45 protein-coding genes and 1 tRNA gene (1 of these 46 cut by a window edge) are annotated in these 48,346 nt (G+C 41.8%); 16 read left to right on the forward strand and 30 right to left on the reverse strand.

What is annotated here, in order from left to right; translation table 11 throughout:
* From metH to QTN47_RS14785, 3 genes are all read right to left on the reverse strand, one after another.
* Positions 1-2,502: the 5' portion of a methionine synthase gene (gene metH, locus QTN47_RS14775; RefSeq protein WP_369330161.1), read on the reverse strand. The gene continues 168 nt to the left of window position 1, outside the view; 2,502 of the gene's 2,670 nt are visible here — the first part of the coding sequence; its start codon is at positions 2,500-2,502; the stop codon falls past the left edge of the window.
* Between the two features lie 118 nt (positions 2,503-2,620).
* Positions 2,621-3,010: a GxxExxY protein gene (locus tag QTN47_RS14780; RefSeq protein WP_369330162.1), complete on the reverse strand. Its 390-nt coding sequence runs from the start codon at positions 3,008-3,010 to the stop codon at positions 2,621-2,623.
* Between the two features lie 144 nt (positions 3,011-3,154).
* Positions 3,155-4,162 (reverse strand): homocysteine S-methyltransferase family protein, encoded by a 1,008-nt coding sequence (locus QTN47_RS14785; protein ID WP_369330163.1) that lies wholly within the window; start codon positions 4,160-4,162, stop codon positions 3,155-3,157.
* A 1,008-nt stretch (positions 4,163-5,170) separates the two neighbouring features.
* Between QTN47_RS14785 and QTN47_RS14790 the strand changes: the two genes are divergently transcribed.
* The 3 genes from QTN47_RS14790 to QTN47_RS14800 all read left to right on the forward strand — a co-directional run bounded on the left by QTN47_RS14790 (position 5,171) and on the right by QTN47_RS14800 (position 9,212).
* Complete coding sequence (locus tag QTN47_RS14790; protein ID WP_369330164.1) at positions 5,171-6,163, forward strand: lysylphosphatidylglycerol synthase domain-containing protein; 993 nt, start codon at positions 5,171-5,173, stop codon at positions 6,161-6,163.
* Position 6,164: 1 nt separating this feature from the next.
* Positions 6,165-6,956, forward strand: coding sequence for a DUF3108 domain-containing protein (locus tag QTN47_RS14795; protein WP_369330165.1), 792 nt, complete (start codon positions 6,165-6,167; stop codon positions 6,954-6,956).
* 717 nt (positions 6,957-7,673) lie between these two features.
* Positions 7,674-9,212 (forward strand): helicase HerA-like domain-containing protein, encoded by a 1,539-nt coding sequence (locus tag QTN47_RS14800; protein WP_369330166.1) that lies wholly within the window; start codon positions 7,674-7,676, stop codon positions 9,210-9,212.
* A 163-nt stretch (positions 9,213-9,375) separates the two neighbouring features.
* Here QTN47_RS14800 and QTN47_RS14805 read toward each other — a convergent pair whose 3' ends face one another.
* Positions 9,376-9,795 (reverse strand): Fur family transcriptional regulator, encoded by a 420-nt coding sequence (locus QTN47_RS14805; RefSeq protein ID WP_369330167.1) that lies wholly within the window; start codon positions 9,793-9,795, stop codon positions 9,376-9,378.
* Positions 9,796-9,805: 10 nt separating this feature from the next.
* Positions 9,806-10,462, reverse strand: a complete 657-nt coding sequence (locus QTN47_RS14810) for an SCO family protein (RefSeq protein WP_369330168.1) — start codon at positions 10,460-10,462, stop codon at positions 9,806-9,808.
* An 86-nt stretch (positions 10,463-10,548) separates the two neighbouring features.
* On the opposite strand from QTN47_RS14810, the gene QTN47_RS14815 reads away from it, so the two are divergent.
* On the forward strand, positions 10,549-10,941 hold the full coding sequence (locus QTN47_RS14815; protein WP_369330169.1) for a MerC domain-containing protein: 393 nt from the start codon (positions 10,549-10,551) through the stop codon (positions 10,939-10,941).
* Between the two features lie 92 nt (positions 10,942-11,033).
* Here the strand turns inward: QTN47_RS14815 and QTN47_RS14820 are convergent, their stop codons facing one another.
* The 5 genes from QTN47_RS14820 to QTN47_RS14840 form a co-directional block, all read right to left on the reverse strand.
* Entirely contained in the window at positions 11,034-12,575 is a 1,542-nt protein-coding gene (locus tag QTN47_RS14820) for a S41 family peptidase (RefSeq protein WP_369330170.1), read from the reverse strand.
* Between the two features lie 116 nt (positions 12,576-12,691).
* Positions 12,692-13,720: a thiamine-phosphate kinase gene (thiL, locus tag QTN47_RS14825; protein WP_369330171.1), complete on the reverse strand. Its 1,029-nt coding sequence runs from the start codon at positions 13,718-13,720 to the stop codon at positions 12,692-12,694.
* A 296-nt stretch (positions 13,721-14,016) separates the two neighbouring features.
* Positions 14,017-14,364 (reverse strand): four helix bundle protein, encoded by a 348-nt coding sequence (locus QTN47_RS14830; RefSeq protein WP_369330172.1) that lies wholly within the window; start codon positions 14,362-14,364, stop codon positions 14,017-14,019.
* Positions 14,365-14,502: 138 nt separating this feature from the next.
* The gene (locus QTN47_RS14835; protein ID WP_369330173.1) at positions 14,503-15,282 is read right to left on the reverse strand and encodes an inositol monophosphatase family protein; all 780 of its coding nucleotides are present in this window, start codon (positions 15,280-15,282) and stop codon (positions 14,503-14,505) included.
* Positions 15,283-15,422: 140 nt separating this feature from the next.
* Entirely contained in the window at positions 15,423-15,998 is a 576-nt protein-coding gene (locus QTN47_RS14840; protein WP_369330174.1) for an adenylate kinase, read from the reverse strand.
* 397 nt (positions 15,999-16,395) lie between these two features.
* Between QTN47_RS14840 and msrB the strand changes: the two genes are divergently transcribed.
* The gene (gene msrB, locus QTN47_RS14845) at positions 16,396-16,965 is read left to right on the forward strand and encodes a peptide-methionine (R)-S-oxide reductase MsrB (protein WP_369330175.1); all 570 of its coding nucleotides are present in this window, start codon (positions 16,396-16,398) and stop codon (positions 16,963-16,965) included.
* A 184-nt stretch (positions 16,966-17,149) separates the two neighbouring features.
* On the opposite strand, the gene QTN47_RS14850 is transcribed toward msrB, so the two are convergent.
* The 4 genes from QTN47_RS14850 to QTN47_RS14865 form a co-directional block, all read right to left on the reverse strand.
* Positions 17,150-17,797: a response regulator transcription factor gene (locus QTN47_RS14850; RefSeq protein WP_369330176.1), complete on the reverse strand. Its 648-nt coding sequence runs from the start codon at positions 17,795-17,797 to the stop codon at positions 17,150-17,152.
* On the reverse strand, positions 17,794-18,477 hold the full coding sequence (locus QTN47_RS14855) for a sensor histidine kinase (RefSeq protein ID WP_369330177.1): 684 nt from the start codon (positions 18,475-18,477) through the stop codon (positions 17,794-17,796). Before QTN47_RS14855 ends, QTN47_RS14850 begins: the two co-directional genes overlap by 4 nt.
* A 68-nt stretch (positions 18,478-18,545) precedes the next feature.
* Positions 18,546-19,223 carry a hypothetical protein gene (locus QTN47_RS14860; protein WP_369330178.1) on the reverse strand — a complete coding sequence of 226 codons (678 nt, stop codon included), beginning with the start codon at positions 19,221-19,223 and terminating at the stop codon, positions 18,546-18,548.
* 8 nt (positions 19,224-19,231) lie between these two features.
* Positions 19,232-19,660, reverse strand: coding sequence for a hypothetical protein (locus QTN47_RS14865; RefSeq protein ID WP_369330179.1), 429 nt, complete (start codon positions 19,658-19,660; stop codon positions 19,232-19,234).
* A gap of 258 nt (positions 19,661-19,918) precedes the next feature.
* Here QTN47_RS14865 and QTN47_RS14870 point away from each other — a divergent pair, with 258 nt between their 5' ends.
* Complete coding sequence (locus QTN47_RS14870) at positions 19,919-21,172, forward strand: pyridoxal phosphate-dependent aminotransferase (protein WP_369330180.1); 1,254 nt, start codon at positions 19,919-19,921, stop codon at positions 21,170-21,172.
* Between the two features lie 326 nt (positions 21,173-21,498).
* On the opposite strand, the gene QTN47_RS14875 is transcribed toward QTN47_RS14870, so the two are convergent.
* Positions 21,499-21,753 (reverse strand): hypothetical protein, encoded by a 255-nt coding sequence (locus QTN47_RS14875; protein ID WP_369330181.1) that lies wholly within the window; start codon positions 21,751-21,753, stop codon positions 21,499-21,501.
* A gap of 216 nt (positions 21,754-21,969) precedes the next feature.
* Between QTN47_RS14875 and QTN47_RS14880 the strand changes: the two genes are divergently transcribed.
* Entirely contained in the window at positions 21,970-23,055 is a 1,086-nt protein-coding gene (locus QTN47_RS14880) for a glycosyltransferase (RefSeq protein ID WP_369330182.1), read from the forward strand.
* Between the two features lie 286 nt (positions 23,056-23,341).
* Here the strand turns inward: QTN47_RS14880 and QTN47_RS14885 are convergent, their stop codons facing one another.
* From QTN47_RS14885 to QTN47_RS14935, 11 genes are all read right to left on the reverse strand, one after another.
* Positions 23,342-23,830 (reverse strand): SixA phosphatase family protein, encoded by a 489-nt coding sequence (locus QTN47_RS14885; protein WP_369330183.1) that lies wholly within the window; start codon positions 23,828-23,830, stop codon positions 23,342-23,344.
* A 144-nt stretch (positions 23,831-23,974) separates the two neighbouring features.
* Positions 23,975-25,822 (reverse strand): amidophosphoribosyltransferase, encoded by a 1,848-nt coding sequence (locus QTN47_RS14890; RefSeq protein ID WP_369330184.1) that lies wholly within the window; start codon positions 25,820-25,822, stop codon positions 23,975-23,977.
* Positions 25,823-25,959: 137 nt separating this feature from the next.
* The gene (locus tag QTN47_RS14895; protein ID WP_369330185.1) at positions 25,960-26,523 is read right to left on the reverse strand and encodes an NADPH-dependent FMN reductase; all 564 of its coding nucleotides are present in this window, start codon (positions 26,521-26,523) and stop codon (positions 25,960-25,962) included.
* Positions 26,524-26,793: 270 nt separating this feature from the next.
* Positions 26,794-27,321, reverse strand: coding sequence for a YceI family protein (locus tag QTN47_RS14900; protein WP_369330186.1), 528 nt, complete (start codon positions 27,319-27,321; stop codon positions 26,794-26,796).
* Positions 27,322-27,364: 43 nt separating this feature from the next.
* Entirely contained in the window at positions 27,365-28,240 is an 876-nt protein-coding gene (locus QTN47_RS14905; protein ID WP_369330187.1) for a pirin family protein, read from the reverse strand.
* Positions 28,241-28,243: 3 nt separating this feature from the next.
* Positions 28,244-28,963, reverse strand: a complete 720-nt coding sequence (locus QTN47_RS14910; RefSeq protein ID WP_369330188.1) for a pirin family protein — start codon at positions 28,961-28,963, stop codon at positions 28,244-28,246.
* A gap of 59 nt (positions 28,964-29,022) precedes the next feature.
* Positions 29,023-29,481, reverse strand: a complete 459-nt coding sequence (locus QTN47_RS14915; protein ID WP_369330189.1) for a MarR family winged helix-turn-helix transcriptional regulator — start codon at positions 29,479-29,481, stop codon at positions 29,023-29,025.
* Positions 29,482-29,755: 274 nt separating this feature from the next.
* Positions 29,756-31,135, reverse strand: a complete 1,380-nt coding sequence (locus QTN47_RS14920; RefSeq protein WP_369330190.1) for a peptidylprolyl isomerase — start codon at positions 31,133-31,135, stop codon at positions 29,756-29,758.
* A gap of 400 nt (positions 31,136-31,535) precedes the next feature.
* Positions 31,536-34,922: a translation initiation factor IF-2 gene (gene infB, locus QTN47_RS14925; protein WP_369330191.1), complete on the reverse strand. Its 3,387-nt coding sequence runs from the start codon at positions 34,920-34,922 to the stop codon at positions 31,536-31,538.
* Between the two features lie 174 nt (positions 34,923-35,096).
* Positions 35,097-36,344, reverse strand: a complete 1,248-nt coding sequence (gene nusA, locus QTN47_RS14930; protein WP_369330192.1) for a transcription termination factor NusA — start codon at positions 36,342-36,344, stop codon at positions 35,097-35,099.
* Positions 36,345-36,407: 63 nt separating this feature from the next.
* Positions 36,408-36,878: an LSm family protein gene (locus QTN47_RS14935; protein ID WP_369330193.1), complete on the reverse strand. Its 471-nt coding sequence runs from the start codon at positions 36,876-36,878 to the stop codon at positions 36,408-36,410.
* A gap of 899 nt (positions 36,879-37,777) precedes the next feature.
* On the opposite strand from QTN47_RS14935, the gene QTN47_RS14940 reads away from it, so the two are divergent.
* Complete coding sequence (locus QTN47_RS14940) at positions 37,778-38,038, forward strand: DUF4834 family protein (protein WP_369330194.1); 261 nt, start codon at positions 37,778-37,780, stop codon at positions 38,036-38,038.
* Positions 38,039-38,269: 231 nt separating this feature from the next.
* Here QTN47_RS14940 and QTN47_RS14945 read toward each other — a convergent pair whose 3' ends face one another.
* Positions 38,270-38,884 carry an HAD family hydrolase gene (locus tag QTN47_RS14945; protein ID WP_369330195.1) on the reverse strand — a complete coding sequence of 205 codons (615 nt, stop codon included), beginning with the start codon at positions 38,882-38,884 and terminating at the stop codon, positions 38,270-38,272.
* 110 nt (positions 38,885-38,994) lie between these two features.
* On the opposite strand from QTN47_RS14945, the gene QTN47_RS14950 reads away from it, so the two are divergent.
* Positions 38,995-39,068, forward strand: a tRNA-Ile gene (locus QTN47_RS14950).
* A gap of 505 nt (positions 39,069-39,573) precedes the next feature.
* On the opposite strand, the gene QTN47_RS14955 is transcribed toward QTN47_RS14950, so the two are convergent.
* Positions 39,574-39,921, reverse strand: coding sequence for a DUF2304 domain-containing protein (locus QTN47_RS14955; RefSeq protein ID WP_369330196.1), 348 nt, complete (start codon positions 39,919-39,921; stop codon positions 39,574-39,576).
* A complete protein-coding gene (locus QTN47_RS14960; protein WP_369330197.1) occupies positions 39,873-40,649 on the reverse strand; it encodes a glycosyltransferase family 2 protein in 777 nt (258 codons plus the stop codon). The genes QTN47_RS14955 and QTN47_RS14960 overlap by 49 nt, the downstream gene beginning before the upstream one ends.
* 230 nt (positions 40,650-40,879) lie before the next feature.
* Between QTN47_RS14960 and QTN47_RS14965 the strand changes: the two genes are divergently transcribed.
* The 7 genes from QTN47_RS14965 (at position 40,880) to QTN47_RS14995 (ending at position 46,759) form a co-directional block, all read left to right on the forward strand.
* A complete protein-coding gene (locus QTN47_RS14965) occupies positions 40,880-41,575 on the forward strand; it encodes an aspartyl/asparaginyl beta-hydroxylase domain-containing protein (protein WP_369330198.1) in 696 nt (231 codons plus the stop codon).
* Positions 41,576-41,598: 23 nt separating this feature from the next.
* Entirely contained in the window at positions 41,599-42,567 is a 969-nt protein-coding gene (locus QTN47_RS14970) for a hypothetical protein (protein ID WP_369330199.1), read from the forward strand.
* A 202-nt stretch (positions 42,568-42,769) separates the two neighbouring features.
* A complete protein-coding gene (locus QTN47_RS14975) occupies positions 42,770-43,843 on the forward strand; it encodes an ABC transporter substrate-binding protein (protein WP_369330200.1) in 1,074 nt (357 codons plus the stop codon).
* Position 43,844: 1 nt separating this feature from the next.
* On the forward strand, positions 43,845-44,783 hold the full coding sequence (locus tag QTN47_RS14980) for a methionyl-tRNA formyltransferase (protein WP_369330201.1): 939 nt from the start codon (positions 43,845-43,847) through the stop codon (positions 44,781-44,783).
* Positions 44,784-44,887: 104 nt separating this feature from the next.
* Positions 44,888-45,487: a phage tail protein gene (locus QTN47_RS14985; protein ID WP_369330202.1), complete on the forward strand. Its 600-nt coding sequence runs from the start codon at positions 44,888-44,890 to the stop codon at positions 45,485-45,487.
* Positions 45,488-45,511: 24 nt separating this feature from the next.
* Positions 45,512-46,123 carry a phage tail protein gene (locus QTN47_RS14990; protein WP_369330203.1) on the forward strand — a complete coding sequence of 204 codons (612 nt, stop codon included), beginning with the start codon at positions 45,512-45,514 and terminating at the stop codon, positions 46,121-46,123.
* A 27-nt stretch (positions 46,124-46,150) separates the two neighbouring features.
* A complete protein-coding gene (locus QTN47_RS14995; RefSeq protein ID WP_369330204.1) occupies positions 46,151-46,759 on the forward strand; it encodes a phage tail protein in 609 nt (202 codons plus the stop codon).
* Positions 46,760-46,924: 165 nt separating this feature from the next.
* Here the strand turns inward: QTN47_RS14995 and QTN47_RS15000 are convergent.
* Positions 46,925-48,346, reverse strand: a 1,422-nt coding sequence (locus tag QTN47_RS15000; RefSeq protein ID WP_369330205.1) for a collagen-like domain-containing protein, incomplete at its 5' end; no start/stop codon positions are given.

Below are 48,346 nucleotides of genomic sequence, written 5' to 3' on the forward strand. Positions count from 1 at the left end.
CGATTCAGTCAGCTCAATACCAGTATTTTCAGTTGCATTTAAAAGATCGAACAATTTGTATTTCTCAGTATGATCCGGACAAGCGGGATAACCGGGGGCAGGTCTTATTCCGGTATATATTTCCTTGATCAGTTCTTCGTTGGTAAGATGTTCATCCTTAGCGTAGCCCCAGTAATCTTTACGCACACGTTCGTGTAACACTTCAGCAAAGCCTTCTGCAAATCTGTCCGCCAGGGCCTGTAACATAATCTTGTTGTAGTCATCGTACTGGTCGGCAAATTTTTTCAGGTGAGGTTCAATACCGTGAATAGTAACGGCGAATGCACCTATATAATCTTCTATGCCTGTCCCCTCCGGCGCTATAAAATCAGCAAGTGATAGATTTGGCTGATCCGCAGCTTTCTTCACCTGCTGGCGAAGGAACTCCAATTTTACCGGCTCTCCATTATGATTTACGCGCACACTGTCCGCGCCCGTTTTTGTTGCCTCATAAAAACCGATAACACCTTTTGCCGTCAGCCATTTTTCAGTAACAATTTTGTCCAACAACGCGTTGGCATCGTTGTACAGTTTCGTTGCTTCTTTTCCAATTACAGCATCTTCCAGCAACTGAGGAAATCTTCCACCCATTTCCCACGCAATAAAGAACGGACCCCAGTCTATGTATTTACGGATCTCGGCAAGATCGAACTCTTCAAAAACTTTTGTCCCAAGGAATGAAGGTTTCACAGGTTTATACTCGCTCCAATCAACTTTTACAGCATTGTTTTGTGCATCTGCAAAAGAAATATATTGTTTGAACGACTGGCGCTTGCCAAAGTCATCTCTTAATTTCTGATACTCAGCTGCTACACCTTGTAAAAACGCGGGCTTGTTTTCATTGCTAAGTAATGATCCGGCTACTGTAACACTTCTTGATGCATCCAACACATGCACAACTCCGTTACCATACTCAGGTTCTATTTTAACGGCTGTATGTGTTCTTGATGTAGTAGCGCCACCAATCAACAGTGGTTGTTTCATGCCGCGGCGTTTCATTTCCCGCGCAACATGCACCATTTCATCAAGCGAGGGTGTTATCAATCCGCTCAGACCAATAATGTCGGCCTTTTCTTTTTCCGCTGCATCTAAAATTTTATCAGCCGGCACCATCACGCCCATATCAATGATATCATAGCCATTACAGCCTAATACTACGCCTACAATATTCTTACCAATATCGTGTACATCACCTTTAACAGTCGCCATTAAAATACGGGGTGCGTTAGATGTGTTACCTTGTTTCTCTGCTTCAATAAAAGGCGTTAACCAGGCCACGCTTTTCTTCATTACCCTCGCGCTCTTCACCACCTGTGGCAGGAACATTTTACCTGCACCAAACAGATCACCCACCACATTCATGCCGTCCATTAAAGGACCTTCAATTACATCCAGTGGTCGGGGATATGTCTGCCTTGCTTCCTCTGTATCTTCATCAATGTATTCAGTAATACCGTTTACCAGTGCATGTTTTAAACGCTCTTCAACAGATGTTTGTCTCCACGCATCATCTTTCTTTTCCTCTTTACCTGTTGCTTTTACTGTTTCGGCAAAAGCAATCAATTTATCTGTAGCCTCGTTATTATCATTGTTCCTGTTAAAAATTACATCCTCACATAATTTTTTCAGCTCAGGTTCAATCTGGTCATACACCACTAACTGACCTGCATTGACGATGCCCATGTCCATGCCCGCCTGGATTGCATAAAAAAGAAACACGGAATGCATTGCCTCACGCACATGATCATTTCCTCTGAAAGAGAACGAAAGGTTACTAACACCACCGCTGATCTTTACGAGAGGAAACTTTTGTTTGATAATGCGGGTCGCTTCAATAAAGTCCACCGCATAGTTATTATGCTCTTCAAGACCGGTAGCTATCGCGAATATGTTAAGATCGAAGATGATATCCTGCGGATCAAAACCTACTACTTCAGTTAAGATCCTGTATGCTCTTTCACTGATGTTTACTCTTTTCTCCAGAGTATCAGCCTGGCCATTTTCATCAAAGGCCATTACAATAACTGCAGCACCGAAGCTTAAGCAGATTTGTGCCTGGTGGATAAATTTCTCTTCGCCTTCTTTTAATGAGATAGAGTTAACAATACACTTACCCTGCACACATTTTAATCCCGCCTCTATCACTTCAAATTTGGAAGAATCGATCATCACCGGAACCTTGGCGATATCCGGTTCACTCTGCAGGTAGTTCAAAAAAGTGGTCATCGCCTGCACACCGTCAAGCAATGCATCGTCCATGTTCACATCGACGATCTGAGCGCCGCCTTCTACCTGCTGACGCGCAACACCAAGGGCCTCCTCAAATTTATTTTCTTTGATAAGCCTGGCAAATTTTTTAGACCCGGTAACGTTGGTACGCTCACCAACATTCACAAAATTTGTCTCCGGCCTAACAATCAAAGGCTCTAATCCTGATAAACGTAAATATGGTTTAATGATCATGATAAATTGTTTTGCCACTAAGACGCTGAAGCGAAAAGGTTAGCCACCAAGACGCTAAGACGCAAAGAAGCACAAAGTTTAAAACTGAGATCCCAAGTATGCAATGAAAAAAATTGCATCAAAGGACCATTCTTTTAATTCCATCCTTTATAAGTGGGACCGTAAAATTTATTATATATCCCAATCGTTTATTGCTCAAACGCAAATAACTCAGCAACTGAGCCTCCCAAACCGGATGATAGATTTCCTGCGCCTTCAACTCAACTACCACTAAATCACCTACTAATAAATCCAGTCGCAATCCCTCTTCAAACATTACCCCATCATACATGATCGGAACTTTTAACTGCACACTATGAGGAATATCCCTTTTATTCAATTCATAGCAAAAGCACGACTCGTAAACTTTCTCCAACAAACCAGGCCCCAATTTTTTATGCAAATGAAATGCAATATCAACAACCTGTTTACCGATCCATTCTTCTTCGCCACTTAATACTCTTACCATGGCATGTTTTTTAAGTTTAGGGATTTCTTCGGGTTTTAGGCACTACGCCAATTCCAAAATTTGAAGCTTTGTGTTCTTTTTTGGCTTTAGCTAACCTTTCCTTTGAGCTTCTTTTTGTCTTAGCGTCTTCGTGGCCAGGCTTTTTTAATAAACTTCCTCCACTACAGGTAACTGCCTTGGCACAAATTTCTTCACTTGTTCTGCTATATGCTTAATATGATCGGGGGTAGTGCCGCAGCACCCACCAACGATGTTCACAAAACCCTCCTTGGCCCACTCTTCAATAAAATGCGCTGTCTGGTGGGGTTGCTCATCATACTCACCCATCGCATTGGGTAAACCCGCGTTGGGGTACGCAGATGTATAGCAGGAAGCAATCTGAGAAAGCTCCTCAATATGCCCGCGCATTTCCTGTGCACCCAAAGCACAGTTAAGGCCAATGCTCAGCGGTTTCGCATGCTTAACGGAGATATAGAAAGCCTCGAGCGTTTGACCGCTCAGCGTTCTTCCGCTTGCATCAGTGATGGTACCACTGATCATTATCGGTAACTCCTTACCGGTTTCTCTAAAATATTTTTTAGCAGCATAAATAGCAGCTTTGGCGTTCAGTGTGTCGAAGATCGTTTCGATCAACAATGCATCAACACCGCCATCAGCCAACCCTTTGATCTGTTCATAATAGCCATCAGCAGCTTCGTCAAAAGTTAATCCCCTTGAACCCGGGTTATTTACATCCGGTGAAAGGCTCAGCGTTTTGTTCAATGGTCCGATAGCGCCAGCGACAAATCTGGGTCTGCCGTCTTTCTTCACATATTTCTCTACCGCTTTTCTTGCACACGCAGCAGCGGCTACGTTCAGTTCGTAAGCCAGCGACTGCATGTCATAATCAGCCTGGGCTATGTTGGTGCTGCTGAAAGTATTTGTTTCAATGATATCCGCACCGGCTTCAAGGTACTCTTCGTGAATACCGGTAATTATGTCCGGCTGCGTAAGGCAAAGCAGGTCATTATTGCCTTTAACATCAGTATGCCAGTCTTTAAACCGCTCGCCACGATAATCGGCTTCCGTTAATTTATGACGCTGGATCATAGTACCCATGGCACCGTCAATAATTAAAATACGCTCCTGCAAACATTCCTGTATTGTCTTCATCCTCTTAAGTTTTAATCCGGCGCATATAAATGCAGGGGCATTTATACCGATCCGGTCCGTTCAGGTAAAAAACTTTTACCGCAACAAATGCGTAATTGAAAATGCTAATAAAACGTGTGGGAAACGAAGTGAGGTTTCTTTGCGTTTATTAGTTCAATTTTTTTTAGCAGGCCGAACAATAAACAAATCCGCCTGAGTATGCAAAAATAAATGAAATGTATTAGAATCCGAAAATTTAAGGTTTTTCACGTGGTGAAGGGTTTCACGCAGCGTGCGCGGAGAAGCAACGGCGCGGCGGATAATGCTGCGTCTTTGCCCCGTTGCGCCCGCTGCGAGAAAGTGAATGTTTCACGCAGCGAACGCGGAGAAGCAGCGGCGCGGCGGATAGGGTTGTAGCTCAGTTTTGTTTTCAGCGAGAAATTTTGGGAAATCCAGTATTTCGCTGCGTCTCTGCCCCGTTGCGCCCGCTGCGAGAAATGAAATTGTTTCACGCAGCGAACGCGGAGAAGCAGCGGCGCGGCGGAAGGTGCATCTTTAGCTCAGCTTTGCTTTTGGCGACAAATCTTGGGCTGCAATATGTCGCTGCGTCTTTGCCCCGTTGCGCCCGCTGCGAGAAAAGGAAATGTTTCACGCAGCGAACGCGGAGAAGCAGCGGCGCGGCGGAAGGTGCATCTTTAGCTCAGCTTTGCTTTTGGCGATAAATCTTGGGCTGCAATATGTCGCTGCGTCTTTGCCCCGTTGCGCCCGTTGCGAGAGAAAGAAATGTTTCACGCAGCGAACGCGGAGAAGCAACGGCGCGACGCGGCAGTTCGCTGCGCCGCCTTTTCGTTGCGACCGCTGCGAGAAAGAAATGTTTCACGCAGCGAACGCGGAGTAGCAGCGGCGCGGCGGACATCGCTGCGTCTCTGCCCCGTTGCGCCCGCTGCGAGAAATAGCTGTTCAAATGCGCCCATTGCGAGAAAAGAAAGCTCTTTTAAAGAGATTTTGCCGTACGTTTGACCCCAATTTATGCAATTAAGCCGCCGAAATAAGATCATTCTCAATTATATAATAGGCCCATTGCTTTTTGTTGGATTATCATTTTCCATCTATCAAAAAGTCAGAAATCAAACAAATCTTCATGGTTCATGGCAACTCATGAAAGATTCTTACAAGGGTCCGCATGGCTGGTATTTGTTTGCTGTTGGCGTCTTTAGCATCGTAAACTGGGGAATTGAAGCCCGTAAATGGCAGGTTTTAGTGAGGCATGTGCAAAAAGTCGGCTTCTTTACGGCATTCAAGGCGGTGTTGTCCGGGTTATCCTTCTCTCTTTTTATACCCAACCGTGTAGGGGAATATGTAGGAAGGATTGTTTACATGGAAGAAGGAAATCGTTTAAGATCTATTTCCCTTACCATTGTCGGTAGCATGAGCCAGGTAATTATTACCCTTGTTGCCGGTATTGCCGGATTGTTCTACCTGCGTTACAATATTCTTACCCCTGGTCATCCCCTGCAGGGATTATCGACACTTTGGCTAAATGGATTAATTTACATAATAATAATAGGCACGATACTTATGATTATTGCATATTACAGGGTGTCGTGGATAGCAGCCATTGTGGAAAAACTACCTTTTGTTTCGAAATATAAATACCTGATTGATAAGGTAGAAGAGTTTCACTGGAAAGAATTAACAAGAATTTTGGTGCTGTCAACCGCAAGGTATATTGTCTTTATCGTTCAGTACCTGCTTATGTTCCGGGTGTTTGATGTATATGTAAGTGTGGCAGACGGCGCAAATATGGTATGCGTATTGTTTTTAGTATTGGCAATCCTTCCAACAATTCCAATGGCAGAGTTGGGCGTTAGGGGCGAAGTGAGTACACAGTTGTTTGGATTACTTAGCGCGAATACGATCGGCATTTTATACGCCGCTGCGGGTATATGGCTTATAAACCTTATTATACCCGCATTGGCAGGAAGTTTGTTCATTTTGACAGTAAAATTATTTAGAAAATAGCGTGAAGAAATTAATTGCAATCATCTGTGGACTTATTAGTTCTATTTCGTTAACTGCGGGAGATGATTTCTGCGGTATCCGTAACACTGCTTTTCAGTCTGGCGAACAATTAACCTACAATGTATTTTACTCTGTTGTGGGCATTTATGTAAATGCAGGAACCGCAACATTTACAACAGGTCTTGAGCACGTTGGCAACAGGCCGGTTTATCATGTAGTGGCCGCCGGCACTTCTAACTCCAATTATGACTGGATTTTTAAAGTGCGCGACCGTTACGAAACTTATATTGATACAGCCACGCTTCAGCCCCTAAAATTTATCCGCAATATTGATGAGGGAGGCTACAAAAAGTATGAGAACATTACTTTCAACGCTCAGACAAATACAGCGATTACCAATACGGGCGTATTTAAAATACCTACGTGCATACAGGATGTAATAAGTGCCATATACTACGCGAGAAACATTAATTTCAACGCTTACAAACCGGGCGACAAAGTTCCTTTCGATATGTTTCTGGATAATGAGATCTACCACTTGTATGTGCGCTATATGGGCAAAGAAGTGGTTAAAACCAAATACGGAAAGTTTAATGCCATCAAGTTTAAACCGCTTTTATTGAAAGGAACCATTTTTGAAGGTGGCGAAAAAATGACCGTTTGGGTAAGCGATGATGCCAATCACATCCCTTTACGAGTGGAAAGCCCTATTGCTGTAGGAAGTGTAAAAGTAGACATGATGCGCTACACCGGCCTGAGACATCCGTTGAGTTCACTGTTGAGGTGGAAATGAGACGATGTACGATGTTAGATGTACGGTGTACGATGTGATTAGGTGCGACAGCATGATATCTTAAGTACGAAGTACGATTTACGAAGTACTTAGGTGCAAAAGGCTTTTTTTAGATGTAAGGTGTTAGATGTACGGTGTACGATGTGATTGGGTGCGACAGCGTGATATTTTAAGTACGAAGTACGATTTACGAAGTACTTAGGTGCAACGGGCTTTCTTTGATGTACGATGTTAGATGTACGGTGTACGATGTGATTAGGTGCGACAGCGTGATATTTTAAGTACGAAGTACGATTTACGAAGTACTTAGGTGTGACGGGCTTTCTTTGATGTACGATGTTAGATGTACGGTGTACGATGTGATTAGGTGCGACAGCGTGATATTTTAAGTACGAAGTACGATTTACGAAGTACTTAGGTGTAATGAGCTTTCTTTGATGTACGATGTTAGATGTACGGTGTACGATGTGATTAGGTGGGACAGCGTGATATTTTAAGTACGAAGTACGGTTTACGAAGTACTTAGGTGTAACAGGCTTTTTTTGATGTACGATGTTAGATGCACGCCCGCACCGATGGCACGTTCGTACGGGTATATTGTACGATGTATTCAAACCTGATACCTCACACCTCAAACCTCACACCTGAAACCTGATACCTGATACTCTCCCCTCTCCCCTCCCCCCTTTTTCCTTATCTTCCATAAAAATTTGTCATATGCCTACCCAGGAGCAATTTCTTGAAGCTGTAAAACAGGGATATACTTTTAAAGGAGAACATGTTAAAATAGGTTGTGCAATATTGGACGGACAGGTTGTAACCGGTGCGGATGTGCTTCTTCCTTTGAAAACCATGAACAGGCACGGGCTTATTGCCGGTGCAACCGGTACTGGTAAAACCAAGACTTTGCAGATGATGAGTGAATACCTGAGTGATGCAAGTGTTCCTGTTGTATTGATGGATATAAAAGGTGACCTGAGTGGCCTGGCAGCTCCGGGGTCCGCAAATGATAAACTGAATGAACGTTATAAACTGTTGAACTTAACATACGAACCCACAGGTTTTCCGGTGGAATTACTTACGTTAAGCAATGAGAAGGGCGTAAAGCTCCGTGCAACTGTTTCTGAATTTGGTCCGATACTGCTAAGTAAGATATTGGGATTGAATGATACGCAGGGTGGACTGGTAGCCATGATCTTCAAGTATTGCGATGATAACAAGCTACCACTGCTTGATCTGAAAGACTTTATTAAAGTATTACAATACATCGGTGATGAAGGCAAGGCCGAAATGGAAAAGCAATATGGTAAGATCTCTACAACTTCTACCGGAACGATTTTAAGAAAAGTAGTTGAACTGCAACAGCAGGGCGCCGACCAGTTTTTTGGTGAGCCCAGTTTTGAAGTGGATGATCTGATGCGCATTAGCGATGATGGCCGTGGCATGATCAATATTCTGCGCGTTACCGATATGCAGAACAGGCCAAAACTGTTTTCCTCCTTTATGCTGCAGCTTCTTGCTGAACTGTATGCGGTTTCTCCGGAAGAAGGCGACCTGGATAAACCCAAACTGGTAATGTTCATTGATGAAGCTCACCTCATCTTTAATGAAGCTACGGATGCACTATTGGAGCATATTGAAACCATTATAAAACTGATCCGTTCCAAAGGCATTGGCATTTTCTTCTGTACGCAAAATCCACAGGACGTACCGGCATCCATTTTAGGACAACTTGGTTTAAAAGTGCAGCACGCATTAAGGGCTTTTACCGCCGCGGACCGGAAGACAATTAAACAAGCAGCAGAAAACTTTCCCGAATCACCTTACTATAAAACAGATGAATTGCTCACGCAGATGGGAATTGGCGAAGCACTGGTAACTTTATTGAATGAAAAAGGTATCCCAACTCCGTTAGTGCATACTATGCTCTGCTCGCCCAGAAGCAGGATGGATATTTTGAGTGATGTGGAAATTGATGCATTGGTAAACAAAAGCAAGCTGGCCACTAAATACAATAAAGAAATTGACAGCGAAAGCGCATATGAGATCCTGAATCAAAAATTGGAGGACGCCGCAAATAAAACCAAAGAAACCACAACCACTACTAACAGCAAAACTCAAAAAGAAGAAAGCATTTTTGATAACCCTATCTTAAAACAAGTAGGCCGAACAGCCGCAAATGTTATTACCCGAAGTTTATTGGGTGCCCTGGGATTGGGAGGAAGAAGCAGCACCAAAAGGAAAAGTCTGTTCTAAGGAGCTATCAGCAATCAGCTGTTTTGACCTGAAATGGCCCTTATCTGCTAAATAGGGCAGGTATCATTTATCAACATTATTAACTAACACATCAGACATCCACCACATCGTACACCGTACATCTAACACCGTACATCTAACACCGTACATCTAACATCGTACATTAAACGTTGCATTCCTTGCAAACGCCGCTCATTACAATATCAGTTTGCTTTGCTTTGAAGCCGATTGGTAGTTGAATGGCTGGGATATCTACATGATCCAGGCAATAAGTTGTGCCGCAATCATCGCAAATAAAGTGAACGTGATTGTCATGGTGATGGCCTGCGGAACATTCATCTTTACACAAGGCGTAAAGAACACTATTATCGGCAGTAGGAATGGTATGAATAATGCCTTTTTCTACAAATGTCTGCAGCGTTCGGTAAATAGTTACACGATCAAAATGTTCGCCGCTTTGCTTCTCAATGTCGGCATGCGCCAAAGCACCATTGGCACTTTGAAACAGCTCCAATATTTTCTTCCTGCTCTCTGTTATGCTTAATTGATTTTTCTTCAACAATTCAGCAATTCTCTTCTGCATAAAATACTTTTTATTGAGGATTATTGGTAAAGATACTGGTTGAAAATCCGTTAGCTCCGGCCTTTTCCTTCAATAACTTTTTGATATCTTCTTTCATTGATGCCAGTTCGTCTTTCTTAAGTCCGTCATATACATGTCCGCGTACCTGGCCATTTTTGTCAACAACTGCAAAAAACTGGGTATGTAAAAACTGGTCCTTAATATCTACCAGGTTATTATTGGGGTCATCCAGCAAATAGCTGTTCCTCGCTGTCTGGTACAGGCTGTCCTTACGTCCGGTTAAAAATACCCATTTATGTGTGTCCACTTTCAAGGAATCAGAATAGCGTTTTAACACAGGAACGGAATCTGTTTCAGGATCGCAGGTATGGGAAACGATCATAAAATCCGGTTCATCTTTAAAAGTCTCGTAAACATCTTTCATGTTGGTGTTCAACCTTGGACAAATGCCTTTACAGGTTGTGAAAAAATACTCTACTACAGTAACCTTTCCCGCCATATCTTTTTCTGTAAACCGCTGTCCATCCTGGGTTGTAAAAGCAAATGGTTTAACATAGTTAATAACCGGGCTCTTTGCCTTCCAGTTATCCGTGCCCCAAAAAGAGAATACTAAAAACAATGCAGCCAGCACAATAAAAAATATAGAATACCCTATGAACTTTTTCATTTTGCAAAGGTACGTCAGGAAATGATAATTTTGTTTTGCAACTAGGTTGCAAATGCCTACTTTTGCACTACTCTTAACGTGAAAGAATGAATGTAAAGATTAATTGGGATGCTTTAGGAATTACCGCTTCGGTAGCGTGCGCTATACATTGTGCTGTTTTACCACTGTTTTTAACCACGATGCCGATATTTGGGTTCGAGGTGATCAATAACCTTGCTTTTGAAGTTTTTATGATCATTTTGGCTTTTGGTATAGGTTCTTACTCACTTTATCATGGCCGGAAGAAACATCATCATAGTTATCTTCCCTTGATTATCTTCTCCTTCGGGATCAGTTTTCTGCTGGCCAAACAGATCTGGCACCACTATGAGGTGTTGCTCCTAATGCCTGCAGTTTTACTGGTTGTTTCCGCTCACTATTACAATTACCGTCTTTGCCGCAGAGCAAATCACTGCCACGAGCATGATTGCAATCACTAGCTGTGAGCTATCAGCTGCCAGCTTTGAGCCGATCTGAGCGTAGTGAAGTGGAAATAGAAGCGCTTGCAATAGCTATTTTGCCTTTTGACTTTTTATTCCTGGTAGCTAACCGCAGAAAGCTTCCCCGCGAGATGTTCTTTTTTGTCGTGAATCATTTGCAGAATTGCCTGCATTTTTATGTCAACCCCTTGCTGAATAGCCAGAGATGACGGCGGAATCAGCACATCGGGTATAATACCCCTGCCTGCTTTTTCTTTGGAATGATCTATTACCACGCGATAGAGCGGGAAAGTTACCCTCAGTTTACTGTTGGGCAGTACAAGGGTAGGTAAGTATACTGCAGAGTTTCCATAGCTTCCCCCACCAGTTTCCTCTCCTACCACGGTTATATTATTTTGTCCCTTTAAACTATTCACAAACATCGTTGCCGCGGAGAAAGTAAAACCGCCCTGCAACAGGTAAACCTGCCCTGTAAAATGATTTTTCTTTTTGGGTTTGAATAGATTGTTTTCGTAATAAGTATAATGTGCCCGGCCATCATCTTTTTTGTGTGTGGTAAACTGCATCGCGAACCAATAGGCAATTCCAGGCGAAATGTACTTTTTATATGCAATGTTTTTTGACACTGCAGCAACAGTGTCTGCGACTTTAAAAGGTTTATCGATAAGGTATTTAGTCAGCCGGATACTGTTGGAAATGTTCCCTCCACCATTCTCCCTCAAATCTATCACCAGGCTGTTGATGCCATGTTTTCTCAGCTTTTTGAAACTCTTTTTATAAAATGATTTCAGGTTGGCATTGTTTGAAAAAGTTGCCAGCCGCATGTATGCGATGCCGTTGGCTGTATCAAACTGGATGTTCTTTTTTGCATTGATGTATTGCGGAAATGTTTTTCTTGGCGGCGACGGAGGAAGGATCTTAACATTATTGCTATTCTTCTTTGTTGAAGTATCCCGTTTGCGTTCGTAAGCATTTACAACTGTAGTTTTCTCCAGTCCGGTGGAATCAATATAGCCTATTGTAAACTTGTCCGATTTACCAAATGCATTGTAGTAAAAAGCCGGAAAATTAAAACTGCACAACTGGCTTTTGAAGTTTTCGCTATAGCCGTCGGTGCTGATAAAACTGAATATGGAATCGAGCAGGACTTTGTTTGTATAACCGTTGATGGAGGTTATTACGGTGCCCCTTTTCAGCACGGAGTCCCTGGGGAATGCATTCGCGACAACCACGATGCTGTCATTCCATGTTTTTACATACAAAGGAAGAAAGGGCAGCTTTGAGTGCCGGAAGTATTTGTTGTAAGACCTGGGATAATGCACCGAAGTATGCCCGCATTTTATCTTACTCACCAACCATGCCACACGGTTTTTAAATTCGAATTCAGTAAGTGAATCGTTCAGATTATAAAGCGCCGTATTGAAATACAGATCAAGGCTATCTTTTGATGTGTACCAGTAAAGACTCGGATGGTCAGCCTCAAGCACTTTTTTGAGCAGCACCACATCTGACTGCATTTTGTCTGGCGCAATTTTGTAGCTGCTGTCGAAAGACGCGTTTTTTGCACTACTACAAGAAGCCGTTATCAGCCATCCCGCAATCACCAATAAAAAGAAACCTGTAGATCTGCTCATTTCCGCATAGGTTATACGTTGCAAGTCTTCCGCTTATACGCTTAAACTTATGGAATAAATTCAAAAGCACAGGTACCAACTTAAGCATATTTTGCAAACATTGTTACGCAAAACGCTTATTTAACAAATGCATTCCATCCCTGCGCAGTTATATCAAATGTGTTGCCGCCTTTGGTAATCAGTTTGCGCCCCTCTTCTTCATCGAGCATATAGCCTATAACACTGATCTCTTCATTTAGCAAGATCTTCTCGTGATCTTCCTGCCTGATGGTAAAGATCAGTTCATAATCTTCTCCGCCATTAAGTGCACAAACCGTAGGATCCAGACCAAATTTGAAAGCCGCCTGCCTCGCTTTTTCGTCAATTGGTATCTTTTCTTCATAAAGGCGGCAGCCAAGGTTACTTTGTCTTGAAATATGCAATATTTCGCTGCTCAGTCCATCGCTTATATCCATCATAGAAGTAGGCACCAGGTTGTTCTGCTCAAAGAAAGCTATGATGTCTTTCCTTGCTTCAGGTTTAAGCAGTCTGCCCACTATATAATCTTCACCTTCCAGATCCGGCTGAATTTTAGGATTCTCCAAGTAAATTTTCTTCTCCCTTTCCAGTAAAGTCAGTCCGAGAAAAGCACCACCCAGGTCGCCACTTACACAGACCAGGTCGCCACTGTTTGCGGTACTTCTTTTTACAAATGCTCCGGGGGCTACTTCTCCCACAGCTGTAACAGAAATTACAAAGCCTTTTTGAGACGAAGCAGTGTCACCACCGACAAGATCAACCCCATATTTCTCACAGGCCGCATAAACGCCTTCGTAAAATTCATCCAGCGCCTCCATGCTGAACCTGTTGCTGATGCCAATACTCATGGTGATCTGCGTAGGCTGTGCATTCATGGCATATACGTCACTCAGATTTACTATAACACTTTTATAACCAAGATGTTTGAGCGGCGTGTACATCAAATCAAAATGCACACCCTCCAGCAAAAGATCCGTGGTAACCACCGTCTGTTTTCCAAAGTGGTCAATCACTGCCGCATCATCTCCCACACTCACAACTGTTGATGCATTCTGTATTTCAAAGTTCCTCGTCAGGTGATCGATAAGACCAAATTCGCCGAGGGAAGAGATTTCTGTTCGAGACATATGATGTACGATTTACGATGTACGGTGTACGATGTGATCTACATTATACACCTTTTTATGTACGATTTACGATGTTAGATGTACGATGTTATTGGCATTATACACCTTTTATGTACGATGCTAGATGTACTGTGTACGATGCGACCTACATTATACACCCTGTTATATACGACGTACGATTTTAGATTTAAGATGTTGGCCATATTGTACATCTGGTTTTGTACGAAATGCAATTTTAGAGATAAAACATGTTTACTGATACATCGTACATCTAAAATCGTAAATCGTACATCACCTCATTTTCTTGCTGAATTAATTGTGGCTACAAATATCCTTAATAAAGTTTCTCCTTCAGCCATAATTGCATCAATTTCAGTTTTGAAATGAGCATTAAACTCATTTAACAAATCAAGGAAGAACAATGTTTCATCAAGTTCCTCTTCTACTATTTTCAGTTTGTTGATAAAATCAGGGCGGGATTTGGCGCGTCTGGCTGCCCTGTAATTTGCGGCCACTGAACTGCTGCATCTAATAATCTGGTTACTATAACTCCTGTTAATCAGATTGTTTTCGAGTTTCAATATAAGGTGTGCGACATCCACTGCCAGTTTCCTGGTACGTTTTTTAAGCTCTTCGGCATCCATGAGGGTTTAGTTTTTTGCAAAGTAAATGCTTAATCCTCTGCGAAAAATTTCTCCCCGTAAATGAACCAATAGGATTTTGTAACGTGAACCCTTTCTACATCGTACACCGTACATCCAACATCGTACATAAACTACCTGCTACACTACAACGCTTCCATCAATCCACTTCAGCAGCTCATCATGTATCAATCCATTCGTTGCCACGATACCCGGTTGGTAAGGATTATAGTAGCTGCCCGAAAGATCGGTTACTTTTCCACCTGCTTCCTCAACTATCAGGAAGCCGGCGGCGCTGTCCCAGGCATTGAGCTTGTGCTCGTAGAAGCCGTCGAAACGGCCTGCGGCAACCCAGCAAAGATCGATGGCAGCACTGCCTAACCGGCGAACGGGGATGCCTTGACGAATAAGCCTGTCGAATACTTCGAGCGGACCGTTTGGCTGATTGATGTATGTATAGGGAAAGCCGGTCACCAGGCAACTGGTTCCGACATCTTTTTTTGAACTCACGGAGATCTTGTCGGTATTTAACGTTGCTCCGAAGCCTCTTTGCGCAAAAAACAATTCACCAATAAAGGGATTATACACGGCGCCCATCTCCATCCTGCCATCGACTTCCACGCCGATGCTTACACAGCAAATGGGAATACCATTAGCATAGTTGATGGTACCATCAATCGGATCAATGATCCATTTGTAGATGGAATCCTGCGCCAGGATGCCGCTTTCCTCAGTAAGAATATAATGATCAGGGTAGTCTGCTTTAATGATATCGATAATTACCTGTTCACTCTTATGATCAACCTCCGTTACCAGGTTGTTAACACCTTCCTTGTTGCTAATCGTAAACGATTTGTTGAAATATTCTTTCAGTACTTGTGCCGCTGCATCTGTTGCCTTTAGTAGTGTTTGTTTTAGCATCCGCAAAGATTAATAGAATTGTTTAATTCTGTTTGGTTTTAACGTTACAAAAAACCCGGGACTACTTAGCCCGGGCATGTTGGTTGATTTTGGTTAAGAGAAACTAATTTATACTTACCCTGTCGGGATGTAAGATTTAATTACTTCTTTGCATCAATTTCTTTACAAAGCGCATCGAATATTTCATCGATAGAACCCTCGCCGTGCACATTTACAACCTTGTTAAACTGACTGTAATATGCTGAAACCGGCAATGTCTCATTCTTGTAAACATCCTGTCTTTTCTTTTGAATTTCAGGATCTGCATCATCCAATCTGCCGCTTGTTTTTGCACGGTTTACCAGGCGTTTGATCAGTTCCTCTTCATTTACCTGTAAAGCGAGAACGATATTTATAGCTGTTTTCTTTAACTCGAGGAGTTTATCCAGTGCTTCGGCCTGTGCTACTGTGCGGGGAAAGCCGTCAAATAAAAAGCCCCTGGCGTGTGGATTGGCGTCTAAGGCGCTGCTAATCATTCCGATTACAACTTCATCGGGTACCAACTGACCTTTTTCAATAAAGTTTTTAGCTTCAATTCCCAAAGGCGTACTTTCTTTCATTTCTTTACGGAGGAGGTCACCTGTGCTGAGATGGATGAGTCCGTATTTTTCAATCAATTTCTCACTCTGTGTACCTTTACCGCTACCCGGAGGGCCAAATAGAATAGTATTAAACATTGCTAACTTACCTTAAATGAGCAACAAATATAACGGTTAGCGTTTAAAATTCGTTTAACAAAATTTGCAGTTCGTTAGAGGAGCTTAAAGCCAAGGGCCTAAAGCGTAAAAATGAACAAATGTGATAAATTTTAATAAGTTGGGATTGGAAGCGCTTAAAGCTTAAAGCCCAAAACTGAATAAAATGTATGAATGATAATAAAACACGAATTCTAACCTTTGAATGGCGAACAAATTCTCTCACCAGACCGAAACTACCTGAAAGCTGACAGCTGATCGCTGATAGCTTATTGCTGTCATTGTGTCCCGCGTTTTCTGCGGCATGAACTTTGGACGATTATTTAAGATTTCTTTGCAATCCGGCAGTATCTTCTCACCGTTTATTATTGAAAAAAGCATGAAAACAATTTTATCACTGACCTTTGTGTTACTGGTGACGATTTTTACCGGATGCTATTCACAAAGCACTAAAAAGGAGAATAAAATGGACAGCACTAACAATAACGAAAAGAGCAAAGTGTACTCGAGAACCGACACTTCAAAAGTGGTGATGAGTGAAGACGAATGGAAAAAAGTATTATCGCCTGAAGTGTATTATATAGCAAGGCAGAAAGGTACCGAGCGCCCTTTCACAAGCAAGTATGAAACTTCTAACGAAGTGGGCACTTATTACTGCGCAGCATGCGGCAACCCGCTTTTTAAAAGTGATACAAAATTTGAAAGTGGCTGCGGCTGGCCAAGCTTTTACGAGCCCATAAGCAAAAGTTCGATTATCTATACGCCGGACAATAGCCATGGAATGACCCGCACAGAAGTACAATGCGGACGTTGTAAGGCACACCTGGGCCATGTATTTGAAGATGGACCTCCGCCAACCGGCCTGCGCTATTGCATTAACGGTGTAGTGCTGGACTTTGAAAAAGCAAAAGAAGCAGAGAAGGGTTATAATGAGAAGAAACAACAATGAGGCAAAGTCAAAATTCAAAAGTAAAAATTCAAAACTTCAGCTCGTAGTTGCTAATTGAACACAAGCAGCGTCAGATTTTGAGATATAAAAGAAAAGATCGTTGAAATAAATCAACGATCTTTTCCTTTTGAGACAATTATTTCGCTTCGATTTTTTGAATTTTTACTTTTTACTTTTGACTTTCTTAAATTTTCACCAATCCATTCCGTATCGCATAAAGCACCAATCCAACTCTTGAAGTAGTACCCAATTTTTCAAAAAGATTGCTACGGTACATTTCTGCCGTGCGGGGGGAAACATCCATAGAATCTGCAATTTCCTTGTAAGACTTCTCGGTGCAACAGAGTTTAAGGAAATCAATTTCTTTGTCGTTTAAGCTTACAGCGTGCACTTCTTTGTTTTCTTTTTCGCTTTGATTGATAAAATGAACAAGCTTTCCGGTAACAAGCTCATTCAGGAAAAAACCTTTGGTTAAAATATCGTGGAGCGCAGTCTTTAAAATATCGGGTTTGCTGTCTTTTAAAATATAACCTTTTGCTCCATGCTTCAACATGCGTATAATAGCGGCATCATTATCCATCATAGATAAAACGAGCACTTTAATATCCGGCTTATTTTCTTTTATCCATTTGGCCGTTTCAAAACCATCCATTTCGGGCATGGTTATATCCAGCAACACAACTTCAGGTTCCTCATTCTTGGCCAGTTTTTCAATAAACTGCTTACCGTTGTCGGCTTCAAATACAACCGAATAATCCCCAAAAGAATTAATTACAGAAGCGAGGCCACCTCTTAACAACGCGTGATCATCTACTAATGCAACTCTTGTCATACTTCCGTTTTTTGATCTTGTAATATACTTAATTTGATAACTGTTCCTTCCTGTGGCCGTGAGTTAATCTCTAAATTTCCGCCGATAAGTTCTGCTCTTTGTTTCATGCTTTTAAGCCCGATACCGGTTTCGTGGGAATTGAGCTTTTCTATGTCAAATCCAATACCATTGTCCTTTATCGCGATACACAAAGTGTCATTTTCTGCATCAATCTTTACACAAAGCATGGTTGCTTTTGCGTGCTTTAAAATATTATTAAAGCTTTCCTGCATAATGCGGAAAACCACAATAGTTTGTTCGGGAGTTAACCGCACATCTTTTGTGGTGCATTCCAGCCTGGTATCCAGGTGAACGGCTTTCTTAATAATATTCAACTCGTGCGCTATCGCATCTACCAACCCTATATCGGTGATCTTTTCGCTATTAAGGCTTTTGCTAAGGTCGCGAAGGTCCGTAATGGCCTTGCTCAGCAATTCTTCAGTAATAGCTACTTTTTCATCCGAAGCACCATTGTTGAAAGTGTTTAGGTTTAATTTGGCAAGACTCAATACCTGGCCAATATTATCATGAATTTCCTGGCTAATGTTTCTAAAAGTTTGCTCCTGTATTTCCAACTGAGCCTGCAAAATTGTTTGCTCATACTGCACCTTCAAATCAAGCATTTCTTTTTTATGTAACATTCTTCTCTTATGCATTTGTGTGATCAACAAATAAAAAAATACCAGAAAGAACAGTACCAAAACCGTTCCTATAATAACAAAAGTTGTTGTGATGATTGGCGCTTGTAACATAATAATCCAACTGACAGCATTATAAATTTAGTAACAATGGCCAGATGTATAATTCTATACACACTTTTTGCTTCTTCCAGCATGTTTAAAGAGATGTAATATCTATAAACCGCAAAAACTAAAACGCTTGCAGCGGAAAAAACAAAGAAAGCGCTTACAATCCAAAATGACGGTTGTTTTTGAAAACTTAGTATTTTATCACTCTTTGCCAATTGAAGCATATAATACATGCAGCAGGCAACAACTATCAAATAAGATAGACAAGAAGTGTTACTGTTATAGACATTTAGCGGTTCCCACATGAAAATATTCACCAGCCAAAAAACAAAAAATACACCTACACCCAGTATATACCATCGCAAATTAACCTTATTGGCCGTTTGCTTTATAATATAATAAGAAAGAAACGCAGTTTCAAACAAAGTGTAAAAATGATACAACGCCAGGTTATTCATTTTATAAAATGACATGACATTGGTAACTGCTGTAAAAACAATACTTATTACAAGATAAATAAGCAACATCATTTCCTGCCTGTTGATATCGCTCCATAAAATCAAATAAATAATGAGCGATATTAATGGCATGTAAGTGTCGTCCGACCTGATTATCTGTGCCAATACTGAGTTATTCATGAAAAAGATTACATGTTTAGAACATTCTTCGTGCTACATTCTGCAGGACAAGGATGTAACCCTGCTACAAGGCTGAGGCTTCCAGTGCCGTTGGCAATAAGAGATTTAGCTGCTTTTGGAGCTTCACCATTGCCATTCTTCTGGTTTTCTCTCAAAGTCTTCAAACTATCCGGTACCTGAAAATCATTGTATTTACCATTTTCATCTTTTTCACAACCGACAACTACAAGGGTGGGGACCATAAAGTCCTCAACTATTTCACCACCAAAATAGATCCTGATGCCATCCAGTTTACCCTGTTTTTGTTTTAAAATCTTTTCAATTTCCTCACGGGTAATCAAGTAGCCTTTTTTCTGAGAAACGGACTTTGGCGCATTTTTCATGTATTTTTTAAATACACCGATCTTTTTTCTTGCGTCATCCCAATTGGTTGTCATAAATTTTCTTTTTAATTAGATTGATTAATAGGGTAAAAGAATCTTCAGTTTATGCAAAGAAAAGCACAATCAAAAATGTGGAAATTGTAATTATTCACAAGTCAAATTGTGATTTTTCACACCAGTTCAAAATGCTTTTTCCTTTGTCTGTTTTATATGTAAAATTTACTTGTTAAAGGTCAAAAATCATAGGGTATGCCATCTTGGTTTTTCAACATTGGTTTTATCAGTTACCTTCGCTTACCAATTTAATCTTATATGAGCATCAGGTTAAGTCATCTCGCGGAAAATCTTATAGGTTCTGAAATCGTTAGATTAGGCAATGAAATCAATGACCGCATACGCAAAGGTGAGAAGATTTTTAATTATACCATAGGAGATTTTGACCCTGCCATTTTTCCCATTCCGAAGGAACTGGAAGACCTGATTGTAGATGCATACAAGCACCATTATACCAATTATCCGCCGGGCGACGGACTATTGGAGCTGCGTACTGCAGTTGCCGCTTTTATCAGGGAATTTTCCGGGTTGGATTATGCAACCAATGAAATTCAGATTGCTTCAGGCGGGCGTCCTCTTATCTATACAATATTTAAAACGATAGTTGACAGGGGTGACAAGGTTATTTATGCGGTTCCATCCTGGAACAATAACCACTACACAAATATGAACGATGCGGAGCATTGTGTAATTGAAACCTCACTCGAAAATAACTTTATGCCGACCGCAGCTGATATTGCCCCTCACATAAAGGGTGCTGCGTTAGTTTGTCTTTGTACGCCTCAAAATCCCACGGGAACCACACTTCCTAAAGAGGAGCTGGAGAAAATCTGCGATCTGATCCTGGAGGAAAATGACAAAAGAGGTCCGGACGAAAAAAAGCTTTACCTGATGTTTGATCAGATGTATGGTATACTCACATTTGGTGATACCCGCCATTACAACCCGGTTTCTGTGAGGCCAGCGATGAAAGCGTATACCATTTTTGTTGATGGCATATCAAAGGCATTCGCTGCTACCGGCGTGCGCGTGGGTTGGTCCATGGGCCCTGCAGAAGTCATCAGTAAAATGAAAGCATTATTGAGCCACATTGGCGCCTGGGCACCGATGGCTGAGCAAAAAGCAGTCGCGGGATATCTGACACAGACAGAAAATATACAGCGATACCTGGACCACTATAAAAAAGAACTTGAAAAAAGGTTGCAGCATATACATGAGGGTTTTATAAGTCTGAAAAACAAGGGTTATAAAGTAGACGCAGTTGCTCCCCAGGCGGCTATTTATCTTACCATTAAAATTGATCTGGCCGGTCAAACACTCGGCGGACAAAAACTCAACAACCAGGGAGATGTAACAAGTTATATCCTTAGTGAAGCCAAACTTGCCGTTGTTCCTTTTTATGCTTTTGGAGCAGATAAAGATTCTCCATGGTACAGATTAAGCGTGGGAACCAGTAAAATAGAAGATATTGATGAGATGTTTAGAAAGCTGGAAGCAAAGCTGAAAGCTTAAAGCCTAAAGCTTAAAACTGGTTATACTTCAGATGATGTTTGGTTGTCATAAATGTGAGAGACATTTGGCAAGGGCTGAGGCGTAAGGTATGAGGCATAAAGCTTAAAGCCTAAAGCTTTGAACTGTATAAACGCCCAAGAGAGTGTTTTTCATTTGTGTAAAATGAGAGAATATAAACGGCGCCTTTCCGCTTTAACTTAAAGCCCGAGCCTAAACTTAGAACTGTATAAATGTCGGCGAAACTGTTTCGCAATTTTTATAAAGGAGAAAAAATTCATTTGCTGCGACAGCACTTTAGCTCAAAGCTGATAGCTAATAGCTGACAGCTAGTTTTTATTGCAAATAAAAACAAATGGCTTCAATTCCTTTGCCCGTGCGGTTCTCCAAATAACGTGAGGTTTGTGGATAATCTTGTAGCTGTTCACATTGATGACTTCATTGGCAATGCAAAATGCTTCTATACTTTCGGTGCGGAATAAGAGTTCATGCAAAAGCTCTATCTCACGATCCATTTGTTGGCGATTCATAGTAAAGCTTCTGGTTAGCACAAGCAAATCCCTGTTATTATAGGGGGAATTCATACGACTAAATTTAATGTTCACAGGTCACTACCCTACAATTCCCCTGTGCGAAGGGCAGCCGCAATTCTTTCTGCTGCTCTTTCCATATCCGTTGGAATTGCATGATGAAATAATTACAAACAATGCCGAAATCAACAAAACTACGCCCAGGTTTACTTTTCTATTCATAATATTGCCTCCTAAAGTAATATTTTTTTTAAAAACGGTTACATTTTTTTGAGCACAGCAACTTCAAATAAACGGGTTCTTGTTGCACCTTTAGATTGGGGGCTGGGACACGCTACCCGGTGCATTCCGATCATTAAGAAATTGCTTGAAGCGGGCTGCTCAGTTTTCATAGCTTCTGACGGGCCTCAACTTGCTTTATTGAAAGCAGAATTCGACGAAGCCGTTCGCTATCTGCAACTTCCCGGTTACAGAATCAGCTATTCTGTAAGCAAACGTTTTTTAGCACTGAAAATTTTACAGCAGACACCTAAAATTCTGCAAAAGATAAACCGTGAGCACGAGTGGCTGCAATCTGTTATAGACCAACATAAAATTGACCTGGTTATTTCCGACAACCGGTATGGCTTATACTCATCCAAAGTGCCTTGTATTTTTATTACGCATCAGCTAAATATAGCCGCGCCGTTTAACCGGCTGCGGAATTTGATCAGAAAGATCAATTACCGCTTCGTCAATAAATACACTGTTTGTTGGGTGCCGGACACCGCGGCTATCAAAAATATTTCGGGAGAATTGTCTCATCCATGCGAGCTTCCGCGGACCCCGGTCAAATACATCGGACTGCTGAACCGGCTAAACCCACGTGCAGCACAGCATACACAATATCAGTGGTTAATAGTGCTGTCCGGACCAGAACCACAACGCACTGTTCTGGAAAAAAAGCTAATTCAATTAATTTCAAAACTTGAGGGAAAAGTGCTGTTGGCAAGAGGAAAACCTGGCTCGACTGAGAGGTTGGATATGCCAGGCAATTGCGTTGTAGCAAATCACCTGACAGGAAATGAAATGGAAGAAGCTTTTGCCAGTAGTGAGTTTGTTGTAAGCCGGTGTGGCTATACGACCGTAATGGAACTTGTTGCCTTCAGAAAAAAATCGGTACTCATTCCAACTCCCGGTCAAACTGAACAGGAATATCTTGCAACACATTTAATGGGCCAGCACTGGGCCTACTGCTGCTCTCAGGATGACGATCTGTTATTGCATTTTAATAACGCGCAATCTTTCGAATATAATTTTCCATCTTTTAATGAGTCGGGGCTTGACGAAGCCATTCAGGAGTTAATCGACAATTGAAGAGGGACAATTGACAATGCTTATTTGCTCGAAAAGGGTTGTGTCAAATAAAAAAAATACAGCTACACAGATATCCACGGAGCGGTACTGAGTTGCACAGAGAATACGGCGAGGTCTTTTCTGTATCTCAATGACGTTAGGCGGACAGCTGCTATCAACCAGTCCATCCATTCGCATATTCGCACATTCTCTCATTCGCACATTCTCTCATTCGCACATTGCATATTCGCACATTCTCCCATTCGCACATTCATTGTCAATTTTCAACTTTCAATTATCCATTACCCTACGCTTTCGGGTAATCAAAAAACTGAAACGTTTTTTCAGCATCTGCAAAATTGGCCCATGAAGTAATATCGGCATCTATTGCAAAGATGGCGCAGGTAGGCATTTCATCTATCCGTGTGCTTGTGAGTGTGTTGACAAAATCGGTAATCCCGGGATTGTGAGAGAAAATGGCTACTACATTAACATCATTATCTATTTTCCGGATAACATCATAAAAATTGCGTGCATCAGCAAGGTATAACTGCTGAACCTGCTCAATTTCTTTCTTTTTTAAACCGTATTCTTCTGCAAAATATGCGGCAGTAGCAAGGGCTCGTTTTGCAGGACTTGAAATAAAAGCATCAATTTTCGGCACTTTTTTCTTAAGACGGGAAGCCATTTCCGGAGCGTCTTTTTCGCCACGATGATTTAATGGTCTTTCAAAATCCGGCAAATCATTATTGGACCAACTGCTTTTAGCATGACGTACGATGATGATCGATTTCACAGCAAACTCTTTTAAGTGTTAAAACAAACGGATTAAATCGCAATGCAAAACGCAAAAATAAAACAGCTGCAGGTCTTTTAAACACCGCAGCTGCTGTTATTATTTGAATGGTATCACAACGTGACTACCAGTTATATCTTATTATTAGTAGCCCCTTACATCCTTTCCTTCCATATAGTTAATGAAAGCTTTATTCACCACACGGTTTCCACCCGGCGTAGGGTAGTTTCCGGTGAAGTACCAGTCACCTGTGTTCGTAGGACAGCTTTCATGCAAGTCTTCAATAGTCTGGTAAATTACCTGAACCGGAATATCCAGTTCAACAGGTGTAATTAATTCAGCAATCTTATTCGAAATCTCTTCGGGAGTAAATGGCTTGTAAACCAGTCTTACCAGGTTTTCAGTATGTAGCTGGTTGGTACGTTGCAATTCTTTAACCTGCTGGTAAATACAATCTAACTCAGCTTCCTGTCCTCTTTCTTTCCACAATGCAATTGCAGCTCTGAAAGCAATAAAATCTCCCAGCTTACTCATGTCAATACCGTAACAGTCAGGGTAACGGATCTGAGGTGCAGAAGAAACCACAATTATCTTTACAGGATGTAACCTGGCCAGCATTCTTACAATGCTTTCTTTTAGGGTAGTGCCACGAACAATTGAGTCATCTATCACCACCAATGTATCTTCATTCTTGCGAACTGTTCCGTATGTTACGTCGTACACGTGCTGCACCATCTCGTTACGGCTGCTGTCTTCAGTAATAAACGTGCGCAGCTTAACATCTTTGATGGCAATTTTTTCCTGGCGGATCTTACGATTCACCATTTCCTGCAGCTTCTCTTCAGTTACATCATTGCCCCAGCTTAAAATACGTTGTACTTTAATCTGGTTCAGATAAGTCTCCATGCCTTTCACCAGGCCGAAGTAAGCAACTTCAGCTGTGTTAGGTATGTATGAGAAGATGGTATTTTTCAAATCGTAGTTAACAGCTTCCAGTACAGGTTTGCTCAGGTGGTTACCCAATGCAATTCTCTCCCTGTAAATTTTTTCATCGCTACCGCGGCTAAAGTAGATCCTTTCAAAGCTACATGCTCTTCTTTCTTTTGCTGGAAGCACCTGTTCAACTTTGTAGTTGCCTTTATCATCCACAATGAGGGCATTACCGGGCATCAGCTCCAGTACTTCATTTTCACCTACATTAAAGGTAGTCCGTATAGAAGCCCTTTCACTTGCTGCAACAATTACTTCGTCACTGATATAGTAATAGGCAGGACGGATACCGTGCCCGTCTCTCATCACAAAGCTGCTACCGTTACCAACAAGCCCGCTTATAGTATAACCACCATCAAACAAAGGAGTAGCTTTTTTCAGAACGTTAGCCAGGTCTGCATGGTTAGGATTCAACGCATCTTCTTTTGCAAGAAAATGATGAACCACTTCCATCATTGCAGCCAGATCACTCTGTTTCTGAAAATCTCCCGGATTTATATTTACGAGGTCAAAAAGTTCTTCTGTATTTACAAGATTGAAGTTTCCTGCAAGCGCAAGGTTTTTACCTGGTACCAGGTCTCGCTTGATAAAAGGATGGCAAAACTCAACGTTGTTTTTGCCCTGGGTGCCATAACGAAGATGGCCCAAAAGCAATTCGCCCAGGAAAGGCACATGGCCTTTCATTAGGCCCGGATGCTTTTTAATATCCGGTTGGTATTTTTCCAGTTCCTGGATCTCAACACCTATTTTATGAAAAATGTCTGCTATTGGTTGCTGTACGTTGCTTCGCGTGCGGTATAAAAACGGATGTCCTGGCTCAATATTCAACTTTACTGTAGCAATACCGGCGCCATCCTGGCCACGGTTATGCTGCTTTTCCATAAGGAGGTACAGCTTATTCAGGCCATACATCACGGTACCATACTTCTGTAAATAATATGAAAAAGGCTTTCTGAGGCGAATGTAGGCCAGGCCACATTCATGTTTTATTGCATCACTCATGACGGAATTTGAAAAGAAGCCGCAAATTTACGACTGTCTTTTTATAGATGGACGTAAATCTTTCTAAATTATGGTTTCTGCAACATGCCGGCGTGGCATGCTTCCCTAAAAATTACAAATTTCAGCGATTTCACTGTTTAGACAAGCTCCTGCATTTCAACGGATAAGCTTTCCGCCAACCACAAGAACTCAGCTACAAAAACATCAATACTATTCTGGAAAGACGGATCAAGTAAATTGCCGTCAGCATCAAATTTCTTATCTACAAACGGGGTAATCAGCATATGAGGAGAACCAATTCCAAATAAGGCATTGATCAACAACTGTATTTGCTGACTTGCGCGCATGCCGCCCAAAGCTCCAGGGGAAGCTGTCACAATCCCAAATGTTTTGTGAAGTTGTTTGGGAAAATGGTCAAATAAATTCTTCATGGCAGGTGTATAGCTGCCGTTGTATTCCGGTGTAACAAGAATAAAAGCATTTGCAGAAAACATGCGTTTTGCAAGCGGTTTTAATTCATCCGGCGCTTTTTCTACACTCGAAAAAACTTCCTGCTGTAATAAAGGAAATTGCCAGTCGCGTACATCAATAATGTTTACTGTGTGTTCAGTTTTTTCTGTGAGATATTTTTGAAGAAAAAGAGCCACCCTGTAACTAACGCTTTGATTCCTCGGACTCCCTGACACTATTTCTATATTCATATATTTTATTTTGAGACGGTTATTCCTGATGCAAATTTCCGCACAATGGCCATAACCGGTTTGTCATTTACGAAAAAATATAAAGAGAACGCAGACCAATATTCAAAATTATCCATATATATTATACCAATCAAAAAATGAATGCCAGCCGGAAAAACGCACAGGAGAAGATATGGATGAAATTTTCTTAGGCCACTAATACATTATTGACCATATCCCCTCCTTTCACACACACATATATTGCCGCTATTAATCTGCGCTCTTTATTATTTAGGCCTGCTTAACCATCTGAGCCTGGATATTCAGTTTTACCTCATCACTTACCACTATACTACCTGTTTCTGTTAAACCGTTCCACAGCAGGCCAAATTCTTTACGATTTATTTTTCCTTCCACTTCGAAACCTGCTTTTGCTTGTCCGTAAGGATCTACCATTGTACCTCCATATGTAACTTTTAAAGAAATTGGCTTGGTTACATCACGAATAGTAAGATCACCGTTCAAAATGTAATCCTCATCGTTTTTCTTTTGGATAGAAGTTGAAACGAATTTCATTGTAGGAAACTTAGCGGCAGAGAAGAAATCATCAGATTTCAGGTGGCCATCCCTTTGCTCGTTGTTGGTTGAGATACTGTTTACATCAGCTTCAAAAGTTACTTTCGCATCAGTAAAATCCTCCGTATCACTATCCAGTGTAGCGTCAAACTTGCTGAAATTTCCTGTTACATTGGTAATCATCAGGTGTCTTACTTTAAAAGTAATTTCTGAGTGTACCGGGTCAATTTTGTACGTAGCCATTGTTTTTAATTTTTAAATTTTATAAGAAATTGTGTTTTTAAGATCAATTGTTTTCTTCAATTAGTATACCCATTTTACCCATCTGGTAATCTCTGAAGGCTTCCAGGATCTGGGTTTCATTATTCATTACAAACGGACCGTGGGAAGCAACGGGTTCCTCCAGTGGTTTTCCCGTGCCAATCAATATTCTTGTATCCTTTAATGCTTCCAGCAAAAAACCTTCACCATCATTGTTGAAAATAACTGCGTGTTTTCCATCAACATTCCGGGCGCCATTTATGTTCAGTTGGCCATCCAACAAATACACGAATGCATTGTGGTCCTCAGGTATCGGAAAGAAATACTTTCCACCAGCTTTCATTTCTGCCGTAAAAGCGTTAATAGGAGAAAGCGTTGGGACCGGACCTTTAATTTGTTGCAGATCACCGGCAATGACGTTGATATTAACCAGCCCGTCATCTGTTGAAAAGTGTGGTGTTTGTTCAGCTGTCAACGGAAAATAGGAAGGCTGATCCATTTTATTCTTAGCGGGCATGTTGATCCAAAGTTGGATGATCTCCTGCCTCCCACCCCTGTCATGAATGTCTGCCGGAGGTCTTTCACTATGGATAATTCCCATACCTGCATGCATCCATTGAGTTCCGCCTTCATATATTGTGCTGTTGTTTCCCCTGCTATCGCGATGATGAACACCACCTTTGAACACGAATGTAACGGGAGCAAATCCCCGGTGCGGATGTGGGCCAACTCCTGCCTGATGCGGCGGCACCAACGTAGGAGCCTTTATGTCAGCATGATGCAGCAGTAAAAAAGGATCCACCTGTTCTATTCCCGGAGACGGTATGGGTTGTCTTACCGGAAGACCGCCCATATCGTATAAACCGGCATATATTACGTGCTGAATTGATCTGTTCTTCATAAATTAGTTCTCCCCAATATTCATTGGCACTTCAATAAACAGTACTTCTGCGTTTGAGTTGGCTTTAACGGTAACAGTATTTGTTTCTGAAATACCTAAAGCATCTCTTTTAGCCAGTTGCTGGCCATCTACAGCTACATCGCCATCAATTACAAACACATAAACACCGTTTGAATCTTTTTTCACGTCGTATGTGATGGTTGTTTCATTTTCCAGTTTGCTCAATGAAAACCACGCATCCTGGTTAATATGAACAGCCTTGTCATCGTCAGGTGCAACCACTGTCTGAATGATGTTTATCCTGTCCTCAGGTTTGAAAGTTTTTTGTTCGTACCTGGGTTCAATATTGTATTCTTTAGGAAATACCCAGATCTGCAGGAATTTAACTTCCTTGTCTTTATTAGCGTTCATTTCGCTATGAAGGATCCCGCTGCCGGCACTCATTATCTGCACGTCATTTTGTTTAATGATCTCATGACGGCCGGTGCTGTCTTTATGCTCAAGATCACCAAAAAGAGGAATGGACACTATTTCCATATTCTCATGTGGGTGCTTACCGAAACCGTAGCCGGGATGCACGGTGTCGTCGTTTAATACGCGCAAAGCTCCAAAGTGAACTTTTTTGGGATCATAATAGCTTGCAAAACTGAAAGAATGATAACTATCCAGCCAGCCGTGATTTGCGTGGCCTCTTTCTGAAGATTTGTACAAGATAGTTTTCATAACTTTTTTCTCCTTTTTTGTAAATTACATGTATGTACATGTATATGATTAAAAAAAATTTATTGTTCGGTTGACCTTAGTTTATCCAACATCTCATTGAGACATTGTGCCGCAGTTTCATCAATCACGATCATTTCCTCTGTGATCTTGTTTACGCGTTCGGTACTAAGCCCAAGTATATTAATGCCGGCCGAAGTAAGTGTAACAACAGTTTCTCTTTTGTCTGATGCAGAGGTATTACGCTTAACCAGCTTCTTTAACTCGAGTCTGTCAATGATTCTGGGCACATTTGAGTTTTTCTCAATCATCCTGCAGGCAATATCTTTAACGCACATTTGCTCAGGATGTTTCCCTTTAAGGATGCGTAACACATTGTATTGTTCATGTGTCAATCCAAAATCTTTTAACTCTTTGCTCATCATGGTCTTTAACCACCAGGCCGTATACAGTATGTTCAATCCCGCTTTATGCACTTCGCTCTTAAATTTTGTACTTTTTATGGCCTCTTCCAATTTCATAATGCAAATATATGTACATACATCTAATTTACAAAATTTATTTTGGCTAGGGGCTGTCAGCTGTCAGTTATGAGCTTTTGGGTGTCAGGTTTCAGGTATCAGGTGTCAGGTTTTGGGAGTTTGCGGCTAGCGTGCTTAATTGAAAATGAAAGTCGCTAAACTCCATATCGTTATTAATGCTAACCTGAAAAATGAAAAAGCCCCCGCTAGCGGAGGCTTAATTATTTATTAGTTCTGCTGAACCAAACAATCTCAAATTTCAAATCTCAAATCCCTAGTTCGCATCCCTTTGTGCTGCAACTGCTTTCCATTCAGCAATATTTGAACAGGCGTTGAACTCTTTATCGATACTAATGAAGTAAGTCGGAATATGTTCAGAGAACCAAACTCTTAATGCTTTATTCTTCTTTTCTTCAAGCGCCCTGTTGGCTATCTTATTATAGTCATCTTTCATGTTTTCACGGTGAGGTTCGCTCCTGCTTTTCAGATAGATGAGCCTGGCGCCTTTCTTTCCGTTTAAAGTAAATGCAACTGCTTTAGAGATGTCACCCACTTTCAGATCTTTCAAAGAAACCACCATGTCTTTATCCAGCTCATCGATGGTCACGTAGGTAGAGCCATCCTGGGCCATTACGTTACCACCTGTGGTTTTGGTGCTTTCGTCGTCACTGAACTTTGCAACTGCAATATTAAATGGAATGGTTCCATCAACAATTTTAGTTCTAACGCTATCCAATTTAGCTTTAGCACCAGTTATTTCATCATCCGTTACGGGCGGGATTTTCAGGATATGCCTTACGATCGCATCGTCCCCGGAACGGCTAACCATTTGAATAATATGAAATCCGAATTTTGACCTGATAACCGGTGAGATCTGTCCCTCTTTTAAACGGAACACTGTAGACTGGAAAGTGGGATCCCACATTTTATCGCTGCGGTTAAGGCTTAACTGGCCACCATTCTCTTTTGTACCCGGATCATCAGAATAGAGCTTTGCAAGGGCGTCAAATTTTTTCTGACCGCTTTCCACCTGCTGTTTCATGCTGGTCAATTCCCTTATTACATAGTCATCAATGTCTTTGCTGGCCTTGGGATAGATCACAAGCTGACTTATTTCCAGTTCACTCTCATAAAACTGCAAGCTGTCTGCGGGAATCTTGCTAAAGTACTCTTTAACTTCTGTAGGCGTTATTTTGATGCTTTCAACAATCTTTTTACGCATAGCATCAGAAAGCATCTGCTCCTTAATACTCGGTCTGTAATCTTCTTTCAGCTGATATACTGTTTTACCGGCTATTTCTTCCAGTATTTCTTTTGAACCGTACATGCTGATAAAGTAGCGGATACGATTGTCCAGCGCAGCATCCAGCTCATCATCACTGACTGGCAACGAGTCTCTTTGCGCTTGTAATACCAGGGCCTTTTGAATCAGCTGGCCCTCCAGGAAGGTACATTCAGGATCGGGCGGTAACTGAGCTTGCTGCCCCTGACGTATATAGTCAGATATTACGTTGGTAATATCTGAACGGAGTATGATCTTATCACCAACCTGAGCCGCAATTTTATCTGCTACAACCTTTTGACTCTGTGCCGAAACATTACCTGTAACAGCACAAAAAAAAGCAGCAGCGATAACCAGAAATATTTTGTTCATAAAGTAATACTGAAATGCTTTCAAAAATAGGCTTTTGCGCATACCTCCGGACATTTGATTAACAGTTTTTAACAAAGAATTGGAAGGGGAGACAGTGTTAGATGTATGGTGTACGATGTACGATGTTGGCATCGGAAATCGCTGATGTCTGATTTGAGGATGTCTGATTTAGTAGATGCAACAGCGATATGCCGATAGAGGTCGCTTTGAAGGCGCCTGTTTGGCTGGCCCTCCCTTACACCTACTTAGACTTATGCCTTACGCCTGGCATCTTAACACTGAAACCTTTGCCTTATACCCAAGCCTCACACCTGATACCTGACACCTGATACCTCACATAAATAAAATAACACCGGCTACAACCGGTGTTATTAGTATGATTTTTAAGTATTTACAGTAACTAGAGTGTACGTTTAACTTCTTCCTGTTCGTAAGCAACCAATGTGTCGCCAACGTTGATGTCGGAATAGTTTTTCAGAGTTAAACCGCACTCATAATTTGTTGCTACTTCTTTTACATCATCTTTAAAGCGTTTTAAGCTGCCGAGTTCTGCAAAAGCACCTTCCTGTCTTGGATAGATAAGGATACCATCGCGGAACAGACGGATCTTGCTGTCACGTTTAATCTTACCCTCTGTAACATAACAACCTGCAACTGTTGCTTTATCAAATTTGTAAACTTCACGTATTTCAACAGAAGCAACTTCTTTTTCTTCCACTTTCGGCTCAAGCATACCTTCCATCGCGCTCTTCACTTCTTCTATCGCGTTGTAGATGATAGAGTATGTTTTGATCTGAACGCCTTCGTTTTCTGCAAGTTTGTTTGCCTGTGAAGAAGGACGAACGTTAAAGCCGATTACAATAGCATCAGAAGCTGTTGCCAGCAGAACGTCACTTTCAGAGATCTGACCAACTGCTTTATGAACCACTCTTACAGCAACTTCTTCAGTCGATAATTTCTGTAATGAGTCACTCAACGCTTCTACAGAACCATCCACGTCACCTTTGATGATAACATTAAGCTCTTTAAAGTTTCCGAGTGCAAGACGACGGCCGATTTCATCCAGTGTAATGTGTTTCCTTGCACGCAAGCCTTGCTCACGCAGGATCTGTGCACGTTTGGTAGCCACATCTTTTGCTTCGCCTTCGTCGTGGAATACTTTGAATTTCTCACCCGCCTGCGGAGCGCCGTTCAAGCCGAGGATCACTACCGGCGTTGAAGGGGGTGCCTCGTCCACACGCTGGTTACGTTCGTTAAACATGGCTTTGATGCGGCCAAAATGCTGACCACTCACCATCAGGTCGCCCTGACGCAATGTTCCGTTCTGAACAAGAACAGTTGCAACGTAACCACGACCTTTATCAAGAGAGGCTTCAATGATGGTACCTGTTGCTTCCCTGTCAGGGTTAGCTTTCAGATCCAGCAATTCAGCTTCCAGCAATATTTTTTCCAACAACAGGTCCACATTAAGTCCTTGTTTGGCAGAAAGTTGCTGGCTTTGGTATTTACCACCCCACTCTTCTACCAGTAAGTTCATCTGGGAAAGCTGTTCGTAAATCTTTGTAGGATTTGCGCCTTCTTTATCAATCTTGTTGATCGCAAAGATCATTGGAACACCTGCTGCCTGAGCGTGGCTGATGGCCTCTTTGGTTTGAGGCATCACCGCATCATCCGCAGCGATCACAATAACTGCAATATCTGTTGCCTTGGCACCACGTGCACGCATCGCGGTAAACGCTTCGTGACCCGGTGTATCAAGGAATGTAATGTGTTTTTCGTTCGGTAATGTTACCTCGTACGCACCAATGTGCTGGGTGATACCACCCGCCTCACCGGCAACAACGCTGGCATTTCTGATATAATCCAGCAAAGATGTTTTACCGTGGTCAACGTGACCCATGATTGTAACGATCGGAGAACGTGTCTTCAGATCTTCTTCGCTGTCAACTTCTTCTTCTTCCTCTTCTTCAAGATCATCCAATCCGATGAATTCAACTTCATAACCAAACTCGCCCGCAACCAGTTCAATAACTTCCGCATCCAGGCGCTGGTTGATGGATACCATTATACCAAGGCCCATACACTTGCTGATCACTTCAGCAAAGCTTACATCCATCAGGTTTGCCAACTCACTAACGGTAACAAATTCCGTTACCTGTAGTTTGTTATCTTCTCCTGTTTCGCCCATTGCTTCGGCCATTTCCTGGCGTTTTTCACGACGGTATTTTGCTTTTAAGCTCTTACCGCGACCACCGGAACCGGCTAGTTTAGCCTGAGTTTCACGTATTTTTTCCTGAATTTCTTTCTGATCGATTTCTCTGTCCTGGTGTGCTATGCGCGGAGCATTTCTATTGCCGCCTCTTCTATCGTTACTTCCGCCACGTGCGCCTCCACCTTGCTGGCCGCCGCGGTTAAATCCACCACCGCCTTGCTGACCACCACGGTTGAAACCACCGCCTTGCTGACCCTGACCGCCACGGTTAAATCCGCCGCCGCCTTGCTGCTGACCACCACGGTTATAGCCACCGCCCTGCTGACCGCCGCCTTGCTGGCCTTGCTGACCGCCGCGGTTGTAACCACCGCCGCCTTGTTGTCCGCCACCTTGTTGTCCACCGCGGTTAAATCCGCCGCCCTGCTGGCCACCTTGTTGACCAGGATGACGCTGGAAGTTTCCTCCGCCGCCACCTTGCTGACCCTGACCTTGAGAATCACCACCTTTTTTATCAACCGGAATGCGTTTGCGTTTGCGCTTTTCATCCCTGTTGTGAGAAGGCTTCGGCCTTGTATCACTGTCAACGGGCAATTCAATTTTGCCTAAGATCTTCGGACCTTCAATTTTTTCAGCCCTGATATTTTCGATTACTGGAGAAGAGCTATCTCCTTCGCCTGCTTCAGCAGGAGCATTAAATTCCGGTTTAACCACTTCTGGTTCTTTTACTGTTTTTTCAACTTTAGTGCTCTCTGGTTGCTGCTGTTTAACAGGCTGTTCAATTTTTTCTGCTGCAGGTTTTGTTTCTTCTGCAGTTATCGGACTTTCTTTTTTCTCTTCAGCAACAGGCTGTGGGGCCTGTGGAGCAGTTTGCTTTGGTTCTTCCTTCACAGGTGCTGATTCTTCGGCCCTGTTTTCTTCCTCTTCTTCTTTCTTCTTTACAATCTTTTTAGGTCTTGTTGAAGAATCGATTGTGGAAAGATCAATTTTATTGATGATTTTCGGTCCCTCTATTTCAGGAGCCTCAATCTTGATGACTTCTTGTTCGCCGTTTTGCGAAGTTTTAGCTTCAACCTGTGGTTGTGGCTGAGGCTGAGGTTCGGCTACCTCTTTCACCGGTTCTTTTTCCTGCGCAACAACTGGTTGCGGCGCTGGTTCCGGTTTAACTTCTTCTTTTTCTTTAACCGGTGGCGGAGCCACTTCCTCTTTTGCTTTTACCTCTGGTACCTCGGTTGCTACTTCAACTACTCTTTCTTCTTCCTGTTCTGCTTTAGTTTCTTCTTTTGTTGCAGGCTTCTTCTCTTCCTTCTTGAAAACAACCTCATCCTCTTCCCTGCGCTTTCTTCCCTCACCCTGAATTCCTTTAGGAATTTCAATAAGGTCTGCTTTATTTTTAGCAACCTTATCACTTTGAAATTCCTGCTGCAGGGCACGGTACATGTTTTCCGACAACTTAGCTGTAGGCTTCAGCTCGTCGCGGTTAAACCCTTTACCGGAAAGAAATTCTACCAGGGTATCCTGGCCAATGTTAAATTCCTTCGCTGCGGCTAATAATCTTGGTAATTTAAGTTCTGACATTCAGTTTTTTTTATTTCACCGATCCAACCCGCTCCGGGCGATCTGTTGTTTTATTCTTAAAAGCCTTAATAGTAACCCTTCCCACGCTAAAGTACTACCGAAACAGAAATCTTATTATCAACTGTTTGTAGCAAAACCAACTGTACTTTTGCTAAGCCGGTCTGTAGAAGGCTTTTACTCTCTTTCAAATTCTTCTTCCAATACTCTTCTTACATCTTCTATAGTTTCTTTTTCCAGGTCTGTTCTTCTTTCAAGTTCCTCGGTGGTTAGATCCAGTACGCTGCGCGCTGTATCACAACCAACGCGTTTCAGTTCTTCAATAACCCATGGTTCAATTTCATCGCTGAATTCTTCCAGGTCAATATCAAATTCTTCAACTTCTCCTTCATTTTCGCGGTATACATCAATATCATAACCGGTCAATTCACATGCCAGTTTAATGTTTACACCACGGCGTCCGATAGCCAGTGAAACCTGGTCGGCTTTCAGATACACGTCCGCATGTTTTCTATCGTTATCCAGCTCCATATAACTGATTTTAGCCGGCGTTAACGAACGCTGAATAAGCAATTGGATATTGGTAGTGAAGTTAATTACGTCGATGTTTTCGTTCTTTAATTCGCGAACGATACCGTGGATACGGCTACCTTTCATACCAACGCAGGCACCAACGGGATCAATTCTGTCGTCAAAGCTTTCCACAGCAACTTTTGCTCTCTCACCTGGCTCGCGAACAATTTTGCGGATGCTGATAAGGCCGTCAAAAATTTCAGGAACTTCAATTTCGAGCAATTTAGCAAGAAAATCCGGGCTTGTTCTAGAAAGAATAATTACAGGTGTGTTATTTTTCATATCAACCCTGCGAACTACAGCCCTGATGTTTTCACCTTTTTTGAAATAATCCTGAGGAATCTGCTCACTTTTGGGCAGGATTAACTCACTTCCTTCTTCGTCAAGCAACAAAACCTCTTTTTTCCAAACCTGGTATACTTCTGCGCTGACAATTTCACCTATTCTTTCACTGTATTTCTTAACGAGCACATTCTTTTTAAGATCGCTGATACGGCTTGCCAGCGTTTGTTTTGCGGCAAGGATAGCGCGGCGACCGAAATCGAAGATATTTACTTCTTCGTACAATTCTTCACCCACTTCAAAATCCGGCTCAATCTTCACTGCTTCATTATATTCAACTTCAGCCAAAGGATCCTGCACTTCCCCATCTTCTACGATCATACGCCTGCGGATAATTTCCAGGTCACCTTTTTCGGCATTAACAATTACGTCGAAATTGTCATCACTGCCGTATTTCTTGCGAAGCAAAGTTTTGAAAACATCTTCAACCACCTTCATCATGGTAGGACGGTCAATATTTTCTGCATCTTTAAATTCCTGGAATGCCTCAATTAAGTTGATACTTGCCATTGCCTTATTTTTAAAAGCTTTAAGCCGATACGCCGTTTGCCTGTTAGCAAAACGGGCGGCGGATTAAAATTGTATTTGAACTGTTGTTGATTTTATATTAGTAAATGGAATTACAATTTGCTGTGTTACAGCCTTTTTTCCCTTGCCTTCGGTATGTTCGATAATGATATCGCTTTCCGCTACCTCCAGCAGCTTCCCTTCCTTAACTGCACCATCATTGAAAACCACTTCGACCAACCTGCCCACGTTTTTGACATATTGCCTGTTATTTTTCAGCGGCTCTCCAACGCCTGGCGAAGAAACTTCCAGGGAGAACTCTCCTTCCGGATACATGCCTGTTTCTTCAATTAACTTGTACAGCTTCCTGTTGAATTGTACACATTTATCAACTGCTATACCTTTATCGCCATCTATAAAAACCTTGATGTTATTCGTCGGTTTTATTTTAACATTCACTTTAAAATATTCAGGTTCTTCTGCCAGCAGTTTGTCAACCAACTGTTCAATAACCTCTAACTGTGTATCTGTTGCCATAGTAAAACCCGGAATTGAAATTTATTCTATATAATCTTCGAAAGAACAGTTTTATGTTCTTTCCCAATATCTTTAAAACGCTGTAAATAAAGGGTTAAACTGTCCCGGAGACGTCAGGTAAAAAGAGAAGGGAACGATGTCGTTCCCTTCTTTACTTCTTTTCCGTTTGCAAATGTAGGAGAAAAGATCGAGCCAGCAAAAAAAAGCTGTCAGCTATTAGCTATCAGGTATCAGCTTTTTTCCTCGCTCTTTGAGTTTCTGATTCTAATTGATGATAATCTTCCCAGTTCTCCAATAATAAATGATCCCGTTAATCCTTTAATCTCTTAAATCAGGTCTGCATCAGCTTTTAGCTACCAGCAGAAAGCTATCAGGTGTCAGCTATCAGGCATCAGCTTTTTCCGCGCACCTTGAGGTTCTTATTCTTTTTCGCGATAGTCGTTCGAAGATTAAATCCCATTAATCCTCTAATCTGTTAAATCCCGGTCCGGACTGGTTTTTAGCTGTCAGCTATCAGGTATCAGCTTTTTTCCGCGCACCTTGAGGTTCTTATTCTTTTTCGCGATAGTCGTTCGAAGATTAGAATCCCATTAATCCTCAATCTGTTAAATCCCGGTCCAGACTGGTTTTTAGCTGTCAGCTATTAGCTACCAGCTTTTTCTTCGCACTTTGAGTTTCTGGCACTTATTGGTGATGATCGTCACAGTTCTCTGGTAAATATGAATCCCGTTAATCCACTAATCCTCGAAATCCCGGCCACGACAAAAATCCCGGTCCCAACAAAAATTCCAGCCCCAATCATAATCCCGCTAATCCACTAATCCTCTAAATCCCGGCCCCGACAAAAATCCCAGCCAGTTTTAACACCTTTTCCCAATCGTACCCTTTAACTTTGCCCCATGATCAAGATTATACTTTCCATTCTGCTTTTCTATTTTCTGTATAAACTGGTGTTCGATTTTATTGTGCCGGTTTCCAAAGCAACCTCACAGGTAAGGAATAATATTGAACAAATGCAGAAAATGCAACAAGAGCAGTACAGGCAACAACAGCAACAGCAGCAAGCCCAGGCGCAAGCTCAGGCTGCACAACAGCGGGCAAGTGCTGCACCAAAGTCAAAAAGCGACGACTACATTGATTTTGAGGAAGTTAAGAACTAAAAAATAGCCAGGGAAGACGAGAATCTTCCCTTTTTTATGCCCGCTTCAGTCTATTTAAGTACGAGTTACGAAGTACGAAGTACCTATGTTCAGCAGCCCAATTTCCCTTCATCCTTTCTTAGGTTTACGCCTCAAACCTCAATCCTTACACCTACCTTACGCCTTACACCTGATACCTTACGCCATTGCACCTTCATTTTCAATTTTCAATTGTCAACTTTCAATTAAACATTATAGCCCCAGATCCAGCACTGTCTTAGGATGCACCAAATGAATTGTTTGCAAGCCAGCTTTTTGCGCGCCTTCTATATTTGAAAAAGTATCATCAATAAATACAGTTTCTTCCGCCAGCAGGTTTTCTTCGGTTAAAATATGGGTGAAAGATTCCGGATATGGCTTTCTAAGGCCAAGCTCGTGAGAATAGTAGGCCTTTTTAAAATAATGATTAAAATCGGGGAAGCCCGTTTGCTCTGTAAAGCTTACTATAAAGGCATCGTAGTGGATCTTATTGGTATTTGAGTAGAGGTAGACATTGTATTTTGTCCTGATCTCATCCAGCCAGACAATTCTATCTTTTGGAAAATCAAGTAATAAAGCGTTCCATGCATCCCTGATCTGTTCGTTGGTGATGGGTTCGTAGACTTCTTTTCTGAAGCTGTCGTAAAACTCTTCTGGACTTATTTTACCGGTTTCCAGCAACTCAAACATGGGAGTAGCATGATGTTGCGTAAAATGCTCTTTGAAATTTGTAAGACCTGCAGCGGCGAATGCTTCATTGGTTTTAGCAAAGTCAATATTCATAAAAACTCCGCCCAGGTCGAAGATGATGTTTTTAATGTTCTGCATGCAACAAAACTAACTGAATGATTTTTACAAAATATCTTGGATTGTATTATGTTTTTTCTATTTTTGCGCTCCCTTAGCGTTAGCGAATTGTTATGCATTTTGCTAACTCAGGGCCTATAGCTCAGCTGGTTAGAGCACCTGACTCATAATCAGGGGGTCCCTGGTTCAAGCCCAGGTGGGCCCACAAAAGTTGAAAAACTTAAAATTTATAAGAGCCGCGTAAGAGATTGCGCGGCTTTTTGTTTGGGGAACCACTGAGGCAGGGAACCACGGAGACACGAGGGCACGACGGTACACGACGTTTTTTGCGATCGTGATTGAATCGGTAAACATGATCCTGCTGAACACGCGCGCCGGGAGGAGTTTAATTTGGACCTCCGGATATTCCTCTTCGAAATGCAGAACTATTAAAAAAATTTCCTGACCGAATTCTCAAACATCAAAGGCCGGAAAGGAAGATGTTATCAGTATCGGACAATGCTCGATTTGATTATGCAAAAGCCAATTAAAAGTTTGTTAAGTCAATAAAGGATAAATTAGCGTTGCCTTCTTGCCTCCTTATTCGCCAGACCTGTATGCTACGTAGATTATCGGCATTTATTAAGACGCTTATTACATATTGTAGCAAAATCAAAACGTGACATTTTATTTGTAACATGACAGTAGTTCTAATTTTACTTTTTTTTTACTTAACACGACTCTTGTTTTTTCATCTTTTCTTTCATTAGTGCTATTTGTTGCGCCATGTCTTTGTTCTGAGCATGCAGCCTGGATACAACAACACTTAAGTGAAGCAGGTAAATCAGGATAGCAAATATGGCACCCGTAAATACCAGGTTGGGCGCTTCATACACACCAAACAGCCTGGCCATAATGCCCAATCCATCTCTCCAAAAGGAAAATGTAATTAAGATAGTTGTGCAAACAATCCAAACGATCGAATACTCTTCGCGCAGTTTTCCTTTTAATATCAGGCGAGTGATGTAGCTTAAGAAGAGTAGACTTGCAATGATAGTGATGACCTGGATCTTTGCCATTTGAATTGAGTTTTAAGACGCATAAAAGTATAAAAAATTCCAAGCGTAACCTTGCACATATAGTAAACCGCAGAGAATGCGCTGATGGATGAAACACCACCTTGTCGCTCATTCATTTCAACCGGAATTTCTTTAATGGTTAATCCGTTCAAAGCAAAAACGATAATGGACTCAGGCTCGGGATATTTGTCCGGGTAGTATTGTACAGACAATTCCAGTGCGCGTTTGTTAAACAATCGAAAACCTGAAGTATTATCCGTAACTGTGATACCGGTCAGTGCTCTGTTTAATTGTTTGAAATAACGAATGCCCGCCCTTCTTGCAGTAGATGATTGAAAACCTTTTTTTTCCAGGAATCTGGAGCCGATCACAATATCACAATTGCCTTTTTCTGCTTCACTCAATAAGTCGGGAATAACAGATACCGGATGTTGTCCGTCTCCGTCTGCCTGGATCGCATAGTCAAAACCGTTTTCGTATGCGTATTTAAAACCGGTTTGCATAGCACCGCCGATGCCCAGGTTTACGGGCAAATCCAATAAAACTGCATCTGAAAACCTTCTTACAACATCGGCTGTATTGTCTGTAGAGCAATCATTTATTACGGCAGCTTTCAATTCAAAATTTTCATCTATCGTAAGCGAATAAAGTTCTCTCAGTAATGGACCGATTGAAGCAGCTTCATTGTAGCACGGAATGATAATTAATACTTTTTTAGGTTGAGACATAGGCTATTGGTTGTCGATACCGGTTACAAAGCTAAAGTATAAAACAATTGCAAATGAAGCGGTACAGAAAACCTTAAGTGAACCCGGTTTCAATAATGCTAAAATTTAAAGTCAATTTGAAACACATATAAACACGTGATCGTATAAAATAATGGGTAATTGTTATCGTATTGTATGAAAGTGTTGTAGATTTGAAAAAATCCAATTAAAAAAGTCCTCTACCACTGCTTATGATACGCTTTGCCAAAATTGACATGAATATTGATATTCAGGCAATCCAAAAAGAAGTGATGCAATTATCTTCCGATTGGCAACTGCATTTAAATATCAAAGATTACGCAGGCAGTTGGTCAGCGTTATCATTAAGATCTCCCGGAGGTAAAGCAAATAATATCATCCCGCAACTTCTTTCCGATACGCAGGTTTTTGAGGACACACCTTTAATGACGCAATGCCCGGCAATACAAAAGGTCATAGCCGGACTTGAGTGCCCGGTGTGTTCGGTACGGTTGTTAAATTTAACAAGCGGCTCTGTTATCAAACCCCACAAAGACGCTGATTTAGCATTTGAAAAAGGTGAAGCCAGATTGCATATTCCCATTTTTACAAACGAAAAGGTATTATTTTATTCGGAAGATGAACTGGTGCCGATGAGAGAAGGCGAATGTTGGTACTTGAATGCAAATCTTATACACAGCGTTGAAAACAATAGCAATTCAGATCGTATTCATCTTGTAATAGATTGTATGGTGAATGATTGGTTGAAAGATATTTTTGACAACGCAGAAAAAAGTGAAAAAGAAGATGTAGAAAATATAGAAGAAACATTATTGGTTATAGATGAGTTGAAAAGATCCAATACACCGGCAACGCTGGCCTGGGCCGCTTCACTGGAAAGCCGACTGAAGCAAAACGTTTTAAATTAACAGAGCAAAATCTAATAGTCCTTATGCATACCTCCGGTGTATCCGATTTGTATAATTATATTCCTTATAGTTTAAAGGAGGGCAAAACCGTACAATGGTTGAAGACCGGCAATATCCCTTATACCGATCCTTTTTTCGATACAACGCTGTTCAAGATCAAATATTTGCCGGAAAATCAAAAAAAGTTTAAAAGCAGTAGTTCTGTTGATATGTTGAGTGTATGGTCCAAAGAACAGGCGTCCATAAAACCTTCTGCTATTATATTTCATGTGTCAAGATGCGGTTCTACTTTATTATCTCAGCTGTTGAGTTTAAATGAAAAGCATATTGTATTATCGGAGGTGCCTTTTTTTGATGATCTTTTGCGATCAAAGTATAAAGAGAACGGAAAAGATTACAGTCATCTATTAAAAGATGCAGTTGCATTCTATGGACAAAAAAGAAAAGGAAATGAAGAACAACTTTTTATAAAGGCAGATAGTTGGCATCTGTTCTTTTATGAAGAATGGCGGGCTATCTATCCGCAAATACCTTTTATTCTATTGTTCAGAAGGCCGGACGAAGTTGTGCGGTCCCAAATGAAAAATAAAGGGCTTCATGCAGTTCCGGGAATGATAGAGAAAGAAATATTTCAATTGGGAGAATTACCGGAAGTTGGAGGGGCCTATGAAATACACGTAGCAGCGGTGCTGGAACAGTATTACAAAAAAATGCAACAAATAGCAGTCATCGATAATAATGTGCATTTGTTCAATTATAAAGACGGTATAGAAAATATTGCTTTGAAAGTGTTGCATTCCTCAGGAATACAATTCGGCAAAGGCTCAGAAGATTTATACAATGAAAGAATGCACTTTGATGCTAAAGACCCCTATAAAGTGTTTGATGAAAAACCTTTATCAGGTTTAAATACAGACGAGCATTTGCAAAATGCATTTATGGCATACAAGGCATTAGATGCAATCAGAAAAAGTTCTTTACAACAAGTGTAGCATAAAATCGGTTAATTGTTGTGAGGCCTCTCCGGATGAAAGCAATGACGTATTGACGATGAGATGCGGATGGACGGGAGATTCATAAGGATCATTAATTGTTCTTTAACCAAAGCGGCAATAGTACTTTTCCGGCACCAGATAAACCGGTAAGTTGAATTAAGGGCAGAAAGATAAATTTATAAACAATAATAGTATTTAGATGGAAAGTATTTCAGTAGGAGTGTTGCTGCCTTCGTCCACTATTTTGCCTATCAGCAAAGATTTTGAGAAAGGGTTGAAGGATGGATTAAAGCTTTCGCCGGAGATCAACGCAGAAATTGTCAAAGAGTTTATAGGACAAGGCAGTTTGAAACAAACAGAAGAAGCGTGCAACAAGTTTTTTAATTATCATGATGTAGATATTATAACAGGAATTGTCTCAAGCAAGGTAATGGAAGACTTGTCTGAAAGTTTTAAAACAAGAAAAAAATCCATTATCATAAATAACCTTGGCGGCCATATTCCGAATGTAAAAAAAATAAACGAGTACATATTCGTAAACTCAATGCACTTGTGGCAACATGCCTTTACAATGGGAAAATGGGGCGTACAAACTTTGGGTAAAAAAGGGATGTTCGTAAGTTCTATATATGATGCGGGTTACAGCTTTTCGCAAATGTTTAATATGGGCATGACAGCAGGTGACCCGGAAAGCAAATGGTCATTTTCGGTAACGCCAATGCCTGCTGCCGGGGAGTTGGCTGACATCAGCGTTCTTTTTCCTTTTATTGAAAAGTATGAACCTGATTTTATTTTCGCAACATTCTGCGGTAAGGAAACGACATTGTTCTTAAACGAATTTATAAACAGAGGCTGGCATCATAAAATCAAGGTAACAGGCCTGCCGTTTTTAACGGCACCGTTTGAGCCTTTGCAAGAACACTTAACGGTCTACTCAACATTGCCGGTAACCAACAAGCCTGAGTATCTGGCAGAGAAAGCATTCTATGATTTGGGTTATACAACAGGAGTAAATATTGCTAAAGCTGCATTGGCTTCTGACGGCACCGATTTGCAAAAGCAACTTGAAAACTTACATAACATGTTTTCTGTTGCCAATAACAGTTCAGGAGATGAATTGACGATTGTTAAATATGATTTGCCGGCTAACGGAAGTAAACCGGCGCCTTCAATCGTAACATCGTTCGACACTTTTGATAAAAAAAATCAAGCCATGCAAACATTACATGGTGACATGAATTTTGGATGGGCTAACCCTTATCTCTGTATATAGTATGAGAATATTACTGCTTTGTAATTCAGATTTACTTGCTATGCCTGCGGCTATAGCATTGCGTAACAGAGGTGAATTGGTTGCTGTGGGAATAACCGAAAAGTCGAGTAAAATATTGATGCCGGCTTTAGCAAGTATCGGTATTGAAGGAGATTCTATCCATGTTCTTACAAGAAAAAATATTGAATCGGACCTTACACGGATTATTACCGAAAATGAAATTGATGTTGTTTTCGTAATGACGTTTTCATGGAAAATTCCAGCATCGGTATTAACGCTTCCCAAGAAAGGATGTATCAATTTTCATTTTGGTTTGTTGCCGGAATATAAAGGGACTGATCCCGTGTTTTGGCAGTTGAAAAACATGGAGCAAAAGGGCGGTATCAGTATACATGTGATGACGGATGAAATTGATGCAGGCCCGGTTGTATTGATTGATGAACTACCTGTGATACCGGGTGAGACTTACGGTATCCATTGTCAGCGATTGGGTGCACTGAACGTTAATACAACTCGTAAGGTGCTAACTCTATTGGAAAAAGATGAAGTGTTGCCTGTAATTGAAAGTGATCAATCCGGAACTTATTGTAAAGCTCCAACCGAGCAAGAGCTTACCATTCATTGGAAAACACAAACGGCCGATGATATAGAATGGTTGATAAATGCAACGAATCCCAGGTATGGCGGCGCTACAACAAACATTCGTCAAATGCAAGTGCGAATATTGGAAGTTTCACCCGCAACAGTAAACATAGATCCGAACAATACACAAGAAATAATACCGGGAACTATAGTGTATGCAGATCAGGTGTATGGATTGATTGTGGCATGCCGCGATAAACAATTTTTGAAGGTGAATATTGTGAGTATGCAAGAAGGGTATTTGTCGGGAATAAAATTGTTCAGCTTAGGGTTTAAACCCGGAGAAGTGTTTTATTAATTATTCTCCCGGACTATTTGAAAGGGAGCGCCGGCGCTTCTTTTATTCAAAAACTGGCATTAGACTTAAATGATATTAAACAATTATCCTTAAAACAAAAAACTATGGACGGAACAGTAGGCGAAATCCGCATTTTTGCAGGAAACTTCGCACCGCGTAATTGGGCGTTTTGTCAAGCGCAGCTTATTGCCATAAGACAAAATCCCGCCTTGTTCTCTATATTAGGGACATACTATGGCGGAGATGGAACTACAACTTTCGGGCTGCCGGATTTTAGAGGCAGGGCACCGATAGGCGCAGGCCAATCTCCGGGAAATTCTCTTTACACCATTGGTGAAGTTGGTGGAGAAACTGCACATACATTGAACCTCACTGAAATGGCAGCACACACTCATGCATCTTCGGTAACACAAACAGGTGGCTCAGCTACGGCTACATTAAATGCCAGTTCTACTGCTGGTACCTTGGCAAGTCCGGGTGGTAACCTGATTGCAGGCGACGGCAACTTGACAGTGTTTGCACCGGGTAACAGCACACCGGTTGCAATGGCAGCCAGTGCGGTATCGCTTACCAATGTTACTATTCCGTTGCCTACTGCTGTTGATGCTGTTGCGGGTGGCAACCAACCACATAACAACATGCAACCGTATATTGCTATGAGCTTTATAGTTTGTACAACGGGGACATACCCTGCCAGAAATTAATAAACCTAATTAAAAAAATATTTTATGGAAGGAACAATGGCTGAAATTCGCTGCTTTGCAGCAAACTTCGCTCCTAAAACCTGGGCGCTTTGCAATGGACAAACATTGGCAATAGCACAAAATCAAGCATTGTTTGCGCTTTTAGGAACAGTGTATGGCGGCGATGGTATTCAAACCTTCAGTTTGCCGGATTTTAGAAGCAGGATACCGGTGGGTACAGGAACAGGCCCAGTGGGTACTTTTGTTTTAGGACAAAAAGCAGGCGAAGAGTTTCACACTTTGCTGGCTACAGAAATGCCTGCACACAATCACCCTATCGCCATAACTGCAGGTACAGGGCAGGCAACGGCTAATATTACTTTAAATGGTACAGATACTGCCGGTACTTTGGCAGTACCCGGCGGAAACTTATTGGGCGCGGATGACGGGAACGGCAATGTTACTATATATGCTTCGGGAACGAGCACTGTTGCTGCAATGGCCGCCGGTTCCGTTACTATAAGTAATATTACTGCGCCTACCGTTGGTATTACGTTAGCCAATGCAGGCGGTAACTTACCTCACAGTAATATTCAACCGGTATTGGGAATGAACTATATTATATGTATGCAGGGATTATTCCCTTCAAGAAACTAATTTTTTTACTCAGTAAAATAAAAAATTATGGAAGGTTATTTAGCAGAAGTACGCATGTTTGGTGGCACTTTTGCGCCAAGGGCCTGGATGTTTTGTGCCGGACAGCAATTGCCCATCAGTAATTATACAGCGCTTTATGCGTTGATCGGTACCGTTTACGGAGGCGATGGCGTTAGTACTTTCAATTTGCCCGATCTCAGAAGCAGGGTACCGGTGGGTACAGGTCAAGGCCTCGGATTGGCAAACTATAGTCTGGGTATGGTAACAGGTACAGAAAATGTTACGTTGCTTCAAACCCAATTGCCCGTACACACACACGAAACAACTGTTACGCCAGGTACTGCAGCTGCAACTGCGACAGCTACTTTAAATGGAAGTGCACCAGGAGGAGGAGGCGTTACTCCTGCAGGTTCTTTATTGGGCGCTGATGGTAATGGTTCCACAGTTTACGCTCCTGCAGGAAGTGCTACCACTCCTATGGCAAGTGCTTCAATTGCTATTACAAATTTTTCAGGGCCTGCACCTAATGTTACTGTTGCTGCCGTTGGAAGCAGCTTACCTCATAATAATTTGCAGCCTTATCAAGTGATTAATTATATCATTTGTACGGAAGGTATTTTCCCTACGAGGAATTAATTTTGTTGTACAATAACTGATATAAAACAAAAGCTCCCGTCATGGGAGCTTTTATTTTATATACACACTTTAAAAAAATGAAATACATAGTAAAGAAATGCAGTTGCGGTAAAATGAAAAGAGCATCTGTAAGATGCTCTTTTCATTGAATCTATAAACTTACAATTACATTTTTGTAATAGTAAAAGTTGAAGGACCATTGGCAGGTAGAGTTACGCCAAGTGCTGCGAGGTTGAGATTTGTTAAACCAATTTTCACAACATCTCCCGCAGTCAATTTCTTTACTGTTGATATTGTGCCGCGTGCCTGAATTATATTGCCTCCTATTGAAGTACCGTTTGCATTATTAGAACCGACTCCCACGTCTGTTGCGGTACCGTTAACATAGATATTCGGGTAAATGAGAGCGTTTCCTGTAGCTGCAAGATTAACGGTTATCAAATAAAATCCTGTGGTTCCAACCGTATAACTATAAGTGGAGGTATTAAATGAACCGTAAGTTGGCGTAACTGAGGTAGTGTTAAAATTCACATCAGCAGTAAGAGTACTTCCGCTTGGTGGTGTGATTGTTTGGGAAGTACTCATTGTTGCCAGTAGTTCCACCGTACTTCCTCCACCACTCGGTGTACTGAATGCACCTGTACCGTCTAAGTATTTAGTAGACGAGCCTGAACCCGTTCCCAATCTCGCGGCCGGTATAGTACCTGAATTGGCTTGTCCCAATGCCGTTACTATATTATTACCCGTAGTTGGGCTATTGGTTGTAATGCTTAATGCCAGCGAACCTGCGGTATTTGTAACGTCGCCGGTATGAGCAGGTTCAGCACTTGCAGGCAATGTAGTTACCGGGTTAGTGGGTGCAAAAGGACTGCTTCCTGTTATATAAATCTGATTGGCTGCTGTACCAATACTAAATCCTGCACCTGTTGCACCCGGCGCACCGGTAACCCCGGTAGCTCCCGTAGCGCCTGTTGCACCGGTAGCTCCTGTGACGCCTGCTGCACCCGTAACACCTGTTGCTCCGGTTACGCCTTGAACGCCTTGTACACCTTGTATTCCTTGTGGGCCAATAGCACCTGTTGCACCAACTGAACCAGTAGCACCTGTATAACCTGTAGCGCCTTGAGCCCCTGTAATACCAGTTGCTCCGGTAACGCCTTGAACACCTTGTATTCCTTGTGGACCAGTATCACCTGTAGCACCTGCCACGCCCTGGATACCTTGTGCGCCAGTTGCACCAGTTGCTCCGGTAACGCCTTGAACACCTTGTAACCCTTGTGGACCAGTATTACCTGTAGCACCTGCCGCACCCTGGATACCTTGTGCGCCAGTTGCACCTGTTGCTCCGGTAACACCTTGTACACCTTGTAGTCCTTGTGGACCAGTATTACCTGTAGCACCTGCCACGCCCTGGATACCTTGTGCGCCAGTTGCACCAGTTGCTCCGGTAACACCTTGTACACCTTGTAATCCTTGTGGACCAGTATCACCTGTAGCACCTGCCACGCCCTGGATACCTTGTGCGCCAGTTGCACCAGTTGCTCCGGTAACACCTTGTACACCTTGTAATCCTTGTGGACCAGTATC

The sequence above is a fragment of the Danxiaibacter flavus genome (assembly GCF_041060425.1).
Taxonomy (GTDB): Bacteria; Bacteroidota; Bacteroidia; order Chitinophagales; family Chitinophagaceae; genus Danxiaibacter; species Danxiaibacter flavus.

What these genes read in the sequence shown, in the direction of transcription:
- QTN47_RS14780 (WP_369330162.1), bottom strand. Translation starts at nt 3,010, where the DNA reads ATGGTAAGAGTATTAAGTGGCGAAGAAGAATGGATCGGTAAACAGGTT.
- QTN47_RS14785 (WP_369330163.1), bottom strand. Translation starts at nt 4,162, where the DNA reads ATGAAGACAATACAGGAATGTTTGCAGGAGCGTATTTTAATTATTGAC.
- QTN47_RS14790 (WP_369330164.1), top strand. Translation starts at nt 5,171, where the DNA reads ATGCAATTAAGCCGCCGAAATAAGATCATTCTCAATTATATAATAGGC.
- QTN47_RS14800 (WP_369330166.1), top strand. Translation starts at nt 7,674, where the DNA reads ATGCCTACCCAGGAGCAATTTCTTGAAGCTGTAAAACAGGGATATACT.
- QTN47_RS14805 (WP_369330167.1), bottom strand. Translation starts at nt 9,795, where the DNA reads ATGCAGAAGAGAATTGCTGAATTGTTGAAGAAAAATCAATTAAGCATA.
- QTN47_RS14810 (WP_369330168.1), bottom strand. Translation starts at nt 10,462, where the DNA reads ATGAAAAAGTTCATAGGGTATTCTATATTTTTTATTGTGCTGGCTGCA.
- QTN47_RS14815 (WP_369330169.1), top strand. Translation starts at nt 10,549, where the DNA reads ATGAATGTAAAGATTAATTGGGATGCTTTAGGAATTACCGCTTCGGTA.
- QTN47_RS14820 (WP_369330170.1), bottom strand. Translation starts at nt 12,575, where the DNA reads ATGAGCAGATCTACAGGTTTCTTTTTATTGGTGATTGCGGGATGGCTG.
- thiL (WP_369330171.1), bottom strand. Translation starts at nt 13,720, where the DNA reads ATGTCTCGAACAGAAATCTCTTCCCTCGGCGAATTTGGTCTTATCGAT.
- QTN47_RS14830 (WP_369330172.1), bottom strand. Translation starts at nt 14,364, where the DNA reads ATGGATGCCGAAGAGCTTAAAAAACGTACCAGGAAACTGGCAGTGGAT.
- QTN47_RS14835 (WP_369330173.1), bottom strand. Translation starts at nt 15,282, where the DNA reads ATGCTAAAACAAACACTACTAAAGGCAACAGATGCAGCGGCACAAGTA.
- QTN47_RS14840 (WP_369330174.1), bottom strand. Translation starts at nt 15,998, where the DNA reads ATGTTTAATACTATTCTATTTGGCCCTCCGGGTAGCGGTAAAGGTACA.
- msrB (WP_369330175.1), top strand. Translation starts at nt 16,396, where the DNA reads ATGAAAACAATTTTATCACTGACCTTTGTGTTACTGGTGACGATTTTT.
- QTN47_RS14850 (WP_369330176.1), bottom strand. Translation starts at nt 17,797, where the DNA reads ATGACAAGAGTTGCATTAGTAGATGATCACGCGTTGTTAAGAGGTGGC.
- QTN47_RS14855 (WP_369330177.1), bottom strand. Translation starts at nt 18,477, where the DNA reads ATGTTACATAAAAAAGAAATGCTTGATTTGAAGGTGCAGTATGAGCAA.
- QTN47_RS14860 (WP_369330178.1), bottom strand. Translation starts at nt 19,223, where the DNA reads ATGAATAACTCAGTATTGGCACAGATAATCAGGTCGGACGACACTTAC.
- QTN47_RS14865 (WP_369330179.1), bottom strand. Translation starts at nt 19,660, where the DNA reads ATGACAACCAATTGGGATGACGCAAGAAAAAAGATCGGTGTATTTAAA.
- QTN47_RS14870 (WP_369330180.1), top strand. Translation starts at nt 19,919, where the DNA reads ATGAGCATCAGGTTAAGTCATCTCGCGGAAAATCTTATAGGTTCTGAA.
- QTN47_RS14875 (WP_369330181.1), bottom strand. Translation starts at nt 21,753, where the DNA reads ATGAATTCCCCCTATAATAACAGGGATTTGCTTGTGCTAACCAGAAGC.
- QTN47_RS14890 (WP_369330184.1), bottom strand. Translation starts at nt 25,822, where the DNA reads ATGAGTGATGCAATAAAACATGAATGTGGCCTGGCCTACATTCGCCTC.
- QTN47_RS14895 (WP_369330185.1), bottom strand. Translation starts at nt 26,523, where the DNA reads ATGAATATAGAAATAGTGTCAGGGAGTCCGAGGAATCAAAGCGTTAGT.
- QTN47_RS14900 (WP_369330186.1), bottom strand. Translation starts at nt 27,321, where the DNA reads ATGGCTACGTACAAAATTGACCCGGTACACTCAGAAATTACTTTTAAA.
- QTN47_RS14905 (WP_369330187.1), bottom strand. Translation starts at nt 28,240, where the DNA reads ATGAAGAACAGATCAATTCAGCACGTAATATATGCCGGTTTATACGAT.
- QTN47_RS14910 (WP_369330188.1), bottom strand. Translation starts at nt 28,963, where the DNA reads ATGAAAACTATCTTGTACAAATCTTCAGAAAGAGGCCACGCAAATCAC.
- QTN47_RS14915 (WP_369330189.1), bottom strand. Translation starts at nt 29,481, where the DNA reads ATGAAATTGGAAGAGGCCATAAAAAGTACAAAATTTAAGAGCGAAGTG.
- QTN47_RS14920 (WP_369330190.1), bottom strand. Translation starts at nt 31,135, where the DNA reads ATGAACAAAATATTTCTGGTTATCGCTGCTGCTTTTTTTTGTGCTGTT.
- infB (WP_369330191.1), bottom strand. Translation starts at nt 34,922, where the DNA reads ATGTCAGAACTTAAATTACCAAGATTATTAGCCGCAGCGAAGGAATTT.
- nusA (WP_369330192.1), bottom strand. Translation starts at nt 36,344, where the DNA reads ATGGCAAGTATCAACTTAATTGAGGCATTCCAGGAATTTAAAGATGCA.
- QTN47_RS14935 (WP_369330193.1), bottom strand. Translation starts at nt 36,878, where the DNA reads ATGGCAACAGATACACAGTTAGAGGTTATTGAACAGTTGGTTGACAAA.
- QTN47_RS14940 (WP_369330194.1), top strand. Translation starts at nt 37,778, where the DNA reads ATGATCAAGATTATACTTTCCATTCTGCTTTTCTATTTTCTGTATAAA.
- QTN47_RS14945 (WP_369330195.1), bottom strand. Translation starts at nt 38,884, where the DNA reads ATGCAGAACATTAAAAACATCATCTTCGACCTGGGCGGAGTTTTTATG.
- QTN47_RS14955 (WP_369330196.1), bottom strand. Translation starts at nt 39,921, where the DNA reads ATGGCAAAGATCCAGGTCATCACTATCATTGCAAGTCTACTCTTCTTA.
- QTN47_RS14960 (WP_369330197.1), bottom strand. Translation starts at nt 40,649, where the DNA reads ATGTCTCAACCTAAAAAAGTATTAATTATCATTCCGTGCTACAATGAA.
- QTN47_RS14965 (WP_369330198.1), top strand. Translation starts at nt 40,880, where the DNA reads ATGATACGCTTTGCCAAAATTGACATGAATATTGATATTCAGGCAATC.
- QTN47_RS14970 (WP_369330199.1), top strand. Translation starts at nt 41,599, where the DNA reads ATGCATACCTCCGGTGTATCCGATTTGTATAATTATATTCCTTATAGT.
- QTN47_RS14975 (WP_369330200.1), top strand. Translation starts at nt 42,770, where the DNA reads ATGGAAAGTATTTCAGTAGGAGTGTTGCTGCCTTCGTCCACTATTTTG.
- QTN47_RS14980 (WP_369330201.1), top strand. Translation starts at nt 43,845, where the DNA reads ATGAGAATATTACTGCTTTGTAATTCAGATTTACTTGCTATGCCTGCG.
- QTN47_RS14985 (WP_369330202.1), top strand. Translation starts at nt 44,888, where the DNA reads ATGGACGGAACAGTAGGCGAAATCCGCATTTTTGCAGGAAACTTCGCA.
- QTN47_RS14990 (WP_369330203.1), top strand. Translation starts at nt 45,512, where the DNA reads ATGGAAGGAACAATGGCTGAAATTCGCTGCTTTGCAGCAAACTTCGCT.
- QTN47_RS14995 (WP_369330204.1), top strand. Translation starts at nt 46,151, where the DNA reads ATGGAAGGTTATTTAGCAGAAGTACGCATGTTTGGTGGCACTTTTGCG.